This is a genomic window from Mycolicibacterium helvum (assembly GCF_010731895.1).
Lineage (GTDB): Bacteria > Actinomycetota > Actinomycetes > Mycobacteriales > Mycobacteriaceae > Mycobacterium > Mycobacterium helvum.
In genome coordinates, this window is sequence record NZ_AP022596.1 from 5,907,647 (window position 1) to 5,965,038 (window position 57,392).

A 57,392-nucleotide genomic window follows, 5' to 3' on the forward strand; every position below is an offset into this window, starting at 1 on the left:
GCGTCGAAGCCCTCCGGGAAGATGTAGTTCCCGGCGTCGTCGTAGCTGTCGGCCATACCGTACTTCGAGGGGTCGAACTCCTCGGTGTAGTCCTCGTTGGCCTGCTTGAGGCTCAGCGAGATGCGGCGGCGCTCCAGGTCGATGTCGATGACCTTGACCATCGCGTCGTCACCGACCTGCACGACCTGATCCGGCACCTCGACGTGGCGCTCAGCCAGCTCGGAGATGTGCACCAGACCCTCGATGCCCTCTTCGACACGGACGAACGCACCGAACGGCACCAGCTTGGTGACCTTGCCCGGAACGATCTGGCCGATCGCGTGGGTGCGAGCGAAGTGACGCCACGGGTCTTCCTGGGTGGCCTTCAGCGACAGCGAAACCCGCTCGCGGTCCATGTCGACGTCGAGCACCTCCACGGTGACCTCGTCGCCCACCTGAACCACCTCGGACGGGTGATCGATGTGCTTCCAGGACAGCTCGGAAACGTGCACCAGGCCGTCGACCCCACCAAGATCGACGAACGCGCCGAAGTTGACGATCGAGGACACGACACCCTTGCGGATGGCGCCCTTCTGCAGCTGGTTGAGGAATTCGCTGCGGACCTCGGACTGGGTCTGCTCCAGCCAGGCACGACGGGACAGCACCACGTTGTTGCGGTTCTTGTCCAGCTCGATGATCTTGGCCTCGATCTCCTTGCCGATGTACGGCTGGAGATCGCGGACCCGACGCATCTCGACCAGCGACGCGGGCAGGAAGCCGCGCAGGCCGATATCGAGGATCAGGCCGCCCTTGACGACCTCGATGACGGTGCCCTTGACGGCCTCGTCCTTCTCCTTGAGTGCCTCGATGGTGCCCCAGGCACGCTCGTACTGAGCGCGCTTCTTGGACAGGATCAGGCGGCCTTCTTTGTCCTCTTTGGTGAGGACGAGGGCTTCCACCTCATCGCCGACGGACACAACCTCATTGGGGTCGACGTCGTGCTTGATGGAGAGTTCGCGAGAAGGAATGACACCTTCAGTCTTGTAGCCGATATCGAGCAAGACTTCGTCACGGTCAACCTTGACGATGGTCCCTTCGACGATGTCGCCATCGTTGAAGTATTTGATGGTCTTGTCGATGGCGGCGAGAAAATCCTCCGCTGAGCCGATGTCATTGAGGGCTACTTGCGGCGAGGTGGCGACGGGACTTGGCATATTGTTGGGTTGCTCCGGACAGCTTCAATCGTAGGGACAGTGTGGTGGTGCTTGTAGAGAAGTACCCGCAGAGTGCACACAGGTACTGTCCGAGCCTACTCGACTAGGCGCACGCTGGACAAACCCGGGCCTGTGAGCCCGCTGTGGGCCACCCGTCCGTAGCCACCCCGGCGCCACTAATCTGCAGGGGTGAACAGCCCAGGGATGCCGCCACCGCCCCACGCCGTGGCCCCGCCGGTGCCCCGAGCGATCCGCAAGGTCGGCGCACCCCTGGCGGTCATCATCGTTCTCGGCACCATCGCCGGATTGATCCTGGTCCTGCTGACCGCCGTGAACCCCGTCGGCACGGCGATCGGGTTCGCCCTGGCCACGGTGGCGCTGATCCTGGTCCTGCTGGCCTATCTCTGGCTGGACCGTTGGGAGCCCGAGCCGCCGCGGCTGCTGATCCTGGCCTTCCTGTGGGGCGCTTCGGTGGCGGTCGTGGTCTCGGTTGCACTGGAGATGGTCGTCGACGCGGCGGTGAACAGCGGCGGGGCGGACTCCAGCCCAATCACCATCGCATTGGGCGCCCCGGTGGTCGAAGAGGCCGCCAAGGGTCTGTTCCTGCTCATCATGATGACCGGCGCGCGGCGCAATGAACTCAATTCTCTGACCGACTGCCTGGTCTATGCGGGGGTGACGGCGATCGGATTCGCCTGGCTGGAGAACATCTTCTACATCGCCGACGGCGCGTCGCTGTCCGATTCGCTTCTCACCGCGGGGATACGCCTCGTGATGGGGCCGTTTGCTCACCCACTGTTCACCACGTTCACCGCGATTGGCGTGTATTTCGCTCTGCAGCAACGTAATCGGCTGACAAAGGCGGGCTGCGTTCTGATCGGCTATCTCGGCGCGGTGATCATGCACGGGTTGTGGAACGGCTCGGCACTGCTGGGCGCGGGTGCCTACTTCGGGCTGTACTTCGTGTGGATGATGCCGGTGTTCATCCTGGCCGTGACGCTGGCCGTGCGCAGCCGCCGGCGCGAGCAGCGCATCGTGGCCGAGAAGCTGCCCGGCATGGTCGCCGCCGGCCTGATCACGCCGACCGAGGCCGGCTGGCTGGGGACGATCCACACTCGCAAGCAGGTGGTCGCCGCGGCCACCGGATACGGCGGGCGCCCGGCCGGGCGCGGGGTGAAAAAATTCGCCATCCAGGTCGTCGAGCTGGCGTTTGTGCGCGACCGCATCGACCGTGGCTTCGGTGACGCCCGAGTATTCGCCTTACAGCAACTGGAGGTGGACGGCGTCGTCGCCGCCCGGGCGGCCGCCGGGCCCGTGCTGCACTGGCTGAACGGCTACCGCCCACCCGTTGCCTAGCGGGCGTTAGTGCGCCGCCGCGTCCCAGCTACGGCCGTAGCCCACCGACACCTCGAGCGGCACGTCCAGCGGGTAGGCACCGCCCATCTTGTCGCGAACCAGCGCCTCGACCGCGTCGCGCTCCCCCGGCGCGACTTCGAGTAGCAACTCATCGTGCACCTGCAGCAGCATCCGAGATTTCAGCGCCGAGGTGCGCAGCGCCTCGTCGACCCGGATCATCGCAACCTTGATGATGTCGGCCGCGCTGCCCTGGATCGGAGCGTTGAGCGCGGCCCGCTCGGCAGCCTCCCGCACGTTGCGGTTGCTGCTGTCCAATTCCGGCAGGTAGCGGCGCCGGCCCAGCACCGTGGAGGTGTAACCGTCCTTCCGGGCCTGGTCGACCACGGACTGCAGGTAGTCGCGCACCCCGCCGAACCGGGCGAAGTACTGGTCCATCTGGTCTTTGGCCTCTTCGTTGGAGATCTTCAGCTGCGACGCCAGACCGTAGGCCGACAGCCCGTAGGCCAGTCCGTAGGACATTGCTTTGACCCGCCTGCGGAGCTCGGGCGTGACCTCGGAAATCTCCACACCGAACGCCCGCGACGCGACGAACGAATGCAGGTCTTCCCCGGTGTTGAACGCCTCGATGAGGCCGGCGTCCTTGGACAGGTGGGCCATGATCCGCATCTCGATCTGGCTGTAATCGGCTGTCATCAGCTCGGCGTACTCGATCCCACCGCCGGAACCGACCACGAACGCGTCCCGGATCTCCCGGCCCGCTTCGGTGCGGATCGGAATGTTCTGCAGGTTCGGCTCGGTGGAGGACAACCGGCCGGTTGCCGCGATGGTCTGGTTGAAGGTGGTGTGAATGCGGTCGTCGGCGGCGACGGCGTTGAGCAGACCGTCCACGGTGACCTTTAGCCGGGTGACATCGCGGTGAGTCAGCAGGTGCTGAAGGAAGGGGTGGCCGGTCTTGTCGTACAGCCCCTGCAGCGCGTCGGCGTCGGTGGTGTAGCCGGTCTTGGTGCGCTTGGTCTTGGGCATCTCCAGCTCGTCGAACAGCACGGCCTGCAACTGCTTGGGCGACCCGAGGTTGATCTGTTTGCCGATCACGGCGTATGCGGCTTCGGCCGCATCGCGGATCGCGTTGCCGAATGTGCTCTGCAGTTGCCGCAGCTGGTCGAGGTCGACCGCGATCCCGACCGATTCCAGACCGGCGAGCACCGTCTGCACCGGCAGCTCCATCTCGGCGAGCAGCTCCGCGGAGTCGATGCGGGTCAGCTCCTCGTCGAGCGCATCAGCCAGATCGGTCACGGCCCTGGCCCGCAGGATCAGCGTCTGCACCGCCTGATCGTCGACGCCGTCAGTGTCGTCGAGTAGTGAAAGCTGTTGCTGTTCAGGGTTGTCGGCCCGCAGCTCACGGCGCAAGTACCGCAACGAGAGATCATCGAGGGTGAAGCTGCGCTGACCGGGCCGCACCAGGTAGGCGGCCAGCGCGGTGTCGGAGGTGACCCCCGCCAACGTCCAGCCGCGGCCGGCCAGATCATGGATCGCCAGTTTGGCCTCGTGTAGTGCCTTCGGTTGGTCCGCCGCGGCCAGCCACCCGCCCAGTGCCGCTTCGTCCTCGGCGGTCAGTGTGGTGGTGTCGATGTAACAACCCTCACCGTCGGCGGCGGCGATCGCCACGGCCGTCGCATCGCCGTCGTAGGCCAGGTGTGTGCCCACCACGGCCAGCCCGCAGCGCGCACCGCTGGAGGCATGTTCGGCCAGCCAGGCAGCCACCGCGCCCGGCTCCAGCGCGCCGCCGCGCACGTCGAATCCTTCGTCGACCTCGGGGTCGGCCGAGGCGAGGGTGTCAAACAGCCGGTCCCGCAGGACCCGGAACTCCAGATCGTCGAAGAGCCGGTGGATCTGGTCGCGGTCCCATGGCTGCATCCGCAGGGTGTCCGGCGTCTGGGCGAGCGGGACGTCCTTGACCAGCTCGGTGAGGTCCCGATTGAGTATGACGCTGCCGAGGTGGGCGCGCAGCGCGTCGCCGACCTTGCCCTTGACCGCGTCGACGTTGTCGACCAGCGACTGCAGCGAGCCGTACTCGACGATCCATTTGGTGGCGGTCTTCTCCCCGACACCGGGAATGCCGGGCAGGTTGTCGCTCGGATCGCCACGCAGCGCCGCGAAGTCGGGGTACTGCCGCGGGGTCAGCCCATACTTGGCCTCGACCGCCTCGGGGGTGAAACGGGTCAACTCGCTGACACCCTTGATCGGGTACAGGACGGTGACGTCTTGGCTGACCAGTTGCAGTGAGTCGCGGTCACCGGTGACCACCAGGACCCGGTAGCCCTCGTTCTCGCCCTGGGTAGCCAGGGTGGCGATGATGTCGTCGGCCTCGAACCCGGGCTCCGCGAGCACCGTGATGCCCAGCGCGACAAGCACTTCCTTGGTGATGTCGATCTGGCCGCGGAACTCGTCCGGGGTGCTCGACCGGTTGGCCTTGTACTCCGGGAACTTCTCGGAGCGGTGGGTCTGGCGGGAGACGTCGAAGGCCGCGGCGACGTGGGTGGGCTGCTCGTCGCGCAACAGGTTGATCAGCATGGCGGTGAACCCGTAGACCGCGTTGGTGGTCAGCCCGTTCTTCGTCTTGAAGTTCTCGGCGGGCAACGCGTAGAACGCCCGGAAGGCCAGCGAGTTGCCGTCCAACAGCATCAACGTCGATTTGGTGTCGACGCCGGATTTTGCCGAGGGGGCCGCAGTGGCGGTCTTGGTGGGGCTCACGCACCCAACTCTAGGCAACCGTGCCGACACCCAGACGGTCCCGGGCCATCCCGGCCAGCTCCCGGGCCGCCGGGCTCATCGGGCCGTGCGCACGCCAGGCGAACACGAGCCGCGCCCGCAGCGGAGGTGTGATCGGCAGCGGGTGCAGCCCTGCCCGTGCTGTCGCCACCATCCGCGGCAGCACTGCCACCCCCAGCCCGCGCTCGGCGAAGTCGGCAATGGCCGACGGCGTGCTGGCCTCGAGCGCCACCCGGACACTGAGACCCGCTGCCGCACAAGCACTGTCGAGTTGACGCCGGATTCCGGTACCGCCGGGGAGCGCGATGACGGTGCGTTCGACCAGATCGGCCAACGTGATCGCGTGACGACTTGCCCACTCGTCATCCACGGCCACCGCGCCGACGATCGGCTCGTCGGTCACCACGACACCGTCGAGCCCGTCGGGCAACGCGTCGGGACCGACCGAGATGATCACGGCATCGAGCCGGCCGGACTGCACGCCTTCCACCAGGCCGGCGGTGTCGTCGGTGCCGAGAGTGACGTCGACGTGGGGATGGGCCCGGTGGAAGTCGGCGAGCAATCCCGGCATGTCGACGTCGTGGGCGGTGACTGTTCCGATGGCGACCGATCCGCGGATCAGCGAGGCCACCTCGTCGACCGCGGCGCGCGCGTCGGCGACCGCGGCCAATGCCGCCCTGGCATACGGCAGCATCGCTTGGCCGGCTGCGGTCGGTCGCACCTCGCGGCGGGTCCGATCCAGCAAGGGCTGGCCGACTTCGCGTTCCAGGCGGGCGATCTGCGCACTGACCGCAGGCTGGGCGACGAACTCCCGCTCGGCGGCGCGGGTGAAGTTCGCTTCCTCGACGACCGCGACGAAGTATTCGAGCTGCCGCAGTTCCATAACGACAGCTTATGGTTTCAGAAACAAGAATGTCTTGGACTTATAGCCGGTGGGCATCGAACCTTGACGACATGACCCACAACGCTGTTCTCATCGCCGGAGCCGGGATCGGTGGCCTGACCACCGCGCTGGCCCTGCACGCCCGCGGCGTCGACGTCGCCATCATGGACCGCGCCCGGACGCTGCGGCCTCTCGGAGTCGGGATCAACCTATTGCCACACGCCGTCCGCGAACTCACCGACCTCGGTTTGGGCGAAGCGTTGAACGAGATGGCGGTCGCACCACATTCCATCTGCTTCTACGGCCGCACCGGCGAGCTGTTGTTCCGAGAGCCGCGCGGGCTGGCCGCCAGCGACCCGCATCCGCAGCTGTCTGTCCACCGCGGTCGGTTGCAGATGCTGTTGCTCGAGGCGGTGAGCAGCCGTCTGGGCAGGTCCGCGGTGCAAGCCGGGATCGGTGTCGACGGGTTCACCCAGGATGCGGGTCAGGTCCGGGTGCGGACCACGGCTGGGGCGCTATCCGGTGCCGTGCTGATCGGTGCCGACGGAATCGGCTCGACGGTGCGGGCCGCATTGCACCCCGGACCCGACCCGCTGATGTGGTCGGGCATCACGATGTACCGCGGCGCCGCGGCGATGCCGGCGTTCCTGGACGGGCGCACCATGGCGATCATCAAGGGCGACAACGGCGTCGACCTCGTCACCTACCCGATCGGCGGCGACCTGGTCAACTGGGTGCTGCAGGTGCCAACCGGTGAACCCGGCGTGCTCGACGGCAACGCGCAGTGGAATCTGCCGGCCAACCCGGCCGAGGTGATCCGGCACCTGACCCACTGGAGGCTGGACTGGCTGGACCTCGACACTCTGGTCACGCGCACCGAGAATATCTTCGCCTATCCGATGGTCGACCGAAACCCGTTGCCCTACTGGGGTGTCGGACGAGTCACACTGCTGGGCGACGCCGCCCATCCGATGTACCCGGTGGGAGCGAACGGCGGATCGCAGGCCATCGTCGATGCTCGGGTGTTGGCCGACGAATACGCCGTGCGCGGCGTCGACGGCTTGCGCCGCTATGAGAACCAGCGCAGACCCGAGACAGCAGAGGTAGTAACCGCCAATCGGCAGATGCACCGTGCGCTCAGCGAGGGCGCCGCCGACCTCGACCGCGTCACCCGCACGTACCGCTCCGACACCGCTCGGAGCAGGCGCGCATGACCAGCTACGTCCTGCGACGGCAAGCACAATCTGCCGCGGGATAGTCCCGCGGGGTCGCCGAAAACTCAGCTGGATGCTTCGTCCCACTGAACTGGAACATGTTTCAGTCCTGCGCGAAGGATCGCCTACGATGACCTCGTGCCAGCATCTCCAGACGCCCCCACCCAACTACCGGCAATCGACGGATGGTGGGACCACGACGACGCCGGTGTGCCGCATCTGATCGGCGCGAAATGCCCACAGTGCGCGACTTACGTTTTCCCGCCGCGGGCCAACAACTGCCCCAACCCGGCTTGCGACAGCGATGTGCTCGAAGCCGTCGCCCTGTCGCGACGGGGCACGGTCTGGAGCTATACCGAGAACCGGTACAAGCCGCCACCGCCCTACCCGTCGCCCGACGAGTTCGAACCGTTCGCGGTGGCTGCCGTCCAGCTCGCCGATGAGGGCCTGATCGTGCTGGGCAAGGTCGTCGAGGGCACCTTGGCCGCTGATCTGAAGGTCGGCATGGAGGTCGAGCTGACGACGATGCCGCTCTACACCGATGACGACGGCGTCGAGCGCGTCACCTACGCCTGGGAGATTGCGAAATGAGTGCTGGAACTCCTGACCCGGTCTACATCCTTGGCGCGGGCATGCACCCCTGGGGTAAGTGGGGCCGCGACTTCACCGAGTACGGCGTGGTGGCCGCCCGTGCCGCGCTGGCCGAGGCCGGCTTGGACTGGCGCCAGATCCAGCTGGTGGCCGGCGCCGACACCATCCGCAACGGCTACCCCGGCTTCGTGGCCGGCGCGACGTTCGCCCAGAAGCTCGGCTGGAACGGCATCCCGGTCACCTCGAGCTACGCGGCCTGCGCCAGCGGCTCGCAGGCCCTGCAGAGCGCGCGGGCGCAGATCCTCGCCGGATTCTGCGACGTCGCCCTGGTCATCGGCGCCGACACCACACCGAAGGGCTTCTTCGCCCCGGTCGGCGGTGAGCGCCGCGACGATCCGGACTGGCAGCGCTTCCATCTGATCGGCGCCACCAACACGGTGTACTTCGCGCTGCTGGCCCGCCGGCGGATGGACCTCTATGGCGCCACGCTCGAAGACTTCGCTGCGGTGAAGGTCAAGAATGCCCGGCACGGGCTGAACAACCCGTATGCCCGCTACCGCAAGGAGGCCAGCGTCGAGGACGTGCTGGCCAGCCCGGTGGTGTCGGATCCGCTTCGGCTACTGGACATCTGCGCGACTTCCGACGGCGCAGCCGCGGTGATCGTGGCCAGCAAGGCGTTCGCCGAGAAGCATCTCGGATCGGTCGAGGGTGTGCCGTCGGTGCGCGCGGTGAGCCTGCAGAGCCCGCAATACCCGCAGCATCTCCCCGAATTGCCGGACATCGCAACGGATTCCACCGCGGTGGTACCCGGCCCGGAGCGGGTATTCAAGGATCAGATCCTGGACGCCGCCTACGCCGAAGCCGGTATCGGCCCCGAGGATCTGTCCCTGGCCGAGGTGTACGACCTGTCGACGGCACTGGAGCTCGACTGGTACGAGCATCTCGGCTTGTGCGCGAAGGGCGAGGCCGAGCAGCTGCTGCGCAGCGGTGCCACCACGATCGGCGGCCGGATTCCGGTCAACGCCTCGGGTGGTCTGGCGAGTTTCGGCGAGGCGATTCCGGCCCAGGCCATCGCTCAGGTCTGCGAATTGAGCTGGCAGCTCAAGGGCCAGGCCACCGGCCGTCAGGTCGAGGGCGCCAAGGTCGGCGTCACCGCCAACCAGGGCCTGTTCGGTCACGGCTCCTCGGTGGTCGTCGCCCGCTAGGTGAGCGAGACCATCGTCGTCACTGTCAAGCCCGGCAGCCGCAAGGGTCCGCTGGTCGAGACGGCTGCCGACGGCTCGCTGACGATCTTTGTGCGGGAGCCCGCACTCGAGGGCAAGGCCACCGCGGCTGCGGCCCGGTTGCTCGCCGAGCATCTTGGCGTCTCCCGCGGCGCCGTGACGCTGGTGTCAGGCGCGACATCACGGATCAAGCGGTTTCGCATCAACTAGTTAGTTAGATTGCCATCTGCTGATCGCCGTCGCCGCGCCAGACCTCGACGGCGTCCTGAAGCGGCAAACCCAGTGCATCGCACAGACTTACCACCGTCCCGAAGCTCGGGCTGGGCAGTCTGCCGACTTCGATCTTGCGCAGTGTCTCCGGGGAGATTCCGGCGTCCCGGGCGATGACCTCGGGAGCGCGGCCGGCTCGGGCCGTCCTGATCAATGCGCCGAGACGCTGGCCGGCTCGGATCTGTTCGGGACTCAGGGGTACGCGGACCATGCGGCCCAGCATACGGTATAAAAATACCGACGGAAGGAATTGCCCCAGATGATCGAAATCAAGACCGCCAAAGAAATCGACAAGATGGCCATCACCGGCCAATTCGTGGCGCAGACATTGGCCGCGTTGACGAAGAGCGCCGAGCCGGGCGTGAACCTGATGCAGCTCGAGCATCAGGCCCGAGCGCTGGTCGCCGAGCGCGGCGCGACCTCGTGCTACTGGGACTACGCACCATCGTTCGGTCGTGGCCCCTTCCGCAATGTTATCTGCCTGTCCGTCAATGATGCTGTGCTGCATGGGCTTCCGTGGGACTACGTGTTGCGCGACGGCGACCTGCTCAAGATGGACTTCGCGGTGTCGATCGACGGCTGGGTCGCCGACTCCGCTGTCACCGTCGTCGTCGGTGCCAGCACCGACCCGGCGGACGCTGCGCTGGTCGACTCCACCCGACGAGCCCTGGCTGCCGGTATCGCCGCCGCTGTCCCGGGCGGGCACCTCGGTGACATCTCCGCGGCCATCGGCGGCGTCGCCGCCGCGGCCGGCTATGCCGTCAACACCGACTTCGGCGGCCACGGTTTGGGCCGCACCATGCACGAGGATCCGCACGTCCCCAATCGCGGCAAGCACGGCCGCGGCCTGGTGCTGCGGCCCGGTCTCACCTTGGCGCTGGAACCGTGGTGGGGACGCGGATCCAACCGGTTGACTGTTGACCCGGACGGCTGGACGCTGCGCTCAGCCGACGGCTCCAACACCGCACATTCCGAGCACACGATCGCCATCACCGAACACGGACCACGCGTGCTCACGGTGACGGACTAGGCCACTCCGAGGTAGGCCGCTCGAATACTGTCGTCGGCCAGCAACTCTCGGGCGGGCCCGCTCTTGGTGACCGACCCGGTCTCCAGGATGTAGGCGCGATCGGACCGGCTCAGCGCCTGCTGAGCGTTCTGCTCCACCAGCAGCACCGTGGTGCCCTGGGCATTGATCTCGGAGATGATCTTGAAGATCTGCGAGATGATCATCGGCGCCAAGCCCATCGACGGCTCATCGAGCAGCAGCACCCGCGGACGCGCCATCAGTGCCCGCCCGATGGCCAGCATCTGCTGCTCGCCGCCGGACAGCGTGCCACCGACCTGTGTCCGGCGCTCAGCCAGCCTGGGAAACGTCTCGAACACCCAGTCCAGTCGCTCGTGACGGGCCGCCTTGGTATCGAACTTGCGCCCGTAACAACCCATTTCGAGGTTCTCCGTGACGCTCATACCGGGAAACACCCCGCGTCCCTCGGGGGCCTGGATCAGTCCGTCGATCGCTCGCTGGTGGGCTTTGACCCGGCTGATATCGCGGCCCTCGAACCAGATCGATCCCGACGTCAGCGGCCGCAGACCGGAGATGGCCCGCATCATCGTGGTCTTGCCCGCGCCGTTGGATCCCAGCAGCGTCACCAACTCACCCTGCCGCACTTCAAGCGAAACCCCGTGCAGCGCTTCGATCCTGCCGTAGTGCACCACGGCGTCGCGAATCTCGAGTAGCACCTGCGCCTCAGAGCTGGTCATCGGGCACCCCCAGGTAGGCCGCGATAACGGCCGGATCGTCGCGAATCTCGGCGGGTAGACCGTCGGCGATCTTGCGGCCGAATTCCAACACCACGATCCGGTCGGTGACACCCATGACCAGTCGCATGTCGTGCTCGATCAGCAGCACCGTGTACCCGTCGTCCCGGATGGCGCGGATCAGGTCGATCAGCGCGGCCTTCTCACTGGGGTTGAAGCCGGCGGCCGGCTCGTCCAGGCACAGCAGTTTGGGCTCGGTGGCCAGTGCACGGGCGATCTCGAGGCGGCGCTGATCCCCATACGGCAGGTTCTTGGCCTTCTCATCACCGCGATGCGCAATACCGACGAATTGTAAAAGCGCGGCGGCCTTTTCGATGGCTGAACGCTCCTCGCGGCGATGCCGCGGCGTGCGCATCAGGGCGCCGGGCACTGATGTCTTGTGCCGGGCGTCGGTGCCGACCACCACGTTCTCCAGGGCGGTCATCTCGCCCCACAACCGGATGTTCTGGAAGGTCCTGGCAATCCCCCGCCGGGTGATCTGGTGACGTTTGATCCGCCCCAGCGGTGCCCCGTCGAATGTCACCGAACCCGAACTGGGCCGGTACACACCGGTGATGGCGTTGAAGCAGGTGGTCTTGCCGGCCCCGTTGGGCCCGATCAGCCCGAGGATCTCGCCGCGCTTGATATCGAAACTCACCGAATCCAGCGCGGTCAGGCCGCCGAACTTCACGGTCAGATCCTTGGTCGCCAGCAGGGTTTCCCCCTCGGCGACCCCAACCTCGCGGTCCAGCACGGCCAGGCTCTCGTCGATCGGGGTGTCCGGATCGTCCTGGGTGCGGCCGCCAACGGGTTGGGTCATATGGCTGCCTTGGAATCGTCGGCGTTGCGTAACAGGTAGCGCGCCCGTTTGCCGTAGGTCAGTAGCTGCTGGCGTACCGGGAACAGACCCTGGGGACGGAAGATCATCAGCACCACCAGCGCGAGGCCGAAGAACAGGTACTTCAGGTCGCCGAGGTTGATGCCCAGCACGTGCACACCAAGCAACCTGTTGGGCAGGTAGACGATCACGAACGCACCGAAGATGACACCGAGCTTGTTTCCCTGTCCACCGAGCACCACCGCACACAGGAACAGCATCGAGTTGATGATGTTGAACGTCGGCGGGGCGACGTACTGCACCTGGCCGGCATACAGCGCCCCGGACAGCCCACCGATCGCGGCGCCGATGACGAACGCCCAGAGCTTGAACCGGAAGGTGTTGACGCCCATGACTTCCGCGGCGTCCTCGTCCTCCCGGATAGCCACCCAGGCCCGGCCCGCCCGGCTGCGCTCGAGGTTGCCGACCAACAACAGGATGCCGACCATGAGGATCAAGCCGAGCCAGAACCACCACGTTCCATAGTTCGCGTGGCCGGACGAATTGCCGCTGGAGAACACTCCGTCGCGCAGGTGGTCGCTCTCCCCCACGTGCGGATAGGCCACCTTGTTGAGGCCGCGGGAGCCGTTGGTGATGTCGGACAGGTTGTCGGCCAGCAGCCGGATGATCTCGCCGAAACCCAGTGTGACAATGGCCAAGTAGTCACCACGCAACCGCAACGTGGGGATACCAAGGATCAACCCGGCGAGCGCGGTGGCAGCCATGGCGATCGGCACACACGCCAGCCAGGCCCATTTCTCGCTGATCGCACCGCTGGTGATCAGCGTGCTCCACGGGCTGTCGGGGCTGGTCAGTAGGGCGACTGTGTAGGCGCCGACGGCGTAGAAGCCGACGTATCCCAGGTCGAGCAGACCGGCTTGGCCGACGACGACGTTGAGGCCGATTGCGATGATCGCGACCATGGCGAACTGAGCCATGGTGCCGCCGAAGCTGATTCCGGGCGTATCGAAGAACGGCGGCGGAAACAGGGGCGACAGTGCCAGCAGCCCGAAGCCCAGCACGCCGATGCCCCACTTCTGCACCCGGCTCAGGCCCGACCACCACTCACGCAGCCGGTCCCCGGGTGCCAGCACTCGACCACTCCACTTCCCGGTGTCGTTGCGGTGTGTCATGCCCGCGCCTTTCCGAGACTTTCTCCGAGTATCCCGGTGGGGCGGATCAGCAGCACGAGAACCAGCAACACGAAGGCGACGACGTCACGCCATTGGGTGCCGAACAGCGCCTGGCCGTAGTTCTCCATGACACCCAGCAGCAGGCCGCCCAGCAGCGCACCGCGCAGGTTGCCGATCCCGCCGAGTACCGCCGCCGAGAACGCCTTGATACCGAGCAGGAATCCGCCGGAGTAGATGATGCCCTGGGGCACCTTGAGGGTGTAGAGCAGCGCTGCCGCACCGGCCAATAGGCCGCCGATCAGGAACGTGGTCATGATGATGCGTTCCCGGGATACCCCCATCAGCGTCGCCGTAGTCGGGTCCTGAGCCACCGCGCGGATTCCGCGGCCGAACTTCGTCCGATTGATTGCGACATCGGTCAGCACCGCCAGCAGAAGTGCGGCGGCCACGATCACGATGGTGACATTGGAGACGGTCGCACCGAACACCTGGAACTGAGTCTTGGGCTGCACCAGGATGATCGGTTGCTGAGCATTGCTGCCGCCGTAGCCCTTGATGATCTTGGGCAGCACGAAATGCACGAACTCCTGCAGCACGAACGACATACCGATCGCGGTGATCAGGAAGGTCAGTGGCCGCGCGTTTCGGCGCCGCAGCGGCCGATACGCGACCGCCTCCAAACCCATTGCGGCGGCGCCAGATACCAGCATGGCGAACAACATGGCGATGCCGAGGTAGAGCACCGTCAGCAGCACGCCCTTGCTGTACGCGTTGCCGCTGGGGGTGAACCCGAGGATGACGTCCAGGCAGAAGTACGCGCCGAACATCCCCAGCATGAAGATCTCGGAGTGCGCGAAGTTGATCAACCGCAGCACGCCGAACACCAGGGTGTAGCCGACGGCGACCAAGGCGTAGATGGCACCCCAAGACAACCCATCGATGGTCAACTGCCAGAAGCCGTCTCGCAGGTTGTCGATATTGAAACCGATATCACTCGCGAGACACGAGATCTGGCCGAGGCACTGATAGACCATCTTCTGCGGCAGCCTCCTTGGTCTCGAAAACGAGAACGCGCCCGAGCCTTACGGTCCCGGACGCGTCTCGCCAATCGGCTACTGAACCTTGTAGATCCAGATCAGGGTGGTGGTGAGTTCACCCGTGTCGGTCCACTGATACTTGCGGGCTACGCCCTGTCCCTTGTAGTTCTTGACCCACTCGAGCAGGTCTGGACGGGTGATCTTGCCCGCGTCGATGCCCTTCAGCAGAACGGTACCGAGGTCGTAGCCCTCGGTGCTGTACGTGCCGGGGGCCTGACCGAACTTCTTGGTGTACTCGTCGGCGAAGCTACCGGTGGCCGGGCCGCACGGGCAGGACAGGATCGCGTCCTTCGAGGACTGGCCGGCCTGCTTGACGAACTCCGGATCCTTGGTGCCGTCGGCGCTGACGAACTTGCCGGTGTAGCCGCCGTCGCGCAGCTGCTGCACGAACGGAGCCGCTTCGGCGTAGTAGCCGCTGTAGAACACCGAGTCCGGCGACTGGCCCTTGACCTGTGTCACCGCAGCCGAGAAATCCTTATCGCCCTTCTTGACCGAGATATTGCACGCCGACACCGCCACCGGGCCGAGGGTCTCGCGGACCGCCTGCGCTAGCCCGGTGCCGTAATCGGTGCTGTCGTCGACGACGCAGACCTTCTTCTGCTGCAGCGTGTTCTTCAGGTAGTTGGCGACCGAGGGGCCCTGCACACCGTCGTTGGCCAGGCCGCGGAAGAAGGTCTTCCAGCCCTGCTCGGACAGTGTGACGTTGGTAGCCGACGCCGTGGCCGCGACCAGACCGGCCTGATCGAACACCGCGCCGGTGGCCTTGGTCTCACCGGAGAATGCCGGGCCGACCAGGCCGATGGTGAAGGCGTCATCGACGATCTGCGGTGCGATCGCGGTGGCCTTCTGCGGGTCGCCCTCGGTATCGAAGGGCTTCAGCTGCACCTGGCAGCCCGGGTTGGCCGCGTTGTGCTTGTCAATGGCCAACTGCACGCCGTATTTGATATTGATGCCGAGCGCGGCATCAGGCCCGTTGAGCGCGCCGGCCATAGCGATGGACACCGGCGGGCAGGTGGCTTTGCCGTCACCGGCGGGGTCGGCCGGAGCCGTGCTCGAATCAGACTTGACCTCGGCACCGTTCTGGTCGATCTGCACCTGCTCGACGATCTTCAGATCGGCTTGCGAGGAGTTCCCACCATTCGATGGGGACTGCTGATTGCAGCCGGCGATACCGAACACTGCCAGCAGCGCCGAACTAGCGGCGATTGCACTGCGTGTCGCGCGTCCGCGCACGTTCCACCTCCGAGTCAGTTGTTTCTCGGCGCCGACATTGCAAGCCACGGTCCGGGCCCGCCCCTCGACACTGCGGTTGAACATAGTCAACCCGTGGCCGCAGCGCGTGATCTTGGCCAACGCCTGGCCGTGAGCATATTCCGTATCGCGATAAACGGCGCGGTCAGAGGAAACGCAAAGTTAACGCATCAATTCGACGGCGATGCGTCGTTGGGCGTGTCGAGGGTCTCCAACACGACCTCGGCGACCCGCTTCATGGTGGTGCGCCGGTCCATCGCGGCGCGCTGAATCCACTTGAACGCCTCGGGTTCGGTCATGCCCTGATTGGCTTGCAGAAGGCCCTTGGCCCGCTCGACCAGTTTGCGCGTTTCCAGCCGGTCGGAGAGGTTGGCCACCTCGCGTTCGAGTTCGGTGATCTCACTGAACCGGCTGACCGCGACCTCGATCGCCGGAATCAGGTCGCTGATCGAGAACGGCTTGACGAGGTAGGCCATCGCCCCGGCGTCGCGCGCCTTCTCCACCAGGTCACGCTGGCTGAAGGCGGTCAACACCACGATCGGCGCGATCCGCTTGCTGGCGATCTCGGCGGCCGCATCGATGCCGTCGCGGCGCGGCATCTTGACGTCCATGATCACCAGGTCGGGATGCAGTTGCTCGGCCAGCTCGACGGCCTCCTGGCCGTCGCCGGCCTCGCCGACCACGTCGTAGCCCTCGTCCCGAAGCATCTCAGCCAGATCCATCCGGATCAGCGCCTCGTCTTCGGCGATCAGCACCCGGCGGGATGCACGGTCTTGCGCGTCGGTGGGCCCGGTCATGCAGCCATTGTGGCGTGGACGGGCGCAAACAGCGAACCGCGGGCGCCGCGACCTACCAGTTGGCAGCACCGTCCAGGCGATCAACTATGGTGGGACACCGCCACAGCGGTCGGCCCTCGTATCCCAACTGGCAGAGGAAACGGATTCAAAACCCGTGCAGTGTGAGTTCGAATCTCACCGAGGGCACCAATAACCGCAGTTCAGGATCTGTATCTAGCTGAACTATCCATTCGCAATAGGCTCAAAATTATGCGTAGCGTACGCATAAACTACGCACAATGTCTGCGCAGGTCCGCCTGGGTTTTTTCGGGAAATAGGTCATGCAATCCGTTGCGCGGCGCCCCGCGACTGCCCCGACCTGCAGAAACTGTCAGCGACCACCTCCGACGGAGGCCGGGTCATGAAAAATGTCCGGCGTGTTCCTATTGCGATATAGGTACACGCGTGAAATTCTTCACGCATGAACCTGCATTTGCAGCGCGCGTGCGACCGGATTGTGCAACGGAATCAAGCGGCGTTTGCCGAACTCCGGCGTGACGTCATTAGCGCCGTCCGCGGGGCTGCCCAGCTCTTCGAGCCGATCTTCGAGGACCCCTCGGACATTCACGGTCAGTGGCATTGCACGACCGTGCGTGGTCTGCTGCTGAAGGTCAGGGTCGATCGCGAAAGTGGCCTGATTGGGCATGGCACTCCGCCTGCCCTTCGGACTCACTGCGGCCAGGGGATGTCAGTGGTGCTCAACGTCGGTCGCACGGAGATCCGAGTTCGGAAGGCCCCGGCCGAAGTGTTTGCTGAAGACCGAGAACGACTTGTTGTGTACCCGCAAGCCACTGGCGGGGAGCAGCTCTCCTTCGGCCCCGAATTCGATGAGTTTGCGTCCGTCCCCGATTCTCGCTGGTATGTGCTCTGGACCTTAAGTCCTGACGCGATCCAAGTGCCGGATGTTTTCTTGGCTGCGGTGGCCGGCATCGACGATCCGGCGAGAACGATCGTGTGGGCATCCACCTCTCTGCCACGTCTCGCACAAGAGTCGGGTGACGACGACTTCGACGACTTCCGCAAGCCTGACGAGTGTTCCGGCTCACCCGACCCGGCGTGATGCAGAAGTCAGCGGTGCGCCAGGATCAGTCAAATGTCTTACTGGTGTTCGGGTTTCAATCGGGGGAGCTTTGACGACGGTCTATGAGATTTTCGGACTGCGTGTACGGCAGGCGCGGCTGATGCGGCGGATGACGGCGACGACGGTCCTGCAAGCTGTAGGGTGGAAAGGCGCACGACTCACCCGCCTGGAGCGGTCAGAGACCGCCAAGATCACCGACGCCGACCTAACCTCGCTAGCGTCGGCACTGAGATTTCCTGCGGCCTTCCTTCGGTCTGCTCCGATCAACAAAGTCGAGCCCAACCAGTTGTCTTTCCGCGCCCCCAAGTCAACGTCAGAATCCGAAAAAAGCCGGGTGGCGCAATTCATCGCGCTATCGGGAGATCTTTTGATCGAGCTGGATCGGCGTCATAAACTTCCGCCCGTTCGGTTGTCACCACCGCCGACTCGTAAGGACATTGCTTCGGCGGCCGCCTACGCGCGCAAGTGCCTGAAGGTTGGCGCAGAGACACCGATCGGCGACTTGACGCATCTTCTTGAGCGCAACGGGGTTCCAGTATTGATACGAGCCGAGCGCTTTAGCGGCTCGAATGTTGCGGCCAGTAGCCACGGCCGCAACGAGCGACATCTTGGATGCTCGGCATGGATCGGCGAGTTCGGCGAACGCCCGATAGTAGTGCTGCGCGAATTGGATTCATGGGAAAGAACTCGTTGGACACTCGCCCACGAGATCGGCCATCTATTGCTGCACAACGACGTTGATGAAATGACCAACACGCACGAAGACGAAGCGTCACGCTTCGCCTCAGAACTTCTCGCACCGTTCGCAGCCATAGCGGCATCATTTCCACAGAGCGCTCCGACGCTGTTGAACCTACTTCCGGTTAAGCAGGAGTGGGGAATATCGTTGGGCGCGTTACTAACTCACCTTCATGAATCTGGTGGGCTCGACTCTGCCCGGTACGAGATGTTGCGTAAACAGCTCTACACACGGATCAACGCAGACACTGGATTCACGTGGGGCCGAACAGAGCCGGGTTGGGATGACCGTCTTCCGGAACGCCCGCGGCTTCTGAGTAAATGGATCGAATTCGCATTCGGGGTGAGCGGTCCAGAGGCGCTCGCCGCCCAGCAAGGGATGTGGCCGGTGGACATTCTGGCGGAATTTCTTGTCGGCCAGCGTTCGCCTGCCAATTCAACCGATCCTCCACCTCTGTCCAGGCCCAAGGAGCCTGGTGCCGTGGTGGACTTCGCTTCGTACAGGGAGCGCCGCGCCTAGCCTGCAAAAGAGCTTTCGATCGGGCAATCGCCTGCAGCGAGATTTGGTCGTATCGCTATATGAGAAAGGCACCAGCGGGGTGGACGAGAGTATCGAGGGACTCGCCAAGTGGTTTGTCGAGTCAGAATGGCCGTCACTTCCTTGCCCAAAGTGCGACATCGGCCGACTTATCCTGCTCAACGGTGACCTTCGCGCCGACAAGGTCAACGCTCATACCGCAAGTTGGACTGAGTGGGGTGATCCGTCAGATATAGGAGGGGTCTTCGTCGCGCGCCTCCAGTGCTCGCGCAGCACTTGCCGAGAAGTAGTCGCAGTGGCAGGGGATTTTGGAACCGACCAGGCGTACGAGTACGGCGGCTCCGATCTCGGCTACGTGACAGTGCTCAAAGTTCGTACGATGCACCCAGCCGTCCCTTTATTCGTTCCTCCGATCGCGACGCCCGAGTCGGTACGAATTGATCTGAACCGTGCGGCCGCCACGATATGGCTCGACCCGCCCTCAGCAATTACATGCCTTCGCCGAAGCCTCGAATCCCTGCTGACCGAGCTCGGCGTTCCAGCAGAGTCGACCGGTCAGAAGAAGCCGAAACGGCTCACTCTGCATCAGCGCTTGACATTATTCAGGGATCAGCGACCGGATGTCTCCGACCTGCTCGAGGCAGTCAAATGGGTTGGAAACGACGCGACTCACGAAGGTGGGCAAATTACGGTGGACGACGCGCTCAAGATTGCGGCCTTTCTGGAGGTCGCGCTTGGAATGCTCTATGTCGTAGATAATTCCGAGATTCTTAAGCACGCGAAGGCGATAGTGAGGGCAAAAAGGTTGGTCCCGAAACCGTAGTCAAATATCGAGTTCCAGCTGAGTGATGGCCGCAAGTGATCACGGAATCCCTTGCCTGCGCAAATACGGGTGGAGCGACCACTCGATACGGGTACCACCATCTCGTCGGCCGACATCTAGATGTCGCGATCGAGCCACACAATCGCGTCCGCAATCGTGAGTAGATCCTGCTTCGTTCGGTCGTCGTATATGTCTGCTTTCCGTGCCAGCCGCGAGAGAATGGAGTGCGTTGCCGCCAGCGCTTCCGCGACTCGCTGAGCTAAGACATCCTCTGGTCCGTCGTAACGAGTTTCAATTGCACTCATTGCTCCTCCCAAAGGGAGTCGACGGTATCGCGGTCATCGACAATTTTGGCCTGCGCAACCTCTTGTTGGATTCGGCCGATGTTCTGAAGCGCCTCGGCGAGATCGCCAAAGCTACTCCGGTCGTATAGGTCCTGGGGCAAGACGCCCGCCGTGGGTTCGAAAGGGAATCCGTGAGCTTTCAAGACCCTAGTAAGCCGATCGACACGCGCACCGTACAGGAACTTGAAGAGTGCTGAATGGACTGCGGACGAGTCGAGCTTCCCGTACTGCTTGGGCTCTGGCCACTCGATCTCGTCGACAGCGCCTCGTAGCTGGTCAGCCAATTCGGCCGTCACTTCAGCCAGTTCGCGACGAAGAGCGCTGACGCCCTCCTTTCCAAGGGCCTTTGCCTGTTCCGGGTGCGCATTCGCGATTTTCTTGGCATATGCGTCAACCTCGGCGGCCATCCCGTCGGCGACTCGCGCGACACACTCAGCCTTGAGGTTGTCGAGTGCAGCCCATTCCTCAGCCTCAATTTGACGCAATCTCGCCAGCTCGGCAGCTGTTCCCTCACTCATGGTTGCCGAGCCTAAGACCGCCGGTCGGAGTAGCCTCGCCGACTCGCACGACGACCGCCCAGGAATTGTCTATGCCTCGGTCGCGTGCCGTGAGGTCGGCCACCCATCGCACGGCGATACGGTCTCGCCATGTCTAAGTGCCCGCGGCGCATCCCCTGGCCGATTGTCTGCGTAGTTGGTTGGCTTTTCGCGATCGCCTTCGGCGCGACCGCGGCGATTCAACACATCGAGCTAGCCGATCGACACCTGCATATCGAATGGGGCAACGCGGCCGAATGGGCGTCTGGTGTCTTCGGCGGAGTGGCCGCGGTCGCAGCGTTTGGCGCGCTGTTCTACGCCGCCCGCGAGTGGAGTGCGACGCAGACCGAGCGCCGCGACAACGAGGCCGACCAAGCGCGGCTCATTGTGGCTCAGCCGGTTGATCCGCAGCACTGGTCACCACCGCCGATTCACAGGTGGCCTGTTGTCGTCGCCAACCACAGCACAGCTGCGGTTTTCAACGTAGATATGACAGAGATCAGCGAGGACGTGATGGTTCTACATCTCGGAGGCCCGAGCGCTCGATTGAGTCGTCTGGTCCGGCTCCCAGTGCTGCAGCCGGGCGAACAGACCCAGGACGTCTCCGTCATGCTCGGCAGCGGTCACCGCGAGCTGCTCGACGAGACTCCAGCCGCTGAGTATCTCGTCTTTAGGTTCACCGACGCTCATGGGCGACGGTGGCAGCGCACAGGGAGCCGCCAGCCGGTACGCATTTACGACTGAGCAACCCGCAGACAGCCGTGGAACGATTGCCCCTGTGAACAGGCGGCAATGGAACCGGAAGATCCGGTCACTGATCGGACCGGCAACCATCGATGGTGGCCGCCGGCACGCTCATCAGATTGCAGAGATGTTGGACGTGTTGCCTGATGCCATCTTCAGAAAAGGTGCGTCAGAACTGTGGCAGCAGGTGGGTATCGACGCGTTCTTTAGTTACGCCCGGACCTTGATCGAGTTCCTGATGGTAAGGCCAACCGGCGACGATGGCGACCTTACGGCGCACGACGTTCTCGGCACCACGACCTGGCTGCCCGACTACCAAGCTGACCCTCGACTGCATGAGCGGCTGTTGACCGTCTGGGATCTGTCCAGCAAGCAGCAAGGGCACTTCAGCATCGGTCGGGCCGCGGCTCTCGTGATGGGCCGCCCGGAGCTGGACGAAATTGCCGACGACGTGCTCACCATCTGGGACCAGTTCGCCCAGACCGCCAATCACCCCGACACGCCGACGAGGGCCAATTTCAACATGTACCGCGAAGCGCCCTCAGGCCTTGCTAACCGAATTTGCAAATGGTTACGGAGGCGTTAGCCGAAATTCGGCTATGGGTTGGCGGCTCGACATGGCGTCTACAACCCGCTAGCACACCGGTCACGAACCTTGCCGACCGCGAACTGCGTGGCAAGTGATCTCGCGTTGTACACGAAAACGTCACGCGCCGTCAGGGACTGGCCTGTCCGTCCAAACGGACACGAAATCCGTTCTTCTGCTGCCGAGCACCAGATCCGACGCTACGCATACGCTACGCACATTCATGCCAACCCATACTCATCGACCAACACCAATAAGCACTCTGATCTGCGCTGATTCTCACTACCGTCATCATCGTCGCAGGTGCAAACGTCGAGAGAAAGAAGTTCAAAACCCGTGCAGTGTGAGTTCGAATCTCACCGAGGGCACCAGAAACCGCAGGTCAATGCCTGTATTTGGACCGCTAGTAATTTCTTTTGCAATTACTACCCGCACGTCCTACGCACAGTGTCCTCGCAGGTCAGGTGCCATGATCCGGAGAGATCCGTTTAGTAATCCGTCGGCCCATCTCTGACCTGCGGAAACAGCCAGAGGTACCGGCCACGTCGGGCCGAAACACGGCCGGCCCACGGCCGCGTTCATCCCGATCGGGTCACATATTTGCGGCACGCGCTCGTGTCGGCACTCGCCGAGTGGGGCTGCTCTGTTCTCCGTCAATCGAGTAGTAAGCCGCTGCCTGCAACACGGAATGAAATATCGCCCATAACGATTTCACACCTGTAACATCCGTAACAATTACCACAGGCCGGTCGGGAGGCTACGCGTGGTCAAGGGCCAACGGCAGCAGGGACGCTCACCATTTTCGTGGACGGGTGGCAGCACCGCTGCGCTCGTAGTGTCTGTCGTCGTCGGGACAACCGCGTGGTTGACCACTCATCCCATCGGCGACACCGTAGGTGGCACGCCACACGCCGCCGAGCCGACGGGTACCTCCGATCAGGATCAGATCCGCCATGTCCTGCAAGCGATGTCAGACGCCTACAACGATAAGGATGTCCGGGGCGCTGAAGGCAACCTATGCGCCTACGAACGCGCCCAGTGGAATCCGCAACTGGAGAGTAAGTGGCTGGCCTATCGCTTGCAGCACGGAGCCGCCCAGATCACCATCAGGTCCGTCGATGTCAGAGGCGCGGCAGCGCACGTCACCGGGACTCAGATCTACGCCAACGACGCTGCGCCTCATCAGTTCACGGCCGAGATGGGACGTGTAGCTCACGGGTGGAAGATGTGCTCGTCGACCTAGGTCAGTAAGTGACATCCAACGCAGCCACACCAGCGAGTACGCACATTGGATCCTGGCGCCTTTGTCGACCTACAGTGATAGCTGCGCTTTGGCCGTTGTCACCGGTCGCCAAGACCATAGGTGTATTCGCCCGTATCCCAATTCATGGTCGCGTGGTATTTGTGACCGCTCAACGTCCCGTCGCCATTGTCCCGTGTTGCAGCGAAGCATTCGAAGATTGTGGTCCTGGCGGTCAGGTCATCGGTCGATCCGCCACCGACCGGATCGCATGACACGGACAACACCGGCCCGTCGAATAAACCACCGTTGATGTGCTTCTGCGCCAGCGTCGTTATGGACGCCTCGAGGTCCTTTACAGCCGCAGCGCGTTGAGCACGCTTTGCCTCGGTATCGCGTCGGACCTGATCGGCTTGAGCTTGATCAGCAGCGGCCTTGTCAGCGGCGGCTTTGGATGATGCCGCTGCGCTTGCGTCGTTTCGCATCTGGGTGTCGTGGTTGTTCTTCCAGACCAGAGCTGCAACCCCAGCCCCAGCGAGAACGATTAGCGTTGCGACACAGGCGATGACGATGACGAGCTTCTTCTTGTTGGTGGCGGGCTTCTCCGCAGAGCCGGTGGCCTCGGCCGGAAACGGAGTGGCATCGTCAGGCTCGGGAAGCGCCAGCCACCGCTCCCCGTCCCAATAACGTTGACCGCCCTGCGGCGCTGGATACCAACCGGGAGGCGCGCCATCGGATTCACTGGGCATTCGATGTTGTCACCTTCCGCTGCCGTTTCGACCAAGCCATACGACCCGAGCGAGCGGGTCAACGCGAACTGAGGGGTTAACCGAGGTGGCCCGGCTCATCAGGCAGCACCGTGTCCGGGGTCACCGGGTAGTACTCGTCGTCGGTGTCACGCTCTGCGACGTTGCCGCCGGGATAGTACGTGCAGTTGCTGTAGTACACGCCGCCCGAGCAACTACTACTCGGGTTTTCGTAGTGAGCTGGGTAACCTTCGATCCGGTGTCGTATCCACGACCCATCTGCACGAATGGGGCTGTCACAAATCTGCCTGACCTGAGTGCCCAGGAAACCCCATGGGACCGCTTGGCAATTCGGGGGGATGGCATGCGCCGGCGTTGCCAATACTATTGACGTTAGCGAAAGTGACGTGGCGACGACCCCGGCCGCCGCGGCCCTAACTGTGCGCATGATGTGATACCCCCGTGTCTTCGCTGTGACTATAGCGTTATTAACGCATTCGTCAACTTAATCAGACACGGATTCTGGTCAGTGAGATGCGGCGCGAGATCGAGCCGGTGAGCTCCCAGGGGGTCGGCATCGCATTTCCTGCCAATGTCATGTCAGGGCGAGTGCTGAGCGGCCCGCGCAGTGTGCGTTCGAATCTCACCGCGGGCACCAAAAATAACCCCCGACATCATGTCGGGGGTTGGATTCTCGCTGTCGGGGATGTGCTCACTCACCCCGATTCGCCAGCCCACCACCAGTTTCGCAGCAGTTGCGCCGTCTCGGCGATGCCTGCCGGCCGGCCTGTCGTCCCGCGGTACTGACTGCCGGCTAAGCCGCCCAGCATTGGCTGGGCGGCTTAGCCGAGCAGGTCAGCGGACGCAGTCGTTGCCGATGGTTTCCTTGCAGACCGGTCCCGGGGGTGCCGGGTTGACCGTGGGCGAGAACGAGTTGGGACCACCCGGCGACACGGCTTTCTCGGTCGGCGACGGCGTCACCGCAGAAGACGGAGTGGTGGTCGTGGTGGTCGTTGACGGGCTTTCCTTGGCGTTCGAGCTGCAGGCGGTCAACGCCCCCATCCCGACGATCGCGGCGCCGCCAGCAAAGAGTGCGATCTGGCGGGTCAGGCGACCATAGCTCATAGCGTTTCCTATCTGTGTGTGCCGACTGTTGGGATCATCCTGGTTTGCTGGTTCGGCTGATTTACCAACGGCCCCGCGGGGCTGGACGATCACTGTGAGTACTTACCTCGTATTTTGCTGAAATCATACGACAAAAGCAATCGGGATGGGCGTTAGCCGTTCAATCCTGATCCACCCCTGAGGCCGGTGACCGCCACGTCCACCCGTTCGGCCACCCAGGCAAACCTTTCTCAGTACAGGTCGACACGTCGATCCGAGAACAAGTCGACATACTCCGTCAGCGTCTTGTCGTGCGTGCGGGACAGGTCGACGTCGGCGATCGCGAGCGCTGGGCCCGGACCGGCCTCGGCAATCACCCAGCCGTCGGGATCGATGATCACGCTCCCCTCGGTCCACGGCTGTCCGCGCTCCACCCCGGCCCGGTCGCACACCGTCATGACGACCCGGTTGAGCCGCGCGGTGGACATCGCGGTGATCATCTCGCCGGGCCGCTCGCCCTCGGGACGAGGAAAGAGCGGCCAGTTGACCGGTGCGGCGATCAGCTCGGCGCCTTCGAGTGCGACCCGCCTGGTCACCTCGCCGAATTCGAGGTCGTAGCAGACCATCACCGCGATCACCCCATGCCGGGTCGCCAGCACCGACGGCAACTCCGCTCCGCGGGTGAAGATCAGCTTCTCTCGATCCCACAGATGTGTCTTGCGGTAGACGGCGATCACCCCGTCACGGTCCAGCGCCACCGCACTGTTGTAGAGCAGTCCGTCATCGCCGAGCTCGCAGAACCCGCCGACGACGACGGCCTCGCCGGCGGCCGACCGCCAGGCGTCGAACGCGGGACCGCTGGGATGCAACGCTGCCGAGCGGGCTTCGTCGGCATCGGCGAACATGTAGCCGGAGGTCGCCAGCTCGGGCAGCACCACGACATCGGCACCCTGCGCGACAGCGTCGGCGATGGCATCCGAGGACAGCTCGATGTTGTCAGCCACCGCCCCGATGGTCGGTGCGAGCTGCGCGCAGGCAATGCGGGTCACACCAGCAGGCTAGCCTCGCCGCAACGGCTCGGCAGAGGGAGAAAACATGGCATCCGACATCGTCGGTCAGGTCGACGCGACCAAGTACCCCCGCTACACCGAGCCGTCGACGTTTGCCCGGCTGCCGCGGCTCTCCGAGGTGCCCGACGCCGACGTCCGGATCGTCGGCGTGCCGTTCGATAGCGGGGTGACCTACCGGCCGGGCGCCCGATTCGGGCCCGCACACGTGCGGGCGGCCTCCAAACTGTTGCGCCCGTTCAACCCCGCACTCGGGGTGGAACCGTTCGCCACCCAGCAGGTGGCCGACTGCGGCGATATCGCGGTGAACCCCTTCAACATCGATGAGGCGATCGCCACGATCGACACCGCGATCACCGACCTGCGCAAGGACGGGTCCACCGTGCTGACGATCGGCGGTGACCACACCATCGCACTGCCGATTCTGCGCTCGCTGGCGCGCGATCACGGGCCGGTGGCCGTGCTGCATTTCGACGCCCACCTCGACACCTGGGACACCTACTTCGGCGCGCCGTATACCCACGGCACCCCTTTTCGGCGGGCCAGCGAGGAAGGGCTGATCGACATGGAGCGCTCGTTGCACATGGGCATCCGCGGCCCGCTGTACAGCAAGACCGACCTGGAGCAGGATTCTGTGTTGGGCTTTCAGGTCATTCGCTCCGACGATTACGAATTCGACGGTGTCGCAAGCATTGTCGAGCGCATGCGTAAGCGCCTTGATGGCGGTCCGGTGTACGTGTCGATCGACATCGACGTGCTCGATCCGGCCCATGCTCCGGGCACCGGAACACCCGAGGCCGGCGGGTTGACTTCACGCGAACTGCTCAACACCCTGCGCGGGCTGGTGGGCCTGGACATCGTCGGCGCCGACATCGTCGAGGTGGCCCCGGCCTACGACCACGCGGAGATGACCGGCATCGCCGCCGCGCACGTCGGATTCGAACTCCTCTCGGTGCTCGCGGCCAACCGATAGGCTGCGATTGTGGGCAGCCTGCGGAAATGCGCTGGGTCGGTGCCGTCGGACGGCCCGAACCAGCGCGCGGACTGTGAGCGTATGCAGCGCCGGGCGCCGGCCCGCAACCTGCATTGGGCCGAGTCCATCTCGCGTCGGCAGCGGGTGCTCAACATCGCGGCGGCGATGGCCGCGGTCGTCACCGCCGTGGTGGGGATCCTGCAGTTCGTCACCGGCGAGCACCTGGTGGCCATCGGGCTGGTCAATCTGGGCACCGCAGCCATCTTCGGCGTGATTCCGCTGCTGCACCGCTTCGGCGAGATCCTGGCCGCGCTGGCGTTCGTCTTCTTCGCCTTCCTGTCGCTGACGATCGTCGGCTGGCAGGTCGGAACCGACTCTGGCATCCAGTTCTATTACCTGGTGTCGGCGTCGCTGGCGGTGCTGGTGCTCGGCGTCGAGCACGTCGTGCTGGCGTCGACGGTCGTCGCGGTCGGCGCCGGGCTGACCATCGCGTCGCAGTTCCTGGTACCCGGTGACACCGGGATCCAGCCACGCTGGCTGGTCAATGCCGGCTTTGTCATCACCACGGTGTCCGCGTGCGTGATGGTGTTCGCGACGGTCTGGTACGCGATGCGTGAAGTGTCCCGGGCCGAGGCGGCAATGGAGTTCGAATACCTGCGCTCCGAGGCGCTGCTGGCCAACATCCTGCCCGCCAGCATCGCCGCGCGGCTGAAGGATCCGGCCCGTGGCGTGATCGCCGACCGCTTCGACGACGCCTCGATCCTGTTCGCCGACATCGCCGGTTTCACCGAACGGGCCAGCCAGATTCCGCCTGCCGAGCTGGTCCGATTCCTCGATCGGCTGTACACCACCTTCGACCGCCTGGTCGACAAGCACGGCCTGGAGAAGATCAAGACCACCGGCGACTCCTACATGGTGGTCAGCGGGGTTCCCCAGCCCAGGGACGACCACGCCGAGGCATTGGCGAACCTGGCCCTGGACATGGCCAAGGCCGTGCGCGACCTGCGCGACCCCAACGGGCAGCCGGTGCCGTTGCGGATGGGCATGGCCGCCGGCCCGGTGGTGGCCGGGGTGGTCGGGGCGCGCCGGTTCTTCTACGACGTCTGGGGCGACGCGGTCAACGTCGCCTCCCGGATGGAGACCACCGACCTCGAGGGCCACATCCAGGTGCCCCAGGATCTCTACGAACGTCTCCGGGACGTCTTCGTTCTCGAGGAGCGCGGCGACGTCGACGTCAAAGGCAAGGGCGTCATGCACACCTGGTACCTGGTGAGTCGCCGACCCGCGCCGGCCCCGGACGCCGTTCGACCCGCCCAGGAAGAGTCTGGGCGGGTCGAAAGTCCAACCGGCTAGCTGGTTCAACACGGGGCGAGGGGCATTTCCTGCCGCGGTTCGCTGTCGCTTTCGTCACGTCTGGCGGCCAGGCTGCGCGCGTAGCCGGTGCCCATGGCCAGCAGCACCAACCCGACCACGATGAAGGCCACCACCCGGAAGATGCCGTCGAGGGTGCCCAGGTCGAACAGGAACAGCTTGGCCATCGCCGCCGAGGTCAACACCAGCCCGCCGGCGATCGGTGCGGCCCGCAGCTCGGGTCGCCGAATTCGCAGCGCGGCGACGAACAGTCCCGCCGCCAACCCGATCCAGCAGATCGTGGCCGCCATATGTCCGGCCAAGAACCCGTTCGCGGGCCCGCCGATCAGCACGCCGGCGGTCACAGTGAACACCGTCAGCGCATAGACCGACACCAGAGCGGCGCCCACCCAGCCGAGACGGAAAGCCCAGTCGACGGCGCCGGCCCAGGCAACCAGCACAGCGCTGCCGCCGAGCGTCGTGACCGCCGACGGGACCGTCAGATGCCAGCCGTCGGAGAGGATATCGGGCGCGTAGACGAAGAACACCACGGCGCCCACGAAGCCCAATCCTGTTGCAGCCCAACGAGCAACGAGATCGCGACGGCCCGCAACGGCGACCACGGCACCCAGCGCCAGCAGAAGCGGCGCGGCGACCTCACCGTCGAAGGCCACCGTGATCGCCACCAACGCGGCCGCGGCCGACGCCGCCGACCACACCTGGGCCACCACCCCCACGACGCCGGGCACCCGATCGGCGATCAGCACGATCGCCAGCAAGCACACCGCAACCGCGGCGGCCAGCAGCGCCGCGAGCCACCGGTCTACCGCGATCCCGGCGGCCAGCACCGGCACCACGCCACCGACGGTCACGATCGCCATCCCGGCGCGATTGGCTGACGACGGAAGCAGCAGCAATGCGCTGATCACGCTCAGCAGCGCGGCGACCCCGGTGGCCGCGCCCAGCAGCCGGGCGTCCACCGCCGACTCGAAGTGGGCGGCCACCAGTGCAACCACCAAGGGCAGCGTCACCGCCGCAGTGCGTGCGGCGTGCATCCACAGCCAGTCCCGGCCGATCTGAACCAACAGTGCCGCAGCCGACAGCGCGATCATGAACCCGATGAGCAGCAGTGTCACCCCGTCGGTGATGACCGGGGCGAGCACCACCAGCGGCACCAGAACCAGTACGGCGAGCTGCTCGGAACCCCAACGCCGGGCCAGGCTCAACCCACCGCCGCCGACGACCGCACCGATCACCAGCGCGACCGGCGCCGCCACCCAGTGGTAGAGCGTCGTGACCGCCATGACGTCCAGGTAGAGCGCAGCAATACCGGTGGCGCTCAGCGCTATCGCACCGACTCGCCCGCCCGGGCGAGCGTGTAGGCGAATGCCGATCCCGACCAGGGCCGCCCCGAACACGCCACCGACGGCCACCCGCAGTTCCGGTCTCAGCAGGCCGGCCTGCGCCGCGAGTACCAGCAGCAGCACCACCCCGATCAGGGTGACGCCGACACCGGCCACCGCCAGTGCCTTGCCGATCCAGCCCCGATCCGGGTCCCCCGCAGCAACCGCCGCCGGCCGCGGCGGCGCGTACTGCGGCGGCGCGTACTGCGGCGGTGGCTGCGGCGGCCAATAGGGCTGCGCAGGCGTGAGATCCAGTTGGTTCAGGGTCGCCGAAATCCGGGCCATCTGCGCCGACATGGCGGCGAATTCCTGGGACAGCCGGGCCAGCACAGCGCGCTGCGGATCGTTCATGAGACCGATCGTGAAGCACACCGGTGCCCCGCGGATGAGTAGTACTACCCGATCACTGCTCTTTGTCGAGCCCGTGTTCGATCGCGTAGCGGGCCAGCTCGACGCGGTTGGCAACCTGGAGTTTGCCGAAGGTTGCCTGCACGTGGTTCTCCACGGTGCGGTGGCTCAGCGAGAGTTTGGCCGCAATCTGCTTGGCGGTCAGCCCCTTTGCCACATGCCGCAAGATCTCGGTCTCACGCTCGGTCAGGCTGGCGGCGGGGCCATCGGGACTCTTCGCCATCCGGCGGTACTCCCCCAGCACCAGGCCGGCCAGACCTGGGGTGAACACCGCCCGCCCGGCAGCGGTGGCCCGCACCGCCTCGGCCAGTTCGGCCCGCGACGCGCTCTTCACCAGGTAGCCGATGGCACCCGCCTTCACCGCTTCCAACACATCGTCGCGCTCACCGGAGGCCGACAGCACCAGCACCCGCGAGGACGGCGATACCTCCAGCACCTGCGCCGTGGCTTGCGCGCCGTCACCGTCACCAAGGCGCATGTCCATCAGCACAACGGCCGGGCGCACCACCGCCGCGCGACGGCGGGCCGAGGCCACCCCGTCGGCCGTCGCGACCACGTCGAAACCGTCGTCAGCGAGGTCGCGGGCGACGGCGTCCCGCCAGATCGGATGGTCATCGACCACCATCACCGTCGTCGGCTCAGCCGCCACCGGTCCCCCTCGGCACAGTCAGTTCCCACTCGGTTCCGCAGGAATCGGTCGACAACGTCGCGGTGCCGCCCAGCGAGTGCAGCCGTCCCACAATCGATTTCGATATTCCCACCCGCCCCTCTCCGGCGGCCTGTTCGAGCCGGCCGGCGGGGATGCCAACGCCATCGTCGCGAACCGTGACCGTGACCGCATCGCCGAGATCCTCGACGAGAACGAAGGCGCGGGCGCGTGGACCGGCATGCGCAACCACGTTGTCCAGCGCATTGCCCACCGCCGCGTCCAACTCGGCGGCCGTCGCGGAATCCAACAGTACGGCGGTGCCGGGCAGGCTCAGCGATACCCGGTCGGATTCCCTGCGGGAGAGCAGCATCCGCAGATCGACCGCACCGGAGGTATCCTCGGGACCGGCACTGGAGATCAGGCGGCGCAGCGCGCGCTCCTGCTCCCCGGCCACGCTGGCGAGTTCGGTTGCCTCACTTCCCCATTCGGGGCCCTTCTTGGCCATCAGCGCCAGCACCTGCACCACGCCGTCGTGCACCTGCCGCGAGAGACGTTCCCGCTCCTCCAACGCCGCCGAAAGGCGCACCGCGCGTTCCAGTTCGGCGTGCGCACGCCGTGCGGTCTGGGCGGCCATACCAACCGCCAGGCCCACCGCCAGTTCGATGACGACCGAGGCGTTGCGGCCGACGTCGAGGTTGATCTGGCCCTTCATCACCGCCGAGGCGGCCATCACGGCTACACCGGCCGCCATTCCGCCGACCGGGCCGAGCAGCACCGCGGCCGAGACCGTCGCATTGGTGGCCCACAACGTCGTCGCCAACGACTGATTGTCGGCCACCCATTGATCGGAGGCCACCAACTCGGTGGACAGCATCAGGGCCACCACGACAACGATCTCAGCGATCACCCAACTCGCGCGGCGCCCGAAACCTTGCAGATAGGCCACCGCGCACGTCAGGGTCCACACGCTGAGCACACCGAAGAACACCCAGCCCAGCGCTGGCCGTTCCAGTTCGCCGATGCGGGTGAGCTGGAAGTAGCCGGCATAGCCGTAGCTGAGCAACCGGAACACCTGCGCCGCGCGCCACAGCGGCGTCGTGGGGTCCGCGCTGGTCTGCACGCTGAGCTACATGACTTTCGACAGGAAGGCCTTGGTGCGGTCGTGCTGGGGGTTGCTCAGGACGTCCCGGGGCGGGCCACTTTCGACGATTACGCCGCCGTCCATGAACACCAACTGGTCGGCGACCTCGCGGGCGAAACCCATCTCGTGGGTCACGACGATCATCGTCATACCCTCGCTGGCCAGCTTTTTCATCACACCCAGCACCTCGCCGACGAGCTCGGGGTCCAGCGCCGAGGTCGGTTCGTCGAACAGCATCAGCTTGGGGTCCATCGCCAGCGCGCGGGCGATGGCCACCCGTTGTTGTTGGCCGCCGGACAGCTGTGCCGGATAGGCGTCGGCCTTGTCCGACATGCCCACCTGGTTGAGCAGGTCACGGGCCCGCTCTACGGCAGCCGCCTTCTTGACCCGCTTGACGTGCACCGGGGATTCGAGGATGTTGGCCAGCGCCGTGCGGTGCGGGAACAGGTTGAAGTGCTGGAAGACCATCCCGATGTCGCGGCGTTGTTTGGCCGCGTCCCGCGGCGCCATCTCGTACAGTTTGCCGTTGCGCTCACGGTAACCGATCAGCTCGCCGTCGACGTAAAGCCTTCCCGCGTTGACATTCTCGAGGTGGTTGATGCACCGCAGGAAGGTCGACTTCCCGGAGCCCGACGGGCCGACCAGCACCAGCACCTGGCCGCGGTCCACCGTCAGGGTCACACCCTTCAACACCGACAACGCCCCGAAGTCCTTGCACACCCGCTCGGCGCGCACCATGGGTTCGGCTGTCATACGTGTCCTGCCTCCGTAGCGGTCTGCGCCTTCGCGAGTGCCTCGAGCTGCTTGGAGGTCAGCTGCCGGGAAATCCCGCGGGAGAAGTACTTCTCCAGGTAGAACTGCCCCACCATCAGCACGCTGGTGACCACCAGGTACCAGGTTGCGGCCACCATCAGCATCGGGACCGGCTCGAAGGTTCGCGCGGCGATCTCCCGGGAGGCGATGCTGTAGAGGTCGTACGAGTAAGGCACGGCAGTCACCAGCGAGGTGGTCTTCAGCATGCTGATGACCTCGTTGCCGGTCGGCGGGATGATGACCCGCATGGCCTGGGGAAGCACCGTGCGGCGCATCGTCATTCCCCAGGACATGCCCAGGGCGGTTGATGCCTCTGACTGCCCTTCGGGCACCGAAGTGATTCCCGCCCGAATGATCTCGGCCATGTAGGCGGCTTCGTTGAGACCCAGACCGATGACCGCCAGCAGGAACGGAATCGACAGGTTCTGCAGATCAAGGTGGAAGAACGTCGGGCCGAACGGGATACCGAGCTGGATCTTCTGGTAGATCGTCGGGATAAGTCCCCAGAACACCAGCTGGACGTATACCGGTGTGCCGCGGAAGATCCACAGGAAAACCCATGCCACCGAACCGAATACCGGGTTCGGCGACAGGCGCATCACCGACAGCACCACGCCGAGCACGATGCCGATTGCCATCGCGTAGATCGTCAGCTGCAGCGTGTTGAACACGCCGAGCATGATGCGGTCGTTGAACAGGTAGTCGCGATAGGTCGACCAGCCGTACGCCGGGTTGGTGCCCGCGCCGTAGAGGAACAGCGCGACCAGCACGATGATGACGGCCGCCCCCACCCACCGCCAGGGATGACGAAGTGGTACCGCGTTGATGGCAGGTGGGGCCGACTCGTCGACAGTCATATCGCTTAGCTGGTCCCACCGTTGATGGTCGGCTTGGCGATCATCCCCGCCTCGACACCCCAGTTGCTGGCGATCGTCTTGTAGTCGCCGGTGTCGATGAGGTGTTGCAGCGCCTTCTGCAGCGAGGCCGCCAGCGGCGAACCCTTGGCGACCGGCCAGCCGTACGGGGCCGAGTCGAAGATCTCGCCGGCTGCCTCGAGCTTGCCGTTGCTCTGCTTGATGGCGTACGCGGTCACCGGTGAGTCCGCCGACATCGCGTCGGCCTGCCCGAGCACCACGGCATTGGTGGCGGCGTCCTGACCGTCGAACTTCAGGATCTCGATGGCGGGTTTGCCGGCGTCGGTGCACGCCTTGCTCTTAGCGGGCAGCTCGTCGGTTTCCTCGGTGGTGGTCGCCTGTACCGCCACCTTCTTGCCGCACGCGTTGTTGGGGTCGATCGGCGAGCCGGGACGCTGCGCCCAGAGCATGCCCGCCGAGAAGTAGTCGACGAAGTCCACCGACTGCTGACGCTCCTTGGTGTCGGTGAACGATGACATGCCGACGTTGAAGGTGCCGCCCTGGATCGACGGGATGATCTTGGCGAAGTCAGCTTCGCGGTAGTCGGCGGTCAGTCCGAGCGTGGAGGCGATGGCGTTCATCAGGTCCACGTCGAAGCCGACGATCTTGCCACTGGGATCTTTGAATTCGTTTGGCGCGTAAGGGATATTCACGCCAACGACCAACTTGCCCGATTTCTTGATGTCATCGGGAACGGTAGCCGCGATCTCGTCGACCTTTTGTGCCTTGGCGGCGGTGGTTGCGGTTGACGGGCCTGCGCCGGTGTCGTTCTTGCTGCTGCAGCCCGACAGGGCCAGGGTGCCCGCCACGGCGACCACTCCAGCGATGCGCCACCAGTTCTTCGTTGCCCGATGGTCTTGACATCCAGTAAGCACGGTTGTCTCTTTCTCTCGACTGCATCCGGGCTGTCCTGCCCGAAACTAGTGGCATGGTCCAGGTTTTGTACTGCCGGTAACGGAACAGTAGTAGAGGTGTAACCATCTGGCAGCGGTTCCACAGCTACCGGCAGCTAGCGTGGCCCAGCATGCCCGATCTGAGTCGACTTCACTTCGCTGTTATGGACGGCCCGACGGCCGCGACCCTCGCACAGGTACTGCCAGTCCTGTTGTTGAGCCTCATGGTGGAAGTCCGCCGCACCCAGCTGCATCGCTCGACAGCCCGGCTGTACATCGGGCTCTTCTTCCTGTTTTTCGCACTCGTCGAGACCGTCATGGTGCTCTCAATCGATGGCGAAGTCTATCCATTCCAGTGGTCCGATCTGTTCGCCGCTCTGCTCATTTTCGGGTTGATCACCGTGCTGTACCGGCTGTCGGTGGCCGAGCAGACAGCCGATCAGACAACGGACGACAGCGAGCTGTGAGTCTGCCGTCGTGAACTGCCCAAATACCGCAACTGACCGGCACGCTGTGCAAGACTTCCGGCCATGACAACTACCTCCACCCCGCCGCTGCTTCCACATTTGTGGAAGTCAGTCCTGCTGTCGGGAGTTCTGGCACTCGTCCTCGGAGTCCTGGTACTCGTCTGGCCCGGGAAGACGATCCTCGTCGCTGCGATCTTCTTCGGCGCCTACCTTCTGGTGACGGGCATCTCGCAGGTTTTCCACGCCTTCACGCTGCACGTGTCGGCCGGCGGGCGGGTCATGCTGTTCATCAGCGGTGCCGCCGCCCTGATCCTGGCGGTGCTGTGCTTCCGCAGCCTCGAGAACTCGATTCTGCTGCTAGCCATCTGGATTGGTATCGGCTTCATCTTCCGCGGCGTCGCGACTGCGGTCTCGGCGATCAGCGACCCCGATACCCCCGGGCGCGGCTGGGAGATCTTCGTCGGTGTCATCAGCCTCATCGCGGGCCTGGTGGTCATGGCGTCGCCGTTCGAGTCGCTGGCCACCCTGACTCTCGTGGTGGGTATCTGGCTGATCGTGATCGGTGTCTTCGAGATCGTGGCGTCCTTCGGCGTTCGTAAGGCCTCCCAGAACTTCGGCAATCGGATCGGCGCCGCCTAATTTCTTCGAAATCTGGGGCCTAAAGCCCCTAGCGCGAACGGCGCGGATTCCTACTACACTCTGTCGTAGATAGGCGATCCGCGCCTTTCGTGTGCTTGGAGAGTTCCGGTATGAGTGCTCTTGACGTGTCCCGCTGGCAATTCGGAATCACGACCGTCTACCACTTCATCTTCGTTCCGCTGACGATCGGCCTAGCACCGCTGATCGCTGTCATGCAGACGATCTGGGTGGTGACCGACAACCCGGCCTGGTATCGGCTGACGAAGTTCTTCGGGAAGATCTTTCTGATCAACTTCGCGATCGGCGTCGCCACCGGCATCGTCCAGGAATTCCAGTTCGGCATGAACTGGAGCGAGTACTCCCGGTTCGTGGGCGACGTCTTCGGCGCGCCGCTGGCGTTGGAGGGTCTGGTCGCCTTTTTCCTGGAGTCCACCTTCATCGGGCTGTGGATCTTCGGCTGGACCCGGCTGCCTCGGTGGCTGCACCTGACCTCGATCTGGCTGGTCGCGATCGCGGTCAACCTGTCGGCGTTCTTCATCATCACGGCGAACTCGTTCATGCAGCACCCGGTCGGTACGCGGTTCAATCCGGCGACCGGTCGTGCCGAACTGCAGAGCATCACCGAGCTGTTCACCAACAACACCGGGGTGGCGGCCTTCTGGCATGCCGTGGCGGCATCGTTCCTCGTCGCGTCGACGTTCGTGGCGACGGTATGCGCATGGTGGATGGTGCGCGCCAAAGGCAGCCCGGATGCCACGGCCTTGTACCGCCCTGGCGCGATCCTGGGCTCGCTGGTGGCGCTGGCCGCGTGCGTCGGGTTGTTCTTCACCGGCGATGTTCAGGGCAAGCTGATGTTCCACCAGCAGCCGATGAAGATGGCAGCCGCGGAGTCGCTGTGTCACACCGAAACCGATCCGGGCTTCTCGCTGCTGACCGTCGGCACACACAACAACTGCGACAGCATCACCCGGGTCATCGAAGTGCCCTACGTCCTGCCGTTTCTGGCCGAGGGCAAGTTCACCGGCGTCACGCTGGAGGGCACCAAAGACCTTCAGCAGCAATACGAACAGAAGTTCGGCCCGGAGTGGTACGTGCCCAACCTGTTCGTCACCTACTGGTCGTTCCGCGCCATGATCGGCTTGATGGCGGTGCCGCTCTTGTTCGCGCTGGCCACGCTGTGGCTGACTCGCGGGGGCCGGGTACCGGGTTCTCGGTGGTACTCCCGCTTCGCGCTGGTGACACTTCCGACGCCATTCCTGGCCTCCATCTCCGGGTGGGTGTTCACCGAGATGGGCCGCCAACCCTGGGTGGTCGCCCCCAATCCCGATGGTGACCAACTGGTTCGGCTTACCGTGCGCCAGGGCGTATCGCTACACGGCCCGGGTCTGGTGTGGGTGTCGCTGATCTCATTCACCTTGCTCTACGCCGTGCTCGCGGTGATCTGGTACTTCCTGCTTCGCCGCTACATCACGACCGGGCCGCTGGAGCACGACTCCGAACCGACGCCGCCCGCCCCACCCGGAGACGACGAGGTCGCTCCTCTGTCGTTCGCGTACTGAGTCGCCGGAGAGGAGTTAGATCATGGGACTACAACACTTTTGGTTCGTCATCGTCGCGGTGCTGTTCCTCGGCTTCTTCGTACTGGAGGGGTTCGACTTCGGCGTCGGGATGGTGATGGCGTGGCTCGGCCGGCTCGGCAAGGGAGATCCCGAGTCGCACCGCCGGGCTGTGCTCAACACCATCGGGCCGGTCTGGGACGGCAACGAGGTGTGGCTGATCACCGCGGGCGGCGCCATGTTCGCCGCCTTCCCGCACTGGTATGCCACGGTCTTCTCGACGCTGTACTTGCCGCTGCTGGTGATCTTGCTGTCGATGATCGCCCGCATCGTAGCCATCGAATGGCGGGGCAAGATCGACGATCCCAAGTGGCGCAGGTGGTGTGACATCGGCATTGCCACGGGGTCCTGGTTGCCTGCGATCCTCTGGGGCGTGGCGTTCGCGATTCTGGTCAACGGCCTTCCGGTCGGACCGGACAAGAACGTCGTCGGGTTGTCGGTCGCCGATGTGCTCAATCCGTACACGCTGTTGGGCGGGCTGGCGACCTGCGCACTGTTCCTGTTCCACGGCGCGGTATTCCTGGCACTGAAGTCCGGCGGTGCCGTGCGCACCGACGCGGTCGGATTGGCCCGCAAGCTCAGCGTGCCCGCCACCGTGCTGGTCGCCGCGTTCGGCCTGTGGACCCAACTGGCGCACGGCAAGCCGTGGACGTGGGCGGTGCTGGCGCTGGCAGTGGTGGCCCAACTGGCCGCCGTCGCGGCCGCCTGGGGTACCCGCGAAGGCTGGGCGTTCCTGGCGACGACGCTCGTCGTTGCCGCGGTGGTGACCCTGCTGTTCGGTTCGCTCTACCCGAATCTGGTGCCGTCGACCATCGACCCGGCCTACAACCTGACGATCTACAACGGCTCCTCCAGCCCCTACACCTTGAAGGTGATGACCTGGGCCGCAGTGATATTCACCCCGATCGTCCTGCTCTACCAAGGTTGGACCTACTGGATCTTCCGCAAGCGGATCTTCGCCGAGTCGATCCCCAAGTCGATCGGTCTGCCCCTGAGGCGCGTGCCCTGAGCGCCGGCGGCCGGCGCCGGACGGGTCCGCTGGACCCACGTCTGTGGCAGGCCTCGTCGGCGATGCGCCGCTATCTGGTCGCGACCGTGGCATGCGGGACGCTGATCTCCGGCTGCGCCATCGCCGGCGCCGTCGTTCTCGGCCATGTGGTGGCCGGCGTCATCACCGACCCTGCCACCCGCAGCATTGGTTACTGGCGGACCGCTCTGGTGATCCTGGCCGGGCTGTGGCTCATGCGGGCTCTGGTGCAGTGGTTGCAGGGCCGGTTGGGCCAGCGCGGGTCCAGTGCGGTGATCGCCGACCTCGGCGGCCAGGTACTGCGGACGGTCACCGCCGAGGCGCCCGGCGCACTCCACACCCGCCGAGACGACGCCACGACGGTGATCACCAGTGGGCTCGACGGTCTGCGGCCGTATTTCACCGCCTACCTCCCCGCGCTCTTCCTGGCGGCGATCCTCACCCCAGCCACCGTTGTCGTCATCGCGTTCAACGACTTCCAGTCGGCAGTGATCGTGCTCGTCGCCCTGCCGCTGATCCCGGTCTTCATGGTGCTCATCGGCCTGGCCACCGCCGACCGTTCGGCCGGCGCACTGGAAGCGATGACCACCCTGCAGGCACGGCTGATGGATCTGATTGCCGGCATCCCCACCCTGCGCGCCCTCGGCAGAGCCGACGGCCCGGCCGATCGCATCGCCAAACTCAGCGCGGCCCATCGCCGATCGGCGATGGCAACCCTGCGTATCGCGTTCCTGTCGGCTCTGGTGCTCGAGCTCATCGCCACGCTCGGCGTGGCGCTGGTCGCGGTCAGCATCGGGCTGCGGCTGGTGTTCGGCGAGATGAGTCTGACCGCCGGGCTGACTGTGCTGCTGCTGGCACCTGACGTGTTCTGGCCGCTGCGCCGCGTTGGCGTCGAGTTCCACGCCGCACAGAACGGAAAGGCCGCTGCCGACAAGGCGTTCGCACTCATCGAGCACAGTCCGGAGCCGCCGGCCGGCACCCGCACCGTCGAGGCCACCGGTGCGGTGATCGTGCTCGACGGTCTCTGCGTCGCCGGCCGGGACGGGCAGTCGCCGCACCAGCTGTCCGGCCGCCTGCTGCCCGGAGAGATCACCGTGCTTACCGGCGCCAACGGCGCCGGTAAGACCACCACGCTGCTCGCGATCGCTGGCCTGATCAGTCCCACTCGCGGCCGTATCACCGTCGATGGGATCGACGTCGAGGAATTGGACCGTCCAGCCTGGTGGCGACAGCTGGCCTGGCTGGCCCAGCGCCCGGTCATCATCCCGGGGACTGTCGCGGAGAACCTGGCCCTGTTCGGGCCGCTGGCCGATCCGCAGAGCGCTTGCCGGGCCGCGGGTTTCACCGAGGTACTGGAACAACTGCCCAACGGCATGGACACCATCCTGGGCCGCAGCGGAACCGGGCTGTCGCTCGGTCAGCGCCAGCGGCTGGGCCTGGCACGCACACTTGGGTCCCGCGCGCCGGTGTTGCTGCTCGACGAACCCACCTCGCACCTCGACGAGGCGACCGAACAGACTGTGCTGCAAGCAATCACCCAACGGGCCGCGGAGGGGGCCACCGTCGTGCTGGTCGCCCACCGCCACAGCCTGGTGGGAATGGCCGATCACGTCATCGCGGTGGAAGCCGATCACCATGCCAGCGTCTGAGATTCGGGCGCTACTGCGGCCGCGTCTGCCCCGGCTCGTGCTGGCGATCGCTCTCGGTTCGCTGGCGCTTGGCAGTGCGCTGGCCCTGGCCGGGGTATCAGCCTGGCTGATCACCCGCGCCTGGCAGATGCCGCCCGTGCTTGACCTATCGGTGGCCGTTGTGGCCGTGCGGACATTCGGCATCTCCCGCGGCGTGCTCGGTTACTGCGAGCGGCTGGCCTCCCACGACACCGCGCTGCGGGCGGCAGCCAGCGCCCGCAGCGAGATCTACCGTCGTCTGGCCCACGGCCCGGCTGACATCACCGCGCGACTGCACAGCGGTGACCTGCTGGCCCGGGTTGGTGCCGATGTCGACACCCTCGCCGACGTCTTGGTCCGCGCTCTGGTTCCGATCGGGGTGGCCACCGTCCTCGGCGTCACCGCCACCGCTGTCATCGCCATGATCTCCCCCGCCGCGGCCGTCGTCCTCGCGCTGTGCCTGCTGATCGCCGGCGCGCTTGCGCCGGCGCTGGCCGCACGGGCGGTGCGCGCTCAGGAAACGGTTGCCCGCCGCCTTCAATCCGAACGCGATATCGCGGCGGTCACCGCGCTCGAGCACGCGGCCGAGTTGCGGGTCGCCGGCCGACTGCCCGCCGTGATCGCACACGCCGAACAGCGCCAGCGTGATTGGGGGTCGGCAATCGACCGCGCCGCCGCACCGGCCGCTGCGGCGGCCGCGGTTCCGACGCTCGCGATCGGGGTGAGCGCCATCGGCGCCGTCGTTGTCGGTATCGGCATCGCCGCCCACACCGCGCCAACCGCACTGGCGGTACTGATGTTGTTGCCGCTCTCCGCATTCGAGGCCACCGCCGCACTCCCCGGCGCCGCGGTCGCATTGACCCGCGCACGGATAGCCACACAGCGATTGACGGAACTGGTACCGACCGCAGCCACTATGCCGGCCGTCGAGGTCGTCACACCGGCCCGTACACCGGAGTTGCGCGTCAGCGACGTTCGCGCCGGCTACCCCGGCAGCCAGTCCGGCCGAGCAGTCACCCTGGCCCTGCAACCCGGTGCCCGGCTGGCGATCACCGGCCGCAGCGGTGCCGGCAAGACTGCTCTGCTGATGACCCTGGCCGGTCTGCTCCCGCCGATCAGCGGCGAGGTGACGGTCGACGGCGTCCCGACGGGTTCGCTCAGCGAATCCGAATTGCGCAGCGCCATAAGCTATTTCGCCGAAGACGCGCACTTGTTCAGTACCACCGTCCGGGACAACCTACTGGTGGCGCGGGGCGACTGCGGCGACGCGGAACTCACGCACACCCTGGCCACGGTGGGCTTGGGCGACTGGCTGGGCAGCCTGCCCGACGGGCTCAGCACTGTCCTGGCCGGCGGTGCCGCCGCAGTGTCAGCAGGACAACGCCGGCGGCTGCTGCTGGCGCGGGTGTTGTTATGTCCTGCACCGATCGTGCTGCTCGACGAGCCGACCGAGCATCTCGATGCCACCGACGGGCAGCGCATGCTGCGGGCTTTGCTCGACGATCGGCGCGGGCTGCTGTCGCCGGAACGAACGGTGGTGGTCGCCACCCATCAACTTGGCAACGACATCGTCTGTCCACGACTATCGATCGACAACGACGGGTAACGTATCGCCCATGACTGAGCCCCCAGAGCAGGCACCTCAGCAACCCATCCCGCCGCCGCCCCCGCAGGGGTATCCGTACCCCTATGCCGCGGGCCCCTATCCCGGCGGCTATCCGCCTGCCCCGCCGCAGCCGTACGCGGGCTACGCACCCCCACCACCCACCGCCCCGCGCAACGGGTTGGGGGTCACCGCACTGATCATCGCGATCGTGGCACTGCTGTCGTCGTTCTCGGTGGTCGGCGGCGTCGTTCTCGGCATCGTCGCGGTCATCATCGGCTTCGCCGGCCGTAGCCGCGCCAAGCGCGGTGAAGCCAACAACGGCGGCGTCGCGCTCGCCGGCGTCATCCTCGGATTCCTGTCGATCATCATCGGCCTAGCCTTCATTGCGCTCTGGGTTGGCGTGTTCAAGGAAGTCGGCGCCACCGACTACATCGACTGCCTGCAGAAGGCCGGCCAGGATCAGTCCGCGGTCCAGCAGTGCGCCGATGAATTCAAGCAATCCGTGGAGAACAAGTTCAGCGTCACGCTGACGCCGACACCGTAGCCACCGGCAGGTGCCGCCGCCGCGGCAGGAACTCCAACGACAACAACACCACCAGCAGCGGCAGCACCTGACTCAAGGACAGCAGCACGTACCGGCGGTCGCCGACCGCATGGAACTTGCGCAGGTACCGGTATAGGGACTCCAGTGCGATCAGCGAGTCACCGAGGTGGATCGCCGCGTAGCAGAAGGTGCGCAGCGGCCCGCGTTCCTTGTCGTTGAAAATTTCCGGAAACGCCGCGAATGCCAACGAGAGACGCTGCGCACCAAGGTTTTTCATCGCATCGATCATGTCGACCGACAACCGCTCGTCAATGCCGTTCGGGGCGCCGCGGCGTCGCCACGGGATGTCGAGGGTGACATCGCTGCCGCCGCCGGCCAGAGCGTAACGGTGGAATCCCTGCACCCGGCCGGCGCCGTCGCGCGCGACGATCAGCAGGATGCCGGGATAGTGGCCGGTGAGTGCGCCGTCCAGGATCATCGAGAAGCCGCGCTCGGTGCGCGCCCCCTTGGCCGAGGACAGCAGCACATCGGTCAGCTCGGCCAGCTGGTCGTCGTCCAACTCTTGTTCAGCGACGATCTCGGTGGTGATGCCGAAGTTGTGGGTGCGCTGCACCGCCTGGCGTAGGTTGCGGAACCGCCGGCCCACCATGTCGAACGCGGGCACGTCGATCACCACATCCCGGCCGATCGGCACCGGTCGCAGCGTCTGGCCGATCACCGTAGGATCGCGCCACAGCCCGAGCCTGCGCTCACTGCAGCCAAGGACCACCACCCGCCAGCCGCGGGTGTGGCACATCCCGACGAAATCGGCGATCAGCTCGGTGAAGCGGTCTTCGTCACCGATCGGGTCGCCACTGACCACGGCGTAGCCCAGCCGGGTGCGGTAGGCGATCGCCGCGGTGCCGTCGGTGCTGAAGAAGTAGCTCTTGAGCACCTGCATGGCGAACGGTGCCACCGGGTCGCCGCTGGTCGCTTTGACCAGTGCCCACACCCGCGGTAACTGACCCGGCTCCGGTCGCGCCGTCGTCGGCCACATCAGTAGCAGCCCCGACGACGCGATCAGTACGTCGCCCGTGACGTCGAAGGCCAGCAGGTGGGCGGCGAACCCGGCGACAACCGACGCGGCGGCCGCGATCGCATGTGCGGCGGTCACCGGGCGGCCCAAGAAGATGCCCCGCGCGATCAGTGCGACCGCGGCCAGGATGGTTAGCGACCAGGCCAACCGCCCGTCAGGATGCCAATTCGCGTGGTGGTGGGTGCGGACCATGAGTACGGCGAGCCAGCTGGCCGCGATGAGCAACGCCAGCGCGCCCAGCCAGCGAGCAACCAGGGTGTCGACATGGACGACAACCCGTTCCCTGGCGCGGAGCCGCAGCGCCTCCTGGACCGGCGGTTCGGTCACCAGGAAAACCTTACGCGCTCTATCAGGCATTTCCCGGGAAGTGCTTGACGATTCCTTCCTGGACGACCGTGGCCACGACGTCCCCGGCCGGGCTGAAGAAGTGGCCGGTGCCCAAGCCCCGCGATTCGGCGGCCACCGGCGAATTCGTCGAATACAAGACCCAGTCCGAAAAGTCGACCTGCCGGTGAAACCACACCGAATGGTTGACAGTCACCGCGAAGATGCGGTCCCAGCCCCACGACAGGCCATGGGTGGTGATGATCGAATCGAGCACCGTGGTGTCCGAGGAGTAGATCATCGCGGCGGTGTTCAGTATCGGGTCGTCGGGCATCACCCCGTCGGCCTTGAGCCACACCTGATTGGCCGTGAGCATGCCGCCCTTTTCGCGCATGATCCAGGACGGATCGTTGGTGTAGCGCCACTCGATCGGGCGCAGCGCCTCGACGAATCCGGGCACCACTTTTTCGTACCCGACCAGCAGCTCATCAATAGTGGGCAGGTTCTCCGGCGCGGGCAGGTCCGGCATCGGGACGTTGTGCTCCAGCCCGCTGCCCGCTGAGAGGTAAGACACCAGCGCGGTCGCCAGCAAGGTGCCGTTCTGCATCGCATCGACGCGCCGATTGGCGAAGCGCCGCTCGTCGCGCAGCCGTACGACGTGATATTCGATATCGGCGGCCGGGTCACCGCCGGCGATGAAATGAACCGACAGTGCGCTGGGCGCGATCTTGTGGGCCACGGTGCGGGTGGCCGCGACGAAAGACTGCGCCATCAGCTGTCCGCCGAAGGTCCGGGGCGGATTCTTGCGGGGGTGAGCGCCGGCGAACACGTCGTCGCCGATCGGGGTGAGATCCAGAATGGCCAGCAGGTCGTCGAGGTCTGACGTGGCCAAAAGTCTCTCCCTAGTGGTCGTCCTCCCCGATCCGGTGCACGTGGATCAGATTGGTCGAGCCTACTGTGCCCGGAGGGGCGCCTGCGACGATGACCACCAGGTCGCCCCGCTTGTAGCGGCCGAGCTCGAGCAGGGACTGGTCGACCTGCCTGATCATGTCGTCCGTGGCCTTCATATGCGGAACGATGAACGTCTCGGTGCCCCAGGTCAGCGCCAGCTGGCTGCGCACCTCGGGCAGCGCGGTGAACGCCAACAGCGGCAGCGGGGTGTGAAGGCGCGCAAGCCTTTTCACCGTATCCCCGGATTGGGTGAATGCGACGAGTGCCTTAGCGTCCAGCCGCTCCCCGATATCGCGGGCGGCATACGAAATCACCCCACGCTTGGTGCGGGGCACGTGGGTCAGCGGCGGGGCAGCGGTCGAGTTCTCCTCGACCGCCCGGATGATCCGCGCCATGGTCCGCACGGCTTCCAGCGGGAACTTGCCGACCGAGGTCTCCCCGGAGAGCATCACCGCGTCCGCGCCGTCGAGCACGGCGTTGGCGACGTCGGACGCCTCGGCACGGGTGGGCCGGGAGTTCTCGATCATCGACTCGAGCATCTGGGTGGCCACGATCACCGGCTTTGCGTTCTCGCGCGCCATCTGGATTGCCCGCTTCTGGACCAGCGGGACCTCCTCGAGCGGCAGCTCGACGCCGAGATCGCCGCGCGCGACCATCACCGCATCGAAGGCCAGCACGATCGCTTCGAGGTTGTCGATCGCCTCGGGCTTCTCCAGCTTCGCGATCACCGGAACTCGGCGGCCGACCCGGTCCATCACCTCATGCACCAGTTCGGCGTCCGCCGGTGAGCGGACGAAGGACAATGCCACCAGATCAACGCCCAGACGCAGCGCAAACTCCAGGTCCTCGATGTCCTTCTCCGACAGCGCAGGCACCGACACGTTCATACCGGGCATCGACAGGCCCTTGTTGTTGCTGACCGGGCCGCCCTCGGTGACGGTGCACACGACGTCACTGCCGTCGATGTGTTCGACGACCAGCGCCACCTTGCCGTCGTCGATGAGCAGCCGATCACCGGGCGCAGCGTCCGCGGCCAGCTGTTTGTAGGTGGTCGACACCCGGTCGTGGCTGCCCTCACAGTCCTCGACGGTGATCCGCACGGTCTCGCCATTGGCCCAATAGGTCGGGCCCTGCGCGAACCTTCCCAGACGAATCTTGGGTCCCTGCAGGTCAGCGAGGATACCGACGGCGCGACCGCTGGAGTCCGAAGCCGCGCGAACTCGCTTGTACGCCGCCTCGTGATCGGGATAATCGCCGTGGCTGAAGTTCAGGCGCGCGACATCCATGCCGGCGTCGACGAGGGCATGGACCGATTCGTCGGTGCTGGTGGCTGGGCCGAGGGTACAGACGATCTTTCCGCGTCTAGTCACAGCGACTCAGCATAGTCGCCGTTCACGGGCATCTCGACCGATACAGATCGCAGTGCGATGGTGTTCACTCAGCCGACAGCCAACGGCAATTGGTGCGGCCGTACCGGCTCCGGGAGATCAGACTCCCCCATGAGATAGGCGTCCACCGCATGGGCGGCGGCGCGCCCCTCGGCGATTGCCCACACGACCAGCGATGCGCCGCGGTGGGCGTCACCGCAGACGAACACACCGGGCGCGTCGGTCTGCCAGTCCGAGCCGCAGCTGATGGCCCCGCGCGGGCTGAGCGCGATACCCAGATCGTCGAGCAACGTCATGTGTTCGACACCTTCGAACCCGATGGCCAACAGTGCGAGATCGCAAGGGATTTCTAGTGATTCACCAACCGGAGTGATGACCCGGCGGCCGTCGACCCGTTCGACCTTCACCTCGGCGATCTGCATGGCGCGCAGATTACCGTCGTCGTCGCCCACAAAGCGCTGCACGGCCACCTGGTAGCGGACGGTGCCGCCCTCCGCGTGCGCAGGTGAGCTGCGCAGCACCAATGGCCAGGTGGGCCATGGCGAAAGCTCGTCGTCGCGGACCTCCGGGGGTTGCGGGTTGTAGTCCAGCTGGGTCACCGACGCCGCCCCCTGGCGGTGCGCGGTACCCAGGCAGTCGGCGCCGGTATCACCGCCACCGATGATCACCACATGCTTGTCCTTGGCCGAGATCTCAGACGGTCCGTCGCCCTCACACTCCCGGTTGGCCGGGACCAGGTGCTCCATCGCCAGGTGAACACCATTGAGGTGCCGCCCTTCAACCTCGTTGTCGCGACCGCGGAGCGCACCCACCGCCAGCACGACCGCGTCGAACCGGTTGCGCAACTCCTCGACCGAGAGATCGATACCAACCTCGCACTCGGTGACGAAACGTGTTCCCTCGGCGCGCATCTGGGACAGTCGCTGGTTGAGCGTAGCCTTCTCCAGCTTGTATTCGGGGATTCCGTAGCGCAGCAGACCGCCGAGCCGGTCGTCACGCTCGTACACGGTGACGTGATGCCCGGCGCGGGTGAGCTGCTGTGCGGCAGCCAATCCCGCCGGCCCCGAGCCAACCACGGCTACGCTTTTGCCGGTGCCGATCGCGGCCGGCTGCGCCTCGATGATGCCGAGGCGCCAAGCCTGGTCGACGATGGTGTTCTCGATCCGCTTGATCGTCACACTGCCGCCGGTTTGTTCCTCGGAGATGGACAGCACGCAGGCCGCCTCGCAGGGTGCGGGGCATAGCCGGCCGGTGAATTCCGGGAAGTTGTTGGTGGCGTGCAGGCGTTCACTGGCGGCATCCCAGCGTCCCCGGCGCACCAGATCATTCCATTCCGGGATCAGGTTGCCCAGCGGGCAGCCAGCGGTTCCGGAGTGGCAGAACGGGATTCCGCAATCCATACACCGACGGGCCTGCTGAGATACCTCGCCGGCGCGGTCCTTGGGATCTTGGCGCTCGTACACCTCGCGCCAGTCGCCGACCCGCTCGTCGACGGTCCGCTTGGCCGCCTCGATCTTGGGAACCTTCAGAAATCCGGTGGGGTCAGCCACGAGTTGCCTCCATGATCGCGGTGTCCACGTCACGCCCCTCGGCCTTGGCCATCCTGGTGGCCTCGAGCACCTTCTGGTAGTCGGTGGGCATGATCTTGGTGAATTGTGCACTGCGCCTTGGCCAGTCGGAAAGCACTGATTTGGCCAGTGTGCTGCCGGTGTGGTGGACGTGGCGGGCCACGACGTCGTGCAGCCACTCCAGATCGTCGGGGTCCAGGCTCTGCAGTTCGACCATGGCGGTGTTGACCTTGGCCGAATTCAGGCCGAGTACGTAGGCGATGCCGCCGGACATCCCGGCCGCGATATTGCGCCCGGTACGGCCCAGTACGACGACCCGGCCGCCGGTCATGTACTCGCAGGCGTGGTCACCGACGCCTTCGGTCACCGCCAGCGCACCGGAGTTACGGGCGGCGAACCGCTCCCCGGCCCGGCCACGCAGGTACACCTCCCCCGACGTCGCACCGTACAACAGGGTGTTACCGGCGATCACGTTGTCCTCTGGCAGGAACAAGACGTCCTCGGGCGGGCGGACGATCACCCGGCCACCGGAAAGACCCTTGCCCACATAGTCGTTGGCGTCCCCGATGAGGTCCAGGGTGATGCCAGGCGGCAGAAACGCGCCGATGGACTGGCCGGCCGATCCGGTCAGCGTGATGTGGATGGTGTCCTCGGGCAGGCCCGCGGCCCCGTAGCGCCGGGTGACCTCCGAGCCCAGCAATGTGCCGACGGTCCGGTTCACGTTGCGAACCGGCAATTCCAACCGCACCGGGTGGGCATCCTCGAGTGCGCCCTCGGCCAGCGCGATCAGCGTCTGATCGAGCGCATGCTCGAGGCCATGGTCCTGGTCCCGCAGGCGACGGCGCTGAGTCAGCGGGCCGCCGTGGGCGTCGGTGGGTACCGCGAAGATCGGGCTGAGATCCAGCCCCTTGGACTTCCAGTGCGCCACACCGTCGTCGGTGTCGAGCACCTCGGCGTGACCGACAGCCTCGTCGATACTGCGGAACCCCAGCTCCGCCAGCATCGCGCGGACGTCCTCGGCGATGAACCGGAAGAAGTTCTCGACGAATTCCGGCTTGCCGTTGAACCGCGCTCGTAGTTCCGGGTTCTGGGTGGCCACACCCACCGGGCAGGTGTCGAGGTGGCAGACCCGCATCATGATGCAGCCCGCGACGATCAGCGGGGCGGTGGAGAAGCCGAACTCCTCGGCGCCCAGCAGCGCGGCGACCATGACGTCGCGGGCGGTACGCAACCCGCCGTCGCACTGCACGGTGATGCGATCGCGAAGACCGTTGAGCACCAACGTCTGCTGGGTATCGGCCAGGCCGATCTCCCACGGCGCACCGGCGTGTTTCAGGCTGGTCAGCGGCGCCGCGCCGGTACCGCCGTCGTACCCGGAGATCAGGACGACGTCGGCGTGCGCCTTGGACACCCCGGCCGCCACCGTGCCGACCCCGACCGAGCTGACCAGCTTGACGTGAATCCTGGCCGCTGAGTTCGCGTTCTTGAGGTCGTGGATCAGCTGCGCGAGATCCTCGATCGAGTAGATGTCATGGTGCGGCGGCGGCGAGATCAGGCCGACTCCGGGTGTGGAGTGCCGGGTCTTGGCGATGTTGGGATACACCTTGAATCCGGGCAGCTGCCCGCCCTCGCCGGGCTTGGCGCCTTGGGCCATCTTGATCTGAATGTCGGTCGCATTGACCAGGTAGTCGCTGGTGACGCCGAACCGCCCGGAAGCCACCTGTTTGACCGCACTGCGCCGGCGCGGGTCGTAGAGGCGATCTTCGTCCTCGCCGCCTTCGCCGCTGTTCGAGCGGCCGCCGATGTTGTTCATGGCGATCGCCATGGTCTCGTGGGCTTCCTGGGAGATCGACCCGTAGCTCATGGCACCGGTGTTGAACCGGGAGCAGATAGCGTCGACGGATTCCACCTCGTGCAGCGGGACCGGCGGGCGCAGGCCTTTCTTGAAGGCGAACAGCCCGCGCAGGGTGCCGCCCTCCCGGGACAGCCGGTTGACCTCTTCGGAGTACTTGGCGAACACCTCGCCCTGCCCAGTTCGGGTCGAATGCTGAAGCAGGAACACGGTTTCCGGGGTGAACAGGTGTAGCTCCCCTTCCCGGCGGAACTGGTATTCACCACCGACTTCCAGCCTGCGGTGCACCCGCTCGGTGGGATTCTCCGGATAGGCGCGGCGGTGCCGCTGCTTGACCTCCTCGGCCAGCACCTCGAGCCCGACACCGCCGAGCTGGCTGACGGTTCCGGTCAGATACTCGTCGACCACATCCTTGCTCAGCCCGACCGCTTCGAAAGCCTGTGCGGCCGTGTAGGAGCCGACGGTGGAGATACCCATCTTGCTCATCACCTTCATGACGCCCTTACCGAGCGCCTTGAGGTAGTTGCGCACCGCCGTGCCCGCGTCGATCCCGGTGAGCTCACCTTCGCGGATGAGGTCCTCGATCGACTCGAAGGCCAGGTACGGGTTGACCGCGGCCGCGCCGTAGCCGATCAGCAGGGCGATGTGGTGGACCTCGCGGGCGTCACCGCTTTCCACGACCATCGCCACCATGGTGCGCTGTTTGGTGCGTACCAGATGGTGGTGCACCGCCGCGACAGCCAGCAGCGACGGGATCGGCGCCCTGGTGTGATCCGAGTCGCGGTCGGAGATCACCAGTGTGCGTGCCCCTTTGGCGATCGCTTCACTTGCCCGGTGGCGCAGTTCCTCGATGGCGTCGGCCAGTCCTTCTCCGCCGCGTTCGACGTCGTAGAGCGACCGCAGCACGGCGGTCTTCAGGCCGGGCTGTTCACCGTCGTCGTTGATGTGGACGATGCGGTTGAGCTCGTCGTTGTCCAGAACCGGCCAGTGCAACAGGATCTGGCGGCACGAGGCCGCGGTGGGTTCGAGCAGGTTCTGCTCGGGGCCCATGACGCGGGCCATCGAGGTGACGATCTCCTCGCGGATGGCATCCAGCGGCGGGTTGGTCACCTGGGCGAACAGTTCGACGAAGTAGTCGTAAAGCAGCTTGGGGCGCTGGGACAGCACGGCCACTGGGGTGTCGGTACCCATCGACCCGAGCGGCTCCTGGCCGGAGGCCGCCATCGGCGTGAGCATGATCCGCAGGTCTTCTTCGGTGTATCCGAAGGCGATCTGCCGGCGGACCACCGATTCATGGTTGGGCGAGACGCGGGTGCGGGCAGGCAGCGTCGCGAGGTCGAGCAGACCGGCATGCAGCCATTCGCCGTACGGGTGCTCGGCAGCCAGCTGATCCTTGATCTCGTCGTCGGACACGATGCGCCCGGCTGCGGTGTCGATCAGGAACATCTTGCCCGGCTCGAGGCGGCCCTTGGCGACAACTTCGCCCGGCGGGATGTCCAGCACACCGCTTTCGCTGGCGAGGATCACCCGATCGTCGATGGTGCGCCACCACCGGCCGGGACGTAATCCGTTGCGGTCCAACACAGCTCCGACAACCGTGCCATCGGTGAACGTCACGCAGGCCGGACCGTCCCACGGCTCCATGAGCGACGCATGGTACTGACAGAACGCCCGGCGGGCCGGGGCAAGAGTGGTGTTGTTCTCCCAGGCCTCCGGGATCATCATCATCACGGCGTGCGGCAAGCTGCGGCCGCCGAGATGCAGCAGTTCGAGCACCTGGTCGAAGGAGGCCGAGTCGGAGGCGTCGGGGGTGCAGATCGGCGAGAGCCGGCTGAGGTCGCCGGGAATCTTGGCGCTGGCCAGCATGGCTTCCCGGGCATGCATGCGGTTGCGGTTGCCGCGCACGGTGTTGATCTCGCCGTTGTGGGCCACGAACCGGAACGGGTGGGCCAGCGGCCAGGACGGGAAGGTGTTGGTGGAGAACCGGCTGTGCACGATCGCGATCGCGCTCATGCAGCGTTCGTCGCGCAGGTCGGCGAAGTACTTGGGCAGCTGCATCGTGGTCAGCATGCCCTTGTAGGCCAAGGTGCGGCTGGACAGCGACGGGAAGTAGACACCCTCGGTGATCTTCTCGGCACGCTTGCGCACCGGGTAGACCAAGCGATCGAGGTCGATCCCGCCGGGGCGGCTGCCGTCGTTACGTGCCGGGGCGGCGACGAACAACATCGACATATGCGGCATACAGCCCAGTGCCGTCGCACCGACCTCGGCGCCGATCGGGTCGACCGGGACGCTGCGCCAGCCGAGGACCTCAATGCCCTCCTCGTCGGCGATGGCCTGGACCCGGTCCACGGCAGCCAGCCGTTCGACAGGATCCTGTGGCAGGAAACAGATGCCGGCCGCAAAGGTGTTGGCGCCGTTGGCCGTCGGTGCGGGTAAGTCGAACTCGACGACCTCGCGCAACAATTCGACGGGCAGCTGCAGAAGGATCCCCGCGCCGTCACCGCTGTTCGGCTCGGCCCCGGCGGCACCGCGATGTTCGAGGTGTTCCAGCGCGGTCAGGCCGTCAGCGACGATCTGGTGCGACCGTTGGCCCTTGATGTCGGCCACCATTGCGACGCCGCACGAGTCGGACTCGTGCCGGGGGTCATAGAGACCCTGTGCTTCGGGAAGTGCTGAGAACAGCATTCCAGGCTCCTCCGCGGTCGGTCATGCGGCGGGAAAGCTGGTGTGCGCGCGACGCGCTGGCATTGTGGCCTTGCCGCAGTCTGACATGTGTTGTCTGGGACTGCGCCGGCCCGAGGATTCGGCGCGAAGTTGCGTCGCACCGATTTCCGAGTGTATCAGCGAGGGCGGGTCACTACTGACTGATTAATGTGGGGACCAGCGGGAAGCCCGGCAGGTTGCGGACCACCGTCCAGATCACCGCCGAGACCACCATCACAGCGACCGCGGGCGGCGGAAAGGCGCGCTCACCTCGCCTGATCCGCCACGCCACCCAGATGGCCAGCAGCGGCAGCCCCACCAGCGCGAAGACGTTGTCGACGACGGCGGCGCCCAGGTCACCGTGCAGCAGGTCATGAGTCATTCGAAGTCCGCCGCAGAACGGGCAGTTCCAGCCGGTGAGCAGCCGGAACGGGCAGGGTGGAAAAAGTGTGCCCGGCCGGTGCGGGTCGACCGTCCCGACGTAGGCCAGGGCGCCGATGGCGAGGGCGCCCGTACCGATCGAAAGGGCACCCGTCCTAATCGAAAGAGCGCTACGTGCCATCGCGCAGGGGCCGCCCCTGCGGGTCGCGCACCTTGTCGGTGAGGATCAGGACGGCGTCGACGATGCCCCAGACGACAGCACCGATCCCGCAGGTAAGGAGTCCGACGACCAGCTGAATGACACCTAGTTTGGTATCGCCGAGGTAGATGCGACCGATGCCGACGATGCCCAACAATCCGATCAGCTGCAGAAGCCCAGCGATGACCTTGGACTTGTCCGACAACGGTTCACCCGTGATGGGATGCCGGCCGAACGGCGCGGCAGGGTCGTAGCCTCCCGGGGCCGGATACTGCGGCGGCATCGGGTAACTCGGCGGAGGCGGGTATTGGCCGGGTGGCGGCGGTGCGCCATCGGTGCCTCCGAACTGCGGCTCGGTCATGCCAGACAGCATGCCAGAGTGCGGCCGAACCTAGAAGGGCGGCGCGTCGTCACGGCCAGGCGGGGCCGGGCCGGCCACTGCGCGGGCCGCCGGAGTGCGGTCCCTCCGGTTGCTGGCTCGTTCGGCGGCGATCTGGTGGGCGCGGTTCTGCCGTCGGGTGGTCGGGCGCTTGGGCATCATCGCCGAGCGGTTGCCGCAGCGGTGCACCGTGGGTGGCGGGGTGGACGGTGGGCCCGTGGGTGTCATGAGTGCGGGAAACAGCAAGACACTGCCCGGGGTGGTGACGTAGGTGTCGCCGTCGGGAAGTGTCCAGATCACCGTGCCGTCGGCGAGCTGCTTGTCTTTCCAGCCCCAGAAGGTCTTCAGGATGTGGTGTTCGCGGCACAGGCATTTGAGGTTGGCGGCGTGCGTCGCGCCGAAGGGCCACGGAACGGTGTGGTCGATATCGCAGCCGGTGGCGGGCTTGTCGCAGCCAGGAGCCCGGCACGTGAGGTCGCGGGCCCGCACGAAATCGGCAAGCGCGCGGGAGGGGTGGTAGCCGGGGACCGGCGGCACGTCGACGGGAACGATCAGCGGACGCTGACGAGCCGTCGTCCTGAGTTCGGCCAGCAGTTCCGGTGAGATCAAGTCCCCGGTGTCGAGCAGATGGGCCGGCTTGTTGGCGGCGCCCTCGAGCGTCGCCTGATCGGCAACGACATGGATGACAACTGAGCCTGTCGGGGTTTCAGCTGCCGCACAATCAGATTGGCCGCAGCGACAGACAAGTCGATCAACACCGGTACCCAACATTCCCAGCGCATCGGAGCGACGCTGCCCCACCGTTCGGGGATCGTCCTGGCACACGGACTTCGCCATCACATTGAGCCGCTTCTCGAGCGCCGCGCCGTCGGTGATCGTGAGCCGCGCCGTCAACTCCACATAACCGTCGGTGGACTCCCAGAATTCGACGTCACGATCACTACCGCGATCCTGAATCCGCCGCACCGCGTCGGGATCCCGTCGAATGACGATGTCGTCGATCTCGGTGGCCAGCTTGCGGCGAGTCATCGACGGCCAGCGGGCCACGACAGCCGCCAACTCCGCATCGACCTCAGCCATGGCCTCGGAATCGGTGATCAGATGCGTGCGGTAGACGACCGTCTTGAACAACCGGCAGTCGATATCGCCCGCCTCGAACACTGCCGAGACTGCCGGCAGCCGCAGCATGGCCAGCGCGTAATTCATGTAGCTGTTGGCCATGCCCATGCTGAGTCGCAGCGCCGCGGCAACTTCAGCACCCACAGCCGCCCAGGTATCGACCGCCCAGTCCTCGCGCTCACCCCACTCACGGCGACGCCGCTCGAAAATATCGGCAATCACCCGCAACCGTTCTGCGGCGGCCTGATTCTCCAGCCGCGACACATTGACCAGCCGCTCGAACAAGCCGGCAGCCGCGCTCGACGGCTCCGCGCACTCAACCGGCCATGCATCGAACATGCATTCGATTATGCCACACTGCCACGACGTTTGCGCAGCTCTAGAGGGACTCCGAGAGCTACTCCGTCGACGTCAACGACATGCTGGAAGCTACCTTGCCAGCCTGGCACCGAATGCTGTCGTCTGTCGCGGGAGGTGAACTACCTGATTTGACGCGCAGGCAGATTCAGTCGCGGTGGACTTCCACACCCCAGAGCACGCGGCGGACGACCGCGCGGAATTCGCGGCGCTGCGCTGGCTCTGCCGCTGCGGCGGGCTCAGGTTCCGGCGCGGGCTCGGGTTCGGGCTTCTCGACATCGCCAACGGCGGCAGCATCTTCGGAGTCATGCTCAGCGGCCACATTCACCGCAGCGGCAATACCGCCACCGGTGGCGACGGCCACCAGATCCTCGGCCATCTTCTCGGCAGGCGATTCCTCATCGGGCCCTTCCGCGGCCTGCTTGCCACCCAGCGTGGCGGGATCTTCGCGGCCCTTGGGCGCCAGCAGGATGTACACGACCGCGCCGATGAACACGAACACCGACGTGAACGAGTTCACCCGAATGCCCGCGATGTGGGTGGCGGTGTCATCGCGCAACAACTCCACCCAGAACCGGCCGATGCAGTACGCCGCCACATACGCCGCGAACAGACGGCCGTGACCGATCTTGAACCGCCGGTCGACGTAGATCAGGAACAAGAACACCGCGAGGTTCCACAACAGCTCGTAGAGGAACGTCGGCTGCACCACCGCGGCGACCTGCCCCGTCGACACCCCGTCGAGGGAATGCACGTCGACCATTCCGGACGAGTCGCGCCGGTAGAAGATCTCCATCCCCCACGGCACGGTCGTCTCACGGCCGTACAACTCTTGGTTGAAGTAGTTGCCGAGCCGGCCGATCGCCTGCGCCAGAATGATGCCCGGCGCAATGGCATCACCGAACGCCGGCAGTGGAATCCCCCTGCGCCGACAGGCAATCCAGGCACCGACACCGCCAAGGGCAACCGCGCCCCAGATACCGAGCCCGCCGTCCCAGATCCGCAGCGCCGCGCCGATACCGGCGCCACCCTCGGCGAAATACGTGCGCCAGTCGGTCATCAGGTGGTAGAGCCGGCCACCGACCAGACCGAACGGTACCGCCCACAATGCGATGTCGTAGATGACGCCCCGCTCGCCGCCGCGTGCCGCCCACCGGCGGTCACCGATCACCAGCGCGGCGATGATGCCCGCGATGATGCATAGCGCGTACGCCCGAATTGGAACCGGGCCCAAATGCCACACACCCTGCGGCGGACTCGGGAAATAAGCCAAGACGGTTGTCGTCACGAGGCAGGCACCTTCTGTCGCACACCCACAGCAAGCTCTTCGGTCAGCGTCCGCACCGCCGCCAACCCGTCGGTCAGGGCCGACACCAACGCCGAACCCACGATCACGCCGTCTGCGAACGCCGCGATCTCGGCGGCCTGCTCACGCGAGCGCACACCGAGCCCGACCCCCACCGGGATGTCCGAGATCTCCTTGACCCGCCCCACCAGTTCCGGCGCCGCACTGGACACCACGTCACGCGCACCGGTCACGCCCATGGTGGACGCCGCGTAGACGAAGCCCCGCGAGGCAGCCACGGTCTTGGCCAACCGCTCCGGGGTCGACGACGGCGCAACCAGGAAAATCCGATCCAAGTCGTGGGCCTCGGAGGCTGCCAGCCACTCATCGGCCTCGTCGGGAATCAGATCCGGGGTGACCATGCCCAATCCCCCGGCCGCCGCGAGGTCACGCGACCAGGCATCAATTCCGTAGTGCAGCACAAGATTCCAGTACGTCATGACGACGGCATTGCCACCCGCTGCGCTGATCGCCTCCACTGCACGCAGGGTGTCGCGAACCCGAACGCCCCCCTGTAGCGCAACTTCGGTCGCGGTCGCGATCACCGGCCCGTCCATCCCGGGATCGGAATATGGCACGCCGACTTCGATGATGTCGCAACCGGATTCGACCAGCGCGACCATCGCGTCGATCGACACATCAACGGCGGGATAACCGGTCGGCAGATAGCCGATCAGAGCGGCCCTGCCCTCGTCGTGGCATGCCGAAAAAATGGAACCCAGCCGACCCGACTGGCTGTGCTGAACCGTCATGAGGCTCCCGGGCCGGAGTGGTCGAACAACCCGAACCACTTGGCCGCCGTCTCCACGTCTTTGTCACCGCGCCCGGACAGATTCACCAGGATGATCGCACCGGGCCCCAGCTCAGCCGCCAGCTTCGCAGCCCCGGCCACTGCGTGTGCCGATTCAATGGCCGGAATGATGCCCTCCAGCCGGCACAGCAGACCGAACGCGTCCATAGCCTCGGTATCGGTGATCGGCCGATACTCGGCGCGACCGAGATCCTTGAGGAAGGCGTGCTCGGGGCCGACACCCGGATAGTCCAGCCCGGCCGAGATCGAGTGCGACTCGATCGCTTGGCCGTCCTCGTCCTGCAAGAGATATGAGTACGAGCCCTGAAACGCCCCTGGCGATCCGCCGGTGAAAGTTGCTGCATGCCTGCCGGTTTCAACGCCGTCACCTGCCGCCTCGAAGCCGACCAAACGTACGGCGGGGTCGTCGATGAAGGGGTGGAAGATACCGATCGCATTGGACCCGCCACCCACACAGGCGGCCACCGCGTCGGGCAGCCGGCCGGCCTGGGCCAGGATCTGCGCCCTGGCCTCGAGCCCGATGATGCGCTGGAAATCGCGGACCATAGTGGGGAACGGGTGTGGCCCGGCCGCGGTGCCGAAGCAGTAGTAGGTGCGGTCGGCGTTGGTGACCCAGTCACGGAAGGCGTCGTTGATGGCGTCCTTCAGGGTCTTGGACCCGGACTCCACCGACACCACCTCAGCACCCAGCAGCCGCATTCGCGCCACGTTCAGCGCCTGGCGCGCGGTGTCCACCGCACCCATGTAGATCACGCATTCCAGACCGAGCAGCGCGCAGGCCGTCGCG

General features: G+C 65.6%; 54 protein-coding genes and 1 tRNA gene (2 of these 55 running past the window's edge). 22 read left to right on the forward strand and 33 right to left on the reverse strand.

The features are described from left to right. A protein-coding gene (gene rpsA, locus G6N38_RS27815) for a 30S ribosomal protein S1 (protein ID WP_163751315.1) crosses the window boundary here: on the reverse strand, window positions 1–1,193 show its 5' portion. 259 nt of this gene lie to the left of the window's left edge; only the first 1,193 of its 1,452 coding nucleotides appear in the window; it begins with the start codon at window positions 1,191–1,193; the stop codon falls past the left edge of the window. 189 nt (window positions 1,194–1,382) lie between these two features. On the opposite strand from rpsA, the gene G6N38_RS27820 reads away from it, so the two are divergent. Beyond that, window positions 1,383–2,549 (forward strand): PrsW family intramembrane metalloprotease, encoded by a 1,167-nt coding sequence (locus G6N38_RS27820; RefSeq protein WP_407662843.1) that lies wholly within the window; start codon window positions 1,383–1,385, stop codon window positions 2,547–2,549. 6 nt (window positions 2,550–2,555) lie between these two features. Here the strand turns inward: G6N38_RS27820 and polA are convergent, their stop codons facing one another. Together polA and G6N38_RS27830 are read right to left on the reverse strand one after the other, a co-directional pair. Beyond that, window positions 2,556–5,231: a DNA polymerase I gene (gene polA, locus G6N38_RS27825; RefSeq protein WP_163752497.1), complete on the reverse strand. Its 2,676-nt coding sequence runs from the start codon at window positions 5,229–5,231 to the stop codon at window positions 2,556–2,558. 79 nt (window positions 5,232–5,310) lie between these two features. Continuing rightward, window positions 5,311–6,201: a LysR family transcriptional regulator gene (locus G6N38_RS27830; protein ID WP_163751316.1), complete on the reverse strand. Its 891-nt coding sequence runs from the start codon at window positions 6,199–6,201 to the stop codon at window positions 5,311–5,313. 71 nt (window positions 6,202–6,272) lie between these two features. Here G6N38_RS27830 and G6N38_RS27835 point away from each other — a divergent pair, with 71 nt between their 5' ends. The 4 genes from G6N38_RS27835 (at window position 6,273) to G6N38_RS27850 (ending at window position 9,439) form a co-directional block, all read left to right on the forward strand. Further along, complete coding sequence (locus G6N38_RS27835) at window positions 6,273–7,415, forward strand: FAD-dependent monooxygenase (protein ID WP_163751317.1); 1,143 nt, start codon at window positions 6,273–6,275, stop codon at window positions 7,413–7,415. Window positions 7,416–7,553: 138 nt separating this feature from the next. After that, a complete protein-coding gene (locus G6N38_RS27840; protein ID WP_163751318.1) occupies window positions 7,554–8,006 on the forward strand; it encodes a Zn-ribbon domain-containing OB-fold protein in 453 nt (150 codons plus the stop codon). Beyond that, window positions 8,003–9,211, forward strand: coding sequence for a lipid-transfer protein (locus G6N38_RS27845; protein WP_163751319.1), 1,209 nt, complete (start codon window positions 8,003–8,005; stop codon window positions 9,209–9,211). Before G6N38_RS27840 ends, G6N38_RS27845 begins: the two co-directional genes overlap by 4 nt. Next, entirely contained in the window at window positions 9,212–9,439 is a 228-nt protein-coding gene (locus G6N38_RS27850) for a DUF167 domain-containing protein (RefSeq protein WP_163751320.1), read from the forward strand. 4 nt (window positions 9,440–9,443) lie between these two features. On the opposite strand, the gene G6N38_RS27855 is transcribed toward G6N38_RS27850, so the two are convergent. Continuing rightward, entirely contained in the window at window positions 9,444–9,710 is a 267-nt protein-coding gene (locus G6N38_RS27855) for a helix-turn-helix domain-containing protein (RefSeq protein ID WP_163751321.1), read from the reverse strand. A 48-nt stretch (window positions 9,711–9,758) separates the two neighbouring features. Here G6N38_RS27855 and map point away from each other — a divergent pair, with 48 nt between their 5' ends. Then, window positions 9,759–10,529, forward strand: a complete 771-nt coding sequence (gene map, locus G6N38_RS27860; protein WP_163751322.1) for a type I methionyl aminopeptidase — start codon at window positions 9,759–9,761, stop codon at window positions 10,527–10,529. Here map and G6N38_RS27865 read toward each other — a convergent pair. The 6 genes from G6N38_RS27865 to G6N38_RS27890 form a co-directional block, all read right to left on the reverse strand. Further along, on the reverse strand, window positions 10,526–11,263 hold the full coding sequence (locus tag G6N38_RS27865) for an ABC transporter ATP-binding protein (RefSeq protein WP_163751323.1): 738 nt from the start codon (window positions 11,261–11,263) through the stop codon (window positions 10,526–10,528). The two genes, map and G6N38_RS27865, sit on opposite strands and share 4 nt — an antisense overlap. Further along, window positions 11,250–12,119 (reverse strand): ABC transporter ATP-binding protein, encoded by an 870-nt coding sequence (locus G6N38_RS27870; RefSeq protein WP_163751324.1) that lies wholly within the window; start codon window positions 12,117–12,119, stop codon window positions 11,250–11,252. The genes G6N38_RS27865 and G6N38_RS27870 overlap by 14 nt, the downstream gene beginning before the upstream one ends. After that, window positions 12,116–13,309 carry a branched-chain amino acid ABC transporter permease gene (locus tag G6N38_RS27875; protein ID WP_163751325.1) on the reverse strand — a complete coding sequence of 398 codons (1,194 nt, stop codon included), beginning with the start codon at window positions 13,307–13,309 and terminating at the stop codon, window positions 12,116–12,118. The genes G6N38_RS27870 and G6N38_RS27875 overlap by 4 nt, the downstream gene beginning before the upstream one ends. Next, window positions 13,306–14,343, reverse strand: coding sequence for a branched-chain amino acid ABC transporter permease (locus tag G6N38_RS27880; RefSeq protein ID WP_163751326.1), 1,038 nt, complete (start codon window positions 14,341–14,343; stop codon window positions 13,306–13,308). The genes G6N38_RS27875 and G6N38_RS27880 overlap by 4 nt, the downstream gene beginning before the upstream one ends. 78 nt (window positions 14,344–14,421) lie before the next feature. Further along, window positions 14,422–15,639: a branched-chain amino acid ABC transporter substrate-binding protein gene (locus G6N38_RS27885; RefSeq protein WP_163751327.1), complete on the reverse strand. Its 1,218-nt coding sequence runs from the start codon at window positions 15,637–15,639 to the stop codon at window positions 14,422–14,424. A gap of 188 nt (window positions 15,640–15,827) precedes the next feature. Continuing rightward, complete coding sequence (locus tag G6N38_RS27890) at window positions 15,828–16,454, reverse strand: two-component system response regulator PdtaR (protein WP_163751328.1); 627 nt, start codon at window positions 16,452–16,454, stop codon at window positions 15,828–15,830. 112 nt (window positions 16,455–16,566) lie between these two features. On the opposite strand from G6N38_RS27890, the gene G6N38_RS27895 reads away from it, so the two are divergent. The 4 genes from G6N38_RS27895 to G6N38_RS27910 all read left to right on the forward strand — a co-directional run bounded on the left by G6N38_RS27895 (window position 16,567) and on the right by G6N38_RS27910 (window position 19,673). Continuing rightward, window positions 16,567–16,643: transfer RNA gene (locus tag G6N38_RS27895), tRNA-Leu, on the forward strand. Between the two features lie 271 nt (window positions 16,644–16,914). Continuing rightward, complete coding sequence (locus G6N38_RS27900) at window positions 16,915–17,553, forward strand: hypothetical protein (protein ID WP_163751329.1); 639 nt, start codon at window positions 16,915–16,917, stop codon at window positions 17,551–17,553. Between the two features lie 70 nt (window positions 17,554–17,623). Next, window positions 17,624–18,832, forward strand: coding sequence for a helix-turn-helix domain-containing protein (locus G6N38_RS27905; RefSeq protein ID WP_163751330.1), 1,209 nt, complete (start codon window positions 17,624–17,626; stop codon window positions 18,830–18,832). Between the two features lie 313 nt (window positions 18,833–19,145). After that, on the forward strand, window positions 19,146–19,673 hold the full coding sequence (locus G6N38_RS27910) for a DUF4145 domain-containing protein (RefSeq protein ID WP_163751331.1): 528 nt from the start codon (window positions 19,146–19,148) through the stop codon (window positions 19,671–19,673). Window positions 19,674–19,789: 116 nt separating this feature from the next. On the opposite strand, the gene G6N38_RS30490 is transcribed toward G6N38_RS27910, so the two are convergent. Continuing rightward, on the reverse strand, window positions 19,790–19,978 hold the full coding sequence (locus G6N38_RS30490) for a hypothetical protein (RefSeq protein ID WP_220101375.1): 189 nt from the start codon (window positions 19,976–19,978) through the stop codon (window positions 19,790–19,792). Continuing rightward, entirely contained in the window at window positions 19,975–20,535 is a 561-nt protein-coding gene (locus tag G6N38_RS27915) for a hypothetical protein (protein ID WP_163751332.1), read from the reverse strand. Before G6N38_RS27915 ends, G6N38_RS30490 begins: the two co-directional genes overlap by 4 nt. 129 nt (window positions 20,536–20,664) lie before the next feature. On the opposite strand from G6N38_RS27915, the gene G6N38_RS27920 reads away from it, so the two are divergent. The 3 genes from G6N38_RS27920 to G6N38_RS27930 all read left to right on the forward strand — a co-directional run bounded on the left by G6N38_RS27920 (window position 20,665) and on the right by G6N38_RS27930 (window position 23,126). Beyond that, a complete protein-coding gene (locus G6N38_RS27920) occupies window positions 20,665–21,297 on the forward strand; it encodes a hypothetical protein (RefSeq protein WP_163751333.1) in 633 nt (210 codons plus the stop codon). A 34-nt stretch (window positions 21,298–21,331) separates the two neighbouring features. Next, a complete protein-coding gene (locus G6N38_RS27925; RefSeq protein ID WP_163751334.1) occupies window positions 21,332–21,883 on the forward strand; it encodes a hypothetical protein in 552 nt (183 codons plus the stop codon). An 865-nt stretch (window positions 21,884–22,748) separates the two neighbouring features. Beyond that, a complete protein-coding gene (locus G6N38_RS27930) occupies window positions 22,749–23,126 on the forward strand; it encodes a hypothetical protein (RefSeq protein WP_163751335.1) in 378 nt (125 codons plus the stop codon). A 98-nt stretch (window positions 23,127–23,224) separates the two neighbouring features. Here G6N38_RS27930 and G6N38_RS27935 read toward each other — a convergent pair whose 3' ends face one another. The 4 genes from G6N38_RS27935 to G6N38_RS27950 all read right to left on the reverse strand — a co-directional run bounded on the left by G6N38_RS27935 (window position 23,225) and on the right by G6N38_RS27950 (window position 26,022). Further along, entirely contained in the window at window positions 23,225–23,872 is a 648-nt protein-coding gene (locus tag G6N38_RS27935) for a DUF2510 domain-containing protein (protein WP_163751336.1), read from the reverse strand. Window positions 23,873–23,948: 76 nt separating this feature from the next. Next, a complete protein-coding gene (locus G6N38_RS31300; RefSeq protein WP_425563441.1) occupies window positions 23,949–24,317 on the reverse strand; it encodes a CDGP domain-containing protein in 369 nt (122 codons plus the stop codon). Between the two features lie 407 nt (window positions 24,318–24,724). After that, the gene (locus G6N38_RS27945; protein ID WP_163751337.1) at window positions 24,725–24,994 is read right to left on the reverse strand and encodes a hypothetical protein; all 270 of its coding nucleotides are present in this window, start codon (window positions 24,992–24,994) and stop codon (window positions 24,725–24,727) included. A 230-nt stretch (window positions 24,995–25,224) separates the two neighbouring features. Next, on the reverse strand, window positions 25,225–26,022 hold the full coding sequence (locus tag G6N38_RS27950; protein WP_163751338.1) for a nitrilase-related carbon-nitrogen hydrolase: 798 nt from the start codon (window positions 26,020–26,022) through the stop codon (window positions 25,225–25,227). Between the two features lie 46 nt (window positions 26,023–26,068). On the opposite strand from G6N38_RS27950, the gene speB reads away from it, so the two are divergent. Next, window positions 26,069–27,013, forward strand: coding sequence for an agmatinase (gene speB, locus G6N38_RS27955; RefSeq protein WP_163751339.1), 945 nt, complete (start codon window positions 26,069–26,071; stop codon window positions 27,011–27,013). An 81-nt stretch (window positions 27,014–27,094) separates the two neighbouring features. Continuing rightward, entirely contained in the window at window positions 27,095–28,366 is a 1,272-nt protein-coding gene (locus tag G6N38_RS27960; RefSeq protein ID WP_246227481.1) for an adenylate/guanylate cyclase domain-containing protein, read from the forward strand. A 5-nt stretch (window positions 28,367–28,371) separates the two neighbouring features. Here G6N38_RS27960 and G6N38_RS27965 read toward each other — a convergent pair whose 3' ends face one another. Genes G6N38_RS27965 through G6N38_RS27990 form a run of 6 tightly spaced genes read right to left on the reverse strand, consistent with a single transcriptional unit; the run spans window position 28,372 to window position 34,566 of the window. Next, a complete protein-coding gene (locus tag G6N38_RS27965; protein WP_163751341.1) occupies window positions 28,372–30,117 on the reverse strand; it encodes a DUF2339 domain-containing protein in 1,746 nt (581 codons plus the stop codon). 52 nt (window positions 30,118–30,169) lie between these two features. Further along, window positions 30,170–30,799, reverse strand: a complete 630-nt coding sequence (locus tag G6N38_RS27970; protein ID WP_179968603.1) for a response regulator — start codon at window positions 30,797–30,799, stop codon at window positions 30,170–30,172. 13 nt (window positions 30,800–30,812) lie between these two features. Further along, entirely contained in the window at window positions 30,813–31,943 is a 1,131-nt protein-coding gene (gene macS / locus G6N38_RS27975) for a MacS family sensor histidine kinase (protein WP_179968455.1), read from the reverse strand. 6 nt (window positions 31,944–31,949) lie between these two features. Next, window positions 31,950–32,702 carry an amino acid ABC transporter ATP-binding protein gene (locus tag G6N38_RS27980; protein ID WP_163752504.1) on the reverse strand — a complete coding sequence of 251 codons (753 nt, stop codon included), beginning with the start codon at window positions 32,700–32,702 and terminating at the stop codon, window positions 31,950–31,952. Window positions 32,703–32,713: 11 nt separating this feature from the next. Beyond that, window positions 32,714–33,634, reverse strand: coding sequence for an amino acid ABC transporter permease (locus G6N38_RS27985; RefSeq protein WP_163751343.1), 921 nt, complete (start codon window positions 33,632–33,634; stop codon window positions 32,714–32,716). Between the two features lie 5 nt (window positions 33,635–33,639). Further along, window positions 33,640–34,566 (reverse strand): ABC transporter substrate-binding protein, encoded by a 927-nt coding sequence (locus tag G6N38_RS27990; protein WP_163751344.1) that lies wholly within the window; start codon window positions 34,564–34,566, stop codon window positions 33,640–33,642. Window positions 34,567–34,715: 149 nt separating this feature from the next. Between G6N38_RS27990 and G6N38_RS27995 the strand changes: the two genes are divergently transcribed. The 7 genes from G6N38_RS27995 to G6N38_RS28025 all read left to right on the forward strand — a co-directional run bounded on the left by G6N38_RS27995 (window position 34,716) and on the right by G6N38_RS28025 (window position 42,150). Beyond that, the gene (locus tag G6N38_RS27995) at window positions 34,716–35,051 is read left to right on the forward strand and encodes a hypothetical protein (protein ID WP_163751345.1); all 336 of its coding nucleotides are present in this window, start codon (window positions 34,716–34,718) and stop codon (window positions 35,049–35,051) included. Between the two features lie 63 nt (window positions 35,052–35,114). Next, window positions 35,115–35,690 (forward strand): HdeD family acid-resistance protein, encoded by a 576-nt coding sequence (locus tag G6N38_RS28000; RefSeq protein ID WP_163751346.1) that lies wholly within the window; start codon window positions 35,115–35,117, stop codon window positions 35,688–35,690. A gap of 110 nt (window positions 35,691–35,800) precedes the next feature. Next, window positions 35,801–37,249 (forward strand): cytochrome ubiquinol oxidase subunit I, encoded by a 1,449-nt coding sequence (locus G6N38_RS28005; protein WP_163751347.1) that lies wholly within the window; start codon window positions 35,801–35,803, stop codon window positions 37,247–37,249. 22 nt (window positions 37,250–37,271) lie between these two features. Continuing rightward, window positions 37,272–38,315 carry a cytochrome d ubiquinol oxidase subunit II gene (cydB, locus tag G6N38_RS28010; RefSeq protein WP_163751348.1) on the forward strand — a complete coding sequence of 348 codons (1,044 nt, stop codon included), beginning with the start codon at window positions 37,272–37,274 and terminating at the stop codon, window positions 38,313–38,315. 62 nt (window positions 38,316–38,377) lie between these two features. After that, window positions 38,378–39,982: a thiol reductant ABC exporter subunit CydD gene (cydD, locus tag G6N38_RS28015; protein ID WP_163751349.1), complete on the forward strand. Its 1,605-nt coding sequence runs from the start codon at window positions 38,378–38,380 to the stop codon at window positions 39,980–39,982. Then, window positions 39,969–41,606: a thiol reductant ABC exporter subunit CydC gene (gene cydC, locus G6N38_RS28020; protein WP_163751350.1), complete on the forward strand. Its 1,638-nt coding sequence runs from the start codon at window positions 39,969–39,971 to the stop codon at window positions 41,604–41,606. Before cydD ends, cydC begins: the two co-directional genes overlap by 14 nt. A gap of 10 nt (window positions 41,607–41,616) precedes the next feature. Continuing rightward, window positions 41,617–42,150 (forward strand): DUF4190 domain-containing protein, encoded by a 534-nt coding sequence (locus G6N38_RS28025; RefSeq protein WP_179968456.1) that lies wholly within the window; start codon window positions 41,617–41,619, stop codon window positions 42,148–42,150. Here the strand turns inward: G6N38_RS28025 and G6N38_RS28030 are convergent. The 11 genes from G6N38_RS28030 to trpB all read right to left on the reverse strand — a co-directional run. Further along, a complete protein-coding gene (locus G6N38_RS28030; protein ID WP_163751351.1) occupies window positions 42,128–43,582 on the reverse strand; it encodes an MprF family protein in 1,455 nt (484 codons plus the stop codon). The two genes, G6N38_RS28025 and G6N38_RS28030, sit on opposite strands and share 23 nt — an antisense overlap. Continuing rightward, a complete protein-coding gene (locus G6N38_RS28035; protein WP_163751352.1) occupies window positions 43,575–44,441 on the reverse strand; it encodes an acyl-CoA thioesterase in 867 nt (288 codons plus the stop codon). Before G6N38_RS28035 ends, G6N38_RS28030 begins: the two co-directional genes overlap by 8 nt. A gap of 10 nt (window positions 44,442–44,451) precedes the next feature. Next, window positions 44,452–45,870 carry a pyruvate kinase gene (gene pyk, locus G6N38_RS28040; protein ID WP_163751353.1) on the reverse strand — a complete coding sequence of 473 codons (1,419 nt, stop codon included), beginning with the start codon at window positions 45,868–45,870 and terminating at the stop codon, window positions 44,452–44,454. Between the two features lie 68 nt (window positions 45,871–45,938). Beyond that, entirely contained in the window at window positions 45,939–47,438 is a 1,500-nt protein-coding gene (locus G6N38_RS28045) for a glutamate synthase subunit beta (RefSeq protein ID WP_163751354.1), read from the reverse strand. Beyond that, window positions 47,431–51,996, reverse strand: coding sequence for a glutamate synthase large subunit (gltB, locus tag G6N38_RS28050; RefSeq protein ID WP_163751355.1), 4,566 nt, complete (start codon window positions 51,994–51,996; stop codon window positions 47,431–47,433). Before gltB ends, G6N38_RS28045 begins: the two co-directional genes overlap by 8 nt. Before the next feature lie 172 nt (window positions 51,997–52,168). Next, window positions 52,169–52,576 (reverse strand): DUF2752 domain-containing protein, encoded by a 408-nt coding sequence (locus G6N38_RS28055; RefSeq protein WP_163751356.1) that lies wholly within the window; start codon window positions 52,574–52,576, stop codon window positions 52,169–52,171. Next, the gene (locus tag G6N38_RS28060) at window positions 52,566–52,955 is read right to left on the reverse strand and encodes an NINE protein (protein ID WP_163751357.1); all 390 of its coding nucleotides are present in this window, start codon (window positions 52,953–52,955) and stop codon (window positions 52,566–52,568) included. Before G6N38_RS28060 ends, G6N38_RS28055 begins: the two co-directional genes overlap by 11 nt. A 30-nt stretch (window positions 52,956–52,985) precedes the next feature. Beyond that, a complete protein-coding gene (locus G6N38_RS28065) occupies window positions 52,986–54,431 on the reverse strand; it encodes an HNH endonuclease signature motif containing protein (protein WP_163751358.1) in 1,446 nt (481 codons plus the stop codon). A gap of 166 nt (window positions 54,432–54,597) precedes the next feature. After that, window positions 54,598–55,737, reverse strand: a complete 1,140-nt coding sequence (gene lgt, locus G6N38_RS28070; RefSeq protein WP_163751359.1) for a prolipoprotein diacylglyceryl transferase — start codon at window positions 55,735–55,737, stop codon at window positions 54,598–54,600. Continuing rightward, window positions 55,734–56,546: a tryptophan synthase subunit alpha gene (trpA, locus tag G6N38_RS28075; protein ID WP_163751360.1), complete on the reverse strand. Its 813-nt coding sequence runs from the start codon at window positions 56,544–56,546 to the stop codon at window positions 55,734–55,736. The genes lgt and trpA overlap by 4 nt, the downstream gene beginning before the upstream one ends. Beyond that, window positions 56,543–57,392 carry the 3' portion of a tryptophan synthase subunit beta gene (gene trpB, locus G6N38_RS28080; RefSeq protein WP_407662845.1) on the reverse strand. The gene runs 389 nt beyond the window's last position, so 850 of the gene's 1,239 nt are visible here — the last part of the coding sequence; the start codon falls outside the window, past its right edge; it ends in the stop codon at window positions 56,543–56,545. Before trpB ends, trpA begins: the two co-directional genes overlap by 4 nt.

What these genes read in the sequence shown, in the direction of transcription:
- polA (WP_163752497.1), bottom strand. Translation starts at nt 5,231, where the DNA reads ATGCTGTTGGACGGCAACTCGCTGGCCTTCCGGGCGTTCTACGCGTTG.
- G6N38_RS27830 (WP_163751316.1), bottom strand. Translation starts at nt 6,201, where the DNA reads ATGGAACTGCGGCAGCTCGAATACTTCGTCGCGGTCGTCGAGGAAGCG.
- G6N38_RS27835 (WP_163751317.1), top strand. Translation starts at nt 6,273, where the DNA reads ATGACCCACAACGCTGTTCTCATCGCCGGAGCCGGGATCGGTGGCCTG.
- G6N38_RS27845 (WP_163751319.1), top strand. Translation starts at nt 8,003, where the DNA reads ATGAGTGCTGGAACTCCTGACCCGGTCTACATCCTTGGCGCGGGCATG.
- G6N38_RS27855 (WP_163751321.1), bottom strand. Translation starts at nt 9,710, where the DNA reads ATGGTCCGCGTACCCCTGAGTCCCGAACAGATCCGAGCCGGCCAGCGT.
- map (WP_163751322.1), top strand. Translation starts at nt 9,759, where the DNA reads ATGATCGAAATCAAGACCGCCAAAGAAATCGACAAGATGGCCATCACC.
- G6N38_RS27865 (WP_163751323.1), bottom strand. Translation starts at nt 11,263, where the DNA reads ATGACCAGCTCTGAGGCGCAGGTGCTACTCGAGATTCGCGACGCCGTG.
- G6N38_RS27870 (WP_163751324.1), bottom strand. Translation starts at nt 12,119, where the DNA reads ATGACCCAACCCGTTGGCGGCCGCACCCAGGACGATCCGGACACCCCG.
- G6N38_RS27875 (WP_163751325.1), bottom strand. Translation starts at nt 13,309, where the DNA reads ATGACACACCGCAACGACACCGGGAAGTGGAGTGGTCGAGTGCTGGCA.
- G6N38_RS27880 (WP_163751326.1), bottom strand. Translation starts at nt 14,343, where the DNA reads ATGGTCTATCAGTGCCTCGGCCAGATCTCGTGTCTCGCGAGTGATATC.
- G6N38_RS27890 (WP_163751328.1), bottom strand. Translation starts at nt 16,454, where the DNA reads ATGACCGGGCCCACCGACGCGCAAGACCGTGCATCCCGCCGGGTGCTG.
- G6N38_RS27900 (WP_163751329.1), top strand. Translation starts at nt 16,915, where the DNA reads ATGAACCTGCATTTGCAGCGCGCGTGCGACCGGATTGTGCAACGGAAT.
- G6N38_RS30490 (WP_220101375.1), bottom strand. Translation starts at nt 19,978, where the DNA reads ATGAGTGCAATTGAAACTCGTTACGACGGACCAGAGGATGTCTTAGCT.
- G6N38_RS27915 (WP_163751332.1), bottom strand. Translation starts at nt 20,535, where the DNA reads ATGAGTGAGGGAACAGCTGCCGAGCTGGCGAGATTGCGTCAAATTGAG.
- G6N38_RS27920 (WP_163751333.1), top strand. Translation starts at nt 20,665, where the DNA reads ATGTCTAAGTGCCCGCGGCGCATCCCCTGGCCGATTGTCTGCGTAGTT.
- G6N38_RS27935 (WP_163751336.1), bottom strand. Translation starts at nt 23,872, where the DNA reads ATGCCCAGTGAATCCGATGGCGCGCCTCCCGGTTGGTATCCAGCGCCG.
- G6N38_RS31300 (WP_425563441.1), bottom strand. Translation starts at nt 24,317, where the DNA reads ATGCGCACAGTTAGGGCCGCGGCGGCCGGGGTCGTCGCCACGTCACTT.
- G6N38_RS27945 (WP_163751337.1), bottom strand. Translation starts at nt 24,994, where the DNA reads ATGAGCTATGGTCGCCTGACCCGCCAGATCGCACTCTTTGCTGGCGGC.
- speB (WP_163751339.1), top strand. Translation starts at nt 26,069, where the DNA reads ATGGCATCCGACATCGTCGGTCAGGTCGACGCGACCAAGTACCCCCGC.
- G6N38_RS27960 (WP_246227481.1), top strand. Translation starts at nt 27,095, where the DNA reads ATGCAGCGCCGGGCGCCGGCCCGCAACCTGCATTGGGCCGAGTCCATC.
- G6N38_RS27965 (WP_163751341.1), bottom strand. Translation starts at nt 30,117, where the DNA reads ATGAACGATCCGCAGCGCGCTGTGCTGGCCCGGCTGTCCCAGGAATTC.
- G6N38_RS27970 (WP_179968603.1), bottom strand. Translation starts at nt 30,799, where the DNA reads ATGGTGGTCGATGACCATCCGATCTGGCGGGACGCCGTCGCCCGCGAC.
- G6N38_RS27980 (WP_163752504.1), bottom strand. Translation starts at nt 32,702, where the DNA reads ATGGTGCGCGCCGAGCGGGTGTGCAAGGACTTCGGGGCGTTGTCGGTG.
- G6N38_RS27985 (WP_163751343.1), bottom strand. Translation starts at nt 33,634, where the DNA reads ATGACTGTCGACGAGTCGGCCCCACCTGCCATCAACGCGGTACCACTT.
- G6N38_RS27995 (WP_163751345.1), top strand. Translation starts at nt 34,716, where the DNA reads ATGCCCGATCTGAGTCGACTTCACTTCGCTGTTATGGACGGCCCGACG.
- G6N38_RS28000 (WP_163751346.1), top strand. Translation starts at nt 35,115, where the DNA reads ATGACAACTACCTCCACCCCGCCGCTGCTTCCACATTTGTGGAAGTCA.
- G6N38_RS28005 (WP_163751347.1), top strand. Translation starts at nt 35,801, where the DNA reads ATGAGTGCTCTTGACGTGTCCCGCTGGCAATTCGGAATCACGACCGTC.
- cydB (WP_163751348.1), top strand. Translation starts at nt 37,272, where the DNA reads ATGGGACTACAACACTTTTGGTTCGTCATCGTCGCGGTGCTGTTCCTC.
- cydD (WP_163751349.1), top strand. Translation starts at nt 38,378, where the DNA reads ATGCGCCGCTATCTGGTCGCGACCGTGGCATGCGGGACGCTGATCTCC.
- cydC (WP_163751350.1), top strand. Translation starts at nt 39,969, where the DNA reads ATGCCAGCGTCTGAGATTCGGGCGCTACTGCGGCCGCGTCTGCCCCGG.
- G6N38_RS28025 (WP_179968456.1), top strand. Translation starts at nt 41,617, where the DNA reads ATGACTGAGCCCCCAGAGCAGGCACCTCAGCAACCCATCCCGCCGCCG.
- G6N38_RS28030 (WP_163751351.1), bottom strand. Translation starts at nt 43,582, where the DNA reads ATGCCTGATAGAGCGCGTAAGGTTTTCCTGGTGACCGAACCGCCGGTC.
- gltB (WP_163751355.1), bottom strand. Translation starts at nt 51,996, where the DNA reads ATGCTGTTCTCAGCACTTCCCGAAGCACAGGGTCTCTATGACCCCCGG.
- G6N38_RS28055 (WP_163751356.1), bottom strand. Translation starts at nt 52,576, where the DNA reads ATGGCACGTAGCGCTCTTTCGATTAGGACGGGTGCCCTTTCGATCGGT.
- G6N38_RS28060 (WP_163751357.1), bottom strand. Translation starts at nt 52,955, where the DNA reads ATGACCGAGCCGCAGTTCGGAGGCACCGATGGCGCACCGCCGCCACCC.
- G6N38_RS28065 (WP_163751358.1), bottom strand. Translation starts at nt 54,431, where the DNA reads ATGTTCGATGCATGGCCGGTTGAGTGCGCGGAGCCGTCGAGCGCGGCT.
- trpA (WP_163751360.1), bottom strand. Translation starts at nt 56,546, where the DNA reads ATGACGGTTCAGCACAGCCAGTCGGGTCGGCTGGGTTCCATTTTTTCG.